The organism is Lysinibacillus sp. 1 U-2021 (assembly GCF_029916965.1).
GTDB lineage: Bacteria > Bacillota > Bacilli > Bacillales_A > Planococcaceae > Lysinibacillus > Lysinibacillus capsici.
Genome location: NZ_CP123966.1, coordinates 3,683,866 through 3,741,536, shown reverse-complemented (window position 1 = coordinate 3,741,536; position 57,671 = coordinate 3,683,866). Strand labels below are relative to the sequence as shown.

Below are 57,671 nucleotides of genomic sequence, written 5' to 3'. Positions count from 1 at the left end.
GGCTATGGGGTAGAGGACCGTCAATTTATTCAACAGCAATTTATAGCTGGTGAACTTGATTGGATTGTAGCAACAAACGCTTTTGGTATGGGCATTAATAAGCTTGATATACGGCAGGTCATTCATGAATCAATGCCTGCCAATATAGCGAATTATATGCAGGAGATTGGACGTGCAGGGCGGGATGGACACTCTGCACTTGCTATATTACTGTATGCTGAAGGTGATGAGGAGCTGGCTAAATTTGTTGTGACAGGCGATTTACCAACTTTACATCATGTTGACCGCTACCAGGAGCTGCTATCTCAGCAAATACAGCCCATCCAAATGCTGAAAAATGGGGAGTTAAGTGAGACAGCCTTCCGTGTGTTAGACTATTGGCTGCAACGAGAGTCTTCGGAACAAGTGAAGGTCCGATTAAATCATTTAGCACTAGAGAAATACAATGCAGTGAATGAAATGCTTCAAATCATACAGACAAAAGACTGTATTCGTGAACATTTAGTCGGGTATTTTGGGCAAAAATTGCAGAAAAAGCCGGAAAACTGTTGTGAAAATTGTGGAATCCATTATGATGTAATCAAGAAAGTACGCTTAAAAGAGAAAAAGAAAGTAGAAATGGCAACGTGGGAAAGTCGATTGCAACAACTATTAATGGGTAATTAGACTAAAACTGACGGTCATTTACTTTTTTCGTAATATTCGTCATAATAGAGATGATAGAAAGCGTAGTAAGGTTGGGGGAAAGGCGAATGAATAAAGAAGATTATCGCGATAAAATAGAAGAGCATCGTCAATCATTTGAAGATGAGCAAAAAGAACAGCAATCCTTATCAAGAGTTTCCAGAATGAATAAAAACGGTAATAAAAACAAAAAGCCAAAAAATTCGAAACGTAAGACACCGTTAATGACAATTCTGTTTGTTATTTTTATTTTGATACCATTAACAATTCTTATTTATTTTTGGAAATTTTATGAACCAGGAAAAACGATTGAACAAGCCGAAAAGGATACAGCTGAACAGGTTGTCGAATTAGATCCTTCAGAAGCATCTGCGTCAGATAAAGATAAGGAAAAAGATGATAAGGGTCAAGATGCTCAGGGAGATAAGAAGGCTCAAGAGCAATCTCAAAAAGATGCTGATAAATTAGCAGCGGAGCAAAAAGCTGCTGAAGAAGCGAAAAAGGCTCAAGAGGCGAAAAAGGCAGAGGAAGCAAAAAAAGCCGAAGAAGCTCGAAAAGCTGAAGAAGCAAGAATAGCTCAACAACAAGCAGAGGCAGCAAGAAAAGCAGAAGAGGCTAGAAAAGCGGAAGAAGCAAAACAAAATGCTAAAGCAACGACACATACTGTAAAAGCAAATGAGAACTTATACCGAATTGCATTAAATCACTATGGCGATGGCAGTGAAGCGACTTTAGCTAAAATTCGTGCTGCTAATGGGATGTCCTCTAATACTGTAATGGTTGGGCAAGTCATTAAGCTACCTTAATAGAATTTTTTTATCGTTATATAGTTTTTCTAGTATAAAATTACAGACAAACGTTCACACCAAAACGTACGTCTGATTTAGCAAAAAGGCGATTCGTTTTTTAAGAAGAATCGCCTTTTTGCTGTCGTAAGGAGAAGTGAGAAAATGCTATATTTAGGGCTATGTCTTCTGGTAGTCATCGCCCCTCCACTTTATATGTGGAAGGTGGCACATGAAAATAATGTATTGTCTCACCAGCTTTCATTACAGGGTGAACAGGAGAAGGTACGATTATTTTTTATTTCAGATGTTCATTTACGTAAAATAAGTAAGAAAATGATTGCACGGTTACAGGGACATCATTTTGATGCAGTAATTATTGGCGGTGATTTTGCGGATAGCCGTACACCAATTGATCGTATTCATGAAAATTTATCATTATTAACGTCCCTTGGACCAACCTATTTTATTTGGGGCAATAATGACAGAGAAATTGGGGAAGAAAGACTGAAGGACATTTTACAGGCATACCATGTTCAAATTATTGTCAATGATGCCGTACAGCTTCCGCTTAAAAATAGCTTTTGGTTAAGTGCTATTGAGGATACAACCGTTAAAGAATATAGTTTTGAAAAAGCTTTTGCAAAGATAGGAGAGCAGGATTTAGTTGTTTTCATCGCCCATAATCCAGAGGTTTTTGCGAAAGTTCGGGCTAAGTTCCGTGCGGATTTAATGATGGGGGGACATTTACATGGAGGGCAAATTCGATTCGGCCCATATGGTGTCCATCCAAATGGTTCCTATCGTCGGCGTGATGGTGTCATGACTTTAGTAAGCAATGGCTATGGGACGACATTAGTACCTTTTCGATTTGGTGCAAAGCCCCAATGTCATATAATTGACATTGATATTTCGAGTAAATAAACAACCAAAACGTGTGAGAAGGCGTATAATAAAAAAGTATCGTCTATTCTATGATAATGTGAAAGCATGGAGCAGCAATTTTTGCTGTTCAAATTCGATTGGAGTGTCAAGAAATGCAGCAAGCAGATGCAATTATTGTTGGAGGAGGCCCATGCGGCTTAGCAGCAGCAATAGCTTTGCAAAATATTGGTTTACAACCTATTGTGATTGAAAAAGGAAATATCGTCAATGCCATCTATCATTACCCTACACATCAAACATTTTTTAGTACGAGTGAACGGTTAGCCATTGGTGATGTACCATTTATTATTGAAGGACGTAAGCCGAAACGCAATCAAGCCCTTGTCTATTATCGAGAGGTCGTCCGTTTAAAAAATATACAAGTTAATCGCTTCGAAAAAGTACAAAGTGTTGTAAAAAATAATGATTTGTTCACGGTTACCTCCGATAAGGAAATATATGAAACGCCCTATGTTGTCATTGCAACAGGTTATTATGATCATCCGAATTATTTAAATATCCATGGTGAGCAGTTACCTAAAGTTTTCCATTACTTTAAAGAGGGCCATGAATTTTTTGATACGGATGTTCTAGTTATAGGCGGCAAAAATTCAGCGATAGATGCCGCGTTAGAATTAAATAAAGCCGGTGCTCGTGTAACCGTAGCCTATCGTGGCAGCGAATACTCTCCAAGCATCAAGCCATGGGTATTGCCCGAATTTGAAGGGGTAGTCAAAACTGGAGAAGTTGACATGCTTTTTAATACCAATGTATTGGAAATACGAGAGCACGAAGTTGTTTTAGGAGTAGAGGGTCAAGAGAAAATAGTAAAAAATGATTTCGTTTTTGCTATGACTGGCTATCATCCTGATCACTCCTTTATTAAAGCGATGGGAGTGGACATAGAGGAAGAAACGGGTCGTCCTTATGTTACGCCTGAAACGATGGAAACCAATGTTGAAGGACTATTCATTGCAGGTGTTATTGCAGCAGGAAATAATGCCAATGAAATTTTTATTGAAAATGGTCGTTTCCATGGCGAATGTATCGCTCGAACTATTGAGCAGAGAAAAAAATAACGATCGAGGCTGTATAGGCATGTAGCTTATACAGCCTTTTTAGTAAGGAGGCAACTCAATGATTGGCTTGTATTGGCTCTTGAGTTATTTAATAGGAAACATCTTGACGGCTTATTTCGTTGGTAAGATATATGGTGTCAATTTGCAGGAAGAGCGTAGTAAAAATTTAGGCGCGCGTAATGCGGGAAGTGTGATTGGGAAAACAGCGTTTATTTTGACTCTTCTTGGCGATTCATTAAAAGGTGTACTTGTTGTCGGATTAGGACGCATGTGGCAATTGGATGAATGGGTCGTTATTGGCGGAGCTGCATGGGTGATAATAGGCCATCTATTTCCGATTTGGCTGAAATGGAATGGAGGGAAAGGTGTGGCTACTTTTATTGGTGTGGGTCTCGCCTTATCGCCAAGTCTTTTTTTATGGATGATTATTGGTACAGCACTTATATGTGCATTTACTAGAAGTCTGACACTTGGCATGGTTGGGGGCTTTGTTTTTTATATAGCCGCAATTATACAAGCAGGGAAATTAGAGCCATATGGACTTTTAATCATGGCAATCGTGTGTATGCTTATTAAGCATATGTCTAATATTCAGGAATCATTGAAAAGAGGGAAGTGAAGGAAATGTATTGGTGTAAAATTGCCAAGACAAATGAAGAATTTGAGGCGATTGCTCGATTGAATTATGAAACATTTGTAGAAGAAATTCCTCAGCATGAGGTGAATGCATCGCGAAAAAATGTAGACCGATTTCATCAGGAGAATACCTATGTTGTTGTTTATAAGCAAACAGAATTAATTGGCATGGTGGCGTTTAGAGATCAACGACCATTTTCTATTGATGAAAAGATTGGTAAGGTCGAGCAGTATTTATCGAAGGAAAATTGTGAGAAGCTTTGTGAAATTCGTTTGCTTTCCGTGAAGAAAGGTTATCGAACGGGTCGAGTTCTATTGAAGCTTACTCAGGCCTTAACTACATTTGCCTACGAAAAAGGCTATACTGCGGCAGTGATTTCAGGTACAACGAGAGAGGAAAAACTATATAAGCAGATGGGTTTTAAGCAGTTTGCACCAGCTGTCGGGGAAGAGGGTGCGATGTTTTTACCGATGGTGCTCACTAGACATGAATTTGAACAATCATTACAACATAGACTAACGACGGAACCCTCTACATTTTATCCTGGGCCGGTGAAGCAATTAGAGACAATTGCTCATTCAGATTTATCACATCGTTCATTACCTTTTTATGCGCTTTATGAACGAGTGCAGAAGAAGTTGCTGCATTTATCGAAGTCCAATCATGTTGGTGTAATCGTAGGGACGGGAACGCTAGCAAATGAAGTAATGCTTGCACAACTAAAGGCACAGCAATTAGGAAAAGGGCTTATTCTCACAAATGGAGAATTCGGTGAGCGTTTACAGAAGCAAGCCGCTCGTTGGTCATTACATTATGATGTGGTAGAAAAAGAATGGGGAACGGTATTTGATGACAAAGAACTGGCTTCACAGCTTGAGACGGGGTCTTATCAGTGGATGTTGGCAGTACATGGTGAGACTTCCACGGGAACTTGTAATAACTTAGATATTCTTAAAAAGCTTGCTAAACAATACAATGTAAAGTTATGTATAGATTGTATTAGTTCGTTCGGTGCCATGCCGTTTTCTTTACAGGACTGCTATTTAGCTACGGCTGTGAGTGGTAAGGCTATTGGTGCGTTAAGTGGGCTAGCATTTGTATTTTCGCAATCACTTGCACCCTCATCTGCCGATCTACCCGCTTATCTTGATTTAGCAAATTATCAGCAAGGTGCCATACCATTTACATTACCTGCTGTATTACTGAGCAATGTGGAGATGGCATTGCAAGCCTATCCAGCACGTTATGAGCAGCTACAGCAACGCTTTCAATCACTGCTGCAGTTACCAATCATGCAATTTCAATATCCAACAATTCAATATCCGATGCTGATAACGGTTCAATTGCCTAATAATTATGCAAACCTACTTATTGATTTAGCATTAAACGGGCTATTTGTTCATGGTGAAAGCCAGTATTTACGCCAAAAGAATTTCATTCAATTTTCTGTGATACAACCAGATTTTGATGAGGCTTTTGCTCGACTTAGCGAGATACTGGGCTATTATGAACAGGTGATCGAGACTTTAACGTTACAGGAAAAAGTCCTTTAAATTTAAAGGCGAGCCAGTTGTGTTAAGGCCAATTAATAATTTTAAGCGTGCCTTTTGACCATTAATACCTGTGGCGAATATGGCCCCTAAGTCTTCTAGCATTTTACCGCCGCCCATATAGCCATAAACACCTTCTGCAATTCCATTAAAGCAGCGGGAAACAAGTACAACTGGGATGTCTCGCTGTATAAGGCTTTCAATTCCCTTTACAACAGATGGCGGGACATTCCCTTGACCTAGTCCTTCTAGCACAACACCATCATATTTACATGCAAGCACGACATCCAATAAATCTTCTTCCATTCCAGCGTACACTTTTAGCATTGCGACACGCTTAGGTAAATTGTTAACATCTACATATTGTCGACGAATTGGTGCGTGATGGAATAAGATTCTGGATTTTGTAATAAGGCCAATCGGTCCATATTGCGGAGATTGGAAAGTATTTACAGAACTTGTATATACGGTAATTCATATGTATTTAAAAAGGTGCAGTTAGTCTATCCCCTACAAACGTTGATATATAAGGATCTATACGATGTGGGTAACATTCAAAAAGTTATCCACAATACATAAAATATAAGGTGATATAGACGTACTTATACTATATAATACTAGTGAGGTGAAATAAAAATGACAAAAAAAGTAGTATTGATCACAACTGGAGGAACGATAGCTAGTAAAAGAAACACTTCAGGTAAATTAGAATCTGGAGTATTGGATGGAAATGAAATTCTATCAATGTGTAATTTAGAAAATGATATTGAAATAGTATTAATTGACTTGTTACATTTGCCATCAATGCATATGTCATTCGACAATCTTAATACTTTAACACAAACTATAAATGAGCAATTAAAAGATGAATCAGTGAATGGTATAGTGGTTACTCATGGTACAGACTCATTAGAAGAGACTGCCTATTTCTTAGAATTAACAACTAATGACACTAGACCAATTGTTGTTACAGGTTCTCAAAAATCTCCTGAAGATATTGGAACTGACGTTTATTCAAATTTGAGAAATTCTATTCTTGTCGCATCAAATGAAAATGCAAACAATTTTGGTACGGTAGTTGTTTTCAATGATGAAATTTTCCATTCAAAATATGTGAAGAAAATCCACTCTTCAAGTATAAATGGATTTGGCTCTATAGGTTATGGTAGATTGGGATTCATTGATAATGATGAGGTTGTAATTTATCAAAAGCCAACTAAAAGAGAATGCTATGACATAAAACAAACATATCCAAATGTGGAAATCGTTAACGCTTATTTAGGATGTACGGGGTTTTTATTAGACGCATTATATACTTCGGACATAGATGGTATAGTTTTAGTTGGATCTGGTAGAGGTCAAATAACTCCAAGTATGACAAAATCAATCGAAAAGCTACTTGCGAAAAATGTTAAAATTGTACTCACAACTTCCACTGAAGAGGGTAGAGTATTTCCTTCTTATGATTACTATGGTAGCGCAAATAATCTTAAAGAGATTGGTGTTATTATGGGTGGGGATTTTGACGCAAAGAAAGCAAGAATTAAGTTAATGCTAATGCTTGCAAACAATGATGATAGTTATGAAACTTTTATGCAATAAAATAAGAAAATCCCTATCTAAATGTTTCAAGATAGGGATTTAAATTGGTTATGACCTAGTATTACAGTTAAGTTAACCGTTAAACCTCTGTCATAATACCATTTCTAAAATAATTATTCCACACTTAATTAAATTATTATCATATTTTAAATCTATAAAAGAAAGTTACCTGTATTTTTCTTTTCCACTTTTTCTGTATGCTTATAAATAGATAAGGAGTTCTTATTTGCTTGAGGCTTAGTTTCACTTTCGTACTTTTCGGCAATCAGCTCTTTTCCAAATCCACTGAAAGATGTTGAATGCATTAATGCAAATTTCAATAACTCCATTTGACGCTCACTTTCTTTACTAAATGTCACAGCTTGAGTAATGTATTTACCTTTAGACTTTCTCTTCATTTCAATAATCATTGCTTCGACTTCTTCTTCTGATCTAAGATATCCCATATGCTGACCTCCCAGAATTATACATACCAATAGCATTGCACATTTTAGGATTTTCCATTACTTCTGCATTTGGAAAGAATTCTTTAACATAAGTGACTAATTGAGTATCCAATGCTCCTCCACCAAGAAGATAAACAATATCATGTTTATTCCACATTTTAGATAACATCCCACATACATAGTCAGCCAAACCCTTAGGGCTATAATTTCCATCTAATGCTTCTAAACCTTTTCCAAAGAAAGTATCACTTTCAGTATCAATAAATCTGATTACATCACCTTCTTTTATAGTTGTCGCAGCCCCGATAGTCCTTGAACCAAAATCAATGTAACGTGTCTTTCCATTAGGTTCATTTATGAAAAATGCTGAAGCAGTTTCAGGTGCAACTTTTACATCATTAATGGAGAAGGTTTTACTTACACCATTTATAGAAATTGTATGTGATCCTTTTAATCTTTGTAATCGACCATCTCTTTCTTCTAATGAATAACTCTTTATTGGAACTGAAACCACAATGTTGTTAGCAGGATAACCATACCGATGAAGCGCAATTAATACGGACAAGTCATAAAAATCATGCTGTTTTGTTTCGGTATGCATCTGTAAAGGCATGGTGCAATCATACTTAGCTAACATTCCTGCGACATATTTCTGTCCTTTATAATCAACTATAAAATCATGTTTATGTGTTATTTCAGTTAAGTTTCTTTTACCATAGTATCCTTTTACACTAGGGAAGCTTTCTTTCACGTCCTTTGTTACCACGCATGTTGAATTGCCTCCATCATCAATTGCAACTACACCTACAACTGTGTTATTCAATAAAATCCCCTTTCGCTCAATTTGTTGATGTTAATTTAGCATATGACTCTGATTTATAAAAATGAGTAAAATTTTAAAGATATTTGAGATGTTTTAAACTTTTTTGATTTAGAAACCCTTGTAAACATTGGGTTTTAAAGTCATTAAATTTATATAAAATGGGGATTTTATTAAAAGTAATAAAAACACAAATAAAAACCATCTTTTATCCCATAATTAGAGATTTTTGATGGTTTCTTTTCATTATTTATTTTCTGTTTCAAGATATTCAATTAATGCCTTACGAGTGTATTCTCCAAAAGAGGTTGTCCTCATCAATACATTTTTCAATAATTCTAATTGTTGGGGACTGTCCTTTTTAAATAAAACGCTTTGAGTGATGTACTTTCCTTTTCCTTTTTGTAAAAGTTCTTCTATTATACGTTCAGCTTCTTGTTCTGATCTGACTATAGCCAAGACATATCACTCCCTCCATATATAATACTTATGTCAAATTGGAAGGGTATATGTTTAATATTATTTAAAATAATTTTTATTTATTAGTAATTATTTTTAACCTACCTACATAAATTACGATTAAGTTCAAAAGAATTTAAAACTTTTTTAAACTAAAAAATCCCATTACAATAATGCAATGAGACTTATCAAAAGAAACATCAAAACTGTTTTTAAAAGTTAAGGTATATTTTCAATTTATTTGAGATAATATGGCATTGAACAGTTAGAGGATGAGGAGCTAATTATCAAATAATCAAATTATCGCTAAGAATTAGCTTAATTATCACAGGAATTAACACATTGTCACCGATAATAAGCAGAAAACTCAACAGGGAAATTACACAAATACATAATTAATATCATTCTTCGTATTGTACTTTTTCAAATACTCCAAACTCATCAAGAATTTCTAAAATCTCTTCAACTTCTTTTCTTTCCATTTTTAATTCACGAAAAACTCTAGGATCACAACTATCTAGATTTACTTTCCAATCGGATTGTGGACGATGTAGCCAATCATTAAAGAATATACCCATATTAGCGCAGCTCCTTTTTAAGCTTTGTTATCAATCTGTCCATTTTAATTTATTTAATACATTTTAAAAGGAGGAATATTGTGAGTGGAATTGTTGTCTTATTAGGTCAAATAGGAATTGCTTTAGGTGGTTTTATAGGAATGTCTTCTATTTTGAATTGGTATCATGGAGGAGGTAAGAAAGATGACAAGTCTAATAGCAAATTACCATTACAATAATGGAATTCGTCAAATGACAATAAACAATAAAGGTTTAGATGAATTAAAAACAGAAAGAAATAAAAAAGATCAGTTCATACCTTTTATAGAAGAGTTAACAAAGGAGGTGAACCTGTTACCAAAGAAAGCGCAACATCGATTTTATACAAAACTAAAAAGGTTATCCCTATTGATAATACCGATACTTATACCAACAAATATAACTCATGCTCAAGAAATGACCAACTTTCCATTGTTAGAGAAATCCCACGGAATCGAATTATTACCTCCAGAAATCATAGACATTCTGAAACAATTAATCTTAGCTTTCGGGACAGTTTCAGTTGCATTAGCAATTCTGTTTCTAATGGGAGCAGGAATATACAGAATGATTGGCAACGAAAGAAAAGCAAGGGAATGGTCAGTGAACGTAATAAAAGGATTCGGTCAAGTATTATTAGCTCCAGTAATTATTCTAATCCTAACAACTCTAACAGCTTTTATCTTCAAAAACGTCCGTGGCTTAGATGCATTCTTTTAACATTATCTGTGCCATTTGGAGCTTTAACTACATTTCAATTAAAAGCATCTGCTGCTTGGTACGACAAGTTTAATCCTATACCCAAAGAAACCCAAGCAAAGGTAAGTTCAATCATAGATACCATATACAAAATATTTGATTGGTTTAAGAACATAAAACAGAACATAACTGAACTATCAACTGATGTAATGTTTTGGGTTTACGAGACATTAACTAAAGTGGTTCTACATACACCTTCACTTTTATTTAATACCGAATGGTTTAAAGGAAATATCTTAACTTTCACTGGATTATCTATAGCAGCATCCATAATACTTTCAATGTTCGAAGGTTTAAAATTGATGTCTGGTGATTTAATAGAAAATAGAAAACCTACTGATCTAAAGCGAATATCCAAAAGAATTCCTCTTGTTGTACTAGGTTCTGCAATTGCTCCTAGTGCGTTTTATTACCTATTTAAAGGCTTAAATAAACTAACTGACATAATAATTAATTTCGGAAAGTTTCAAATGGAAAAAGGTATGAGCCAACTATCAATTAACGATGTATCGTTACTTCAGGTATTCGGTTTTATCGGATTTGATATTGCATTAATTACTATGCTTATCCCTATACTTTTACAGAATTTTAGAAGATGGTTTGATCTCCTTGCTTTGGGTGTTATGACACCATTAGCATTAGCATGTTGGGTATTTGCATCACAAGAACACTGGTTCATTATGTGGAGAGAACACATCAAAAAGTGCGCCTTTGTTCAAGTTGTTTATGCAATATTCTTACTGCTAATTGGAACTTTATTATTTGGTACGAAACTAACTAATGATTCATGGGATGTTTTAATTCAATTAGGAATTGTGATAGGCGGTCTGTGGAGAATGAATACGCCTCCTAATTTCTTATTTAGATATATTGATAGGGGAGAAGATGTTACTTCAATGTGGAATGGTGCTTTCAATGTTGTTAGACCAGTAACTATGATTAAGAAGAAATTTAAATTAAACAATAGAAATACTGTAAGGGGTGTGAAATCTAGATGAGTTTGAAGCGACTGATAAATCCAAGTATTACTTCCAATGAAAAGTACAGTAATTACAACATAACTTCTTTAAGCAAAAATACTGTAAAAGATATGTTGTCAAATTCCTTCATTGATGGAGTGTTTGGATTAGAAGCGTTTAGGATTTCCAATAAGGAGTGTTTTACATTCTTTTCTCCACCAAATTACAAAGTTGATTGGGATAGAGTAGACGAGGTAAATCTCCAGTATAAATTAAATCCAAAAATTGAGAATATGACTTGTTACGAACTATATACAACCAAGAATTCATTATTTCCTCTAGAAATGAATATTGATGAATCCTTTTGGAAAATAATTTGCTCTACATGTCCTAAACATATTAATCTCATGTACCAAATTTTGCTTGTATACAGACAAGACAATTGGAAAGTGAGACTACAAGATCAATACGAGGATTATTTGAATGGTGTTCAGAATCCTTCTAATTATGGCTTCCTTAGAAAAATTCAACGTGGTATTAATAATAAACTAGATAATCTATTACGGTGGGAAAATAAGCATTCAGAAATTGAAGAGATAGAAAAGAAGTTAGAAGAGAATGGATACCGTTTCAATATAAGGTTTGTGATGAGTGGAGGAAATAAGAAAGAGTATAGTAAACTGATACAAATAATAGAAAATAAAATTAATAAATATTCATACACTAATCGATGGTCAATAAGTACAGATACTCCATTAGAATTGATTGATAATATTTTAAATCGAAGATTGGATTACAACAGCAAACATTCTGTATTATCAACTTCAGAGCTTTTACCACTTGTAGTGATTAATGAGGAATTGAAAGTAGAAAAATTAAATTCAGTAGAACATCCATTAGTAAATACATCGACAAACAATAGCCTAATAAAATTACTACCACTTGGAAATAGTTTATCAGAGGTAAATGGAAAACAAATAGCTGAGAAATTTATTACTGCATTGAAGGAAGATAAGAAGTTTAAATTTAATAGAGAAATAAAACTGAAACAATCTAGAACAGGTTCTACTCTAATGAGACTTACATTTGATTTACCTAATGAGTTAAGATTTTCAGAATTAAATAAGGATAATGCGGTTAAAGATATTCAGATGAAAATGGGAGTTAAACACCTACAATTAAAACAAGGGGATGGAATACGAGAAATTGACGTGCTATTACCTTTAGAGAAAAGACAGAAGGTGTTGTTGAGGAATTACATTGATACAGATGAATTCAGGCAGTATTCTAAGGAAAACCCACTCGCATTTTTAGTTGGTGTAAATGAAGTTGGAGAGCCTATATACTCATGTATAAGTAAAATTAAACACTTATTGGTTGCAGGTACAACTGGTTCAGGAAAATCGGTATGGTTAAATCAATTAATATTGACACTTTTAACAACTAAAAATCCATCAGATGTGCAATTCTATATGATCGATATCAAGCAAGTCGAGCTTACAGTATTTGAAGGTTTCCCACATGTTCAATCTGTCGTTACTAATGCTAATGAAGGAATCAGTTTGTTAAATCAATTAATCAATGAAATGAATCGTAGATATGAGTTATTTAAGAAAAGTAATGTGAAAAATATTGCTCTTTACAATAAGCAATCGATTAATAAGTTACCATATATTGTTTGTGTTATAGATGAGTATGCTGAATTAAGTATTAGAGACAGTAGAGTACATGATCATGTAACAAGTTTAACTCAATTAGCTAGAGCAGCAGGGATTCATTTGATTATCGCCACACAAAGACCAAGCGTAGATGTAATTCCATCATTAATTAAAAGTAACTTGCCAAGTAAAATAGGATTTTATTGTACGAACACACGTACTTATTTGACTTTCTTAAATACTAAACCACCATATGAACTGTTAGGTAATGGAGATGGAACAATGTGTTTTGAGGGTCAAATGGAGGAACATATCAGATTTCAAGGTTGTTTAATTGTTGATGATCCAAATGATGAAGGGTTAGAAAGTAAATTGATAAGAAGAATAGCAAGCAAAATTACCCAAAGGAAAGTAAATATTGACTTACCTATAGTGGAGGAAGTTGTTGAAGAAAGTGAATTGGATAGGTTAAAGAAAATTATAGCTAATACTAAAGAAACAAGAGTGTCGCCCTTACGTAATTTAATGAAAATAAATATAAATAAACTGAATGATTTAATGAAAGAGTTGGTTGAAGAGGGTTGGTTAGAAGCTCCTAAAACTAAACAGTCAGGATATAGTCTTATAATTGAAGAAGAGGAACTGAAAAATTGGAGAAGTTGAATTGCAACATAAATAAAGAAAACATAAATCCCTATACAGAGGTTGAATTCTGTTAGGGATTTATAAAATGATGTAAATCTGATTTATTTGATGAATGATGTTCATTCATCTTTATAACATGTGTATTATTAACTACTTTTTAAATTTCTTTGTATTGAATTTATCCATACGATGCGTTATTGTTGCTAACTGTTCACGAGTAACAAAATCTTGCGGATTTGTACCGTCAGAAATACCATTAGCTTTAAACCAAGACCAGTCATCTTTATGACATTCTAATGGTTGTCTTACTTTTTGTTTATCCAATTTATTTTCTAATTGTTTCTTGAGTTCTGTATTTTCTTTTTGAAGTTCAGTGATCATATTCTTGAGTTCATTGTACTGTGACATAGTAAGCTCATCTCCATTTTCTTGAATAGAATTTAGTAGTGAAATATATTTCATAGGATTTACTGCATTTGGTTGTGAAGGAGCATAACGTCCTTCATGTATTTCAAAATGTAAGTGTATACCAAACGATCCACCAGTATTACCCATAACTCCAATTCGTTGTCCTTGCTTGACTACTTGTCCTTTTTTAACCATTATTCTATCTAAGTGTGCATAATTGGTTTCAAAAGTTTTTCCGTCAATTTTATGTAATACACGTACAGAGTTACCATATGTACTTAATGGAGCAGACCAAACAACTTCACCACTTGCACTAGCATAAATAGGAACTTTTAAACCTGCTATTGGAGATGCTAAATCGACTCCTTGATGCCATTCCTTACCTCGACCTATGTTTCGCCATCCAAAAGAGGAGGTTAATCGAGCATTTAGTACTGGACAGATAAAATTAACCATCAAATTATTCCTCCTAAGTCACTCTTTGATATTTGATGTTTTACCAAAATAAAATGAAATAACACTTATTACTACAGTTTGGATGAAGTTAGTTTCTAAAGTACCCATAAGAGAAAGTACAACAAATAATAATACAATCGATAAAGCGATCAGTTTTCTTACTTCGATTAGTGCTGAAAGCTTTTGTTTCATACTTCATCACTCCTTTTTATGTATTTACTTTAACCCTATGTAAGCCAATAAAGCAGCTAAAATGGCAATTCCAATATATTTAGGTACATCTTTTGAAAGAAATTCAATTACATCAAACTTACCTCTATTGCTATTTTGGTTGTTATTTTCTCTTACATCTTTTAATTCATTTTCGAGACTATTTAAATCTTCTCTCATTTCATCTGAAGAGGTATTTAGATTTGTTAAATTTGAATTAATGCTTGTTAGGGTACTTGAGAACTCTTTCATCTGTAATTGATTGTCTTTAACTAATCCCATTAAAGTTTCCTGATTTGCTGTTAAACGATGGAGAGCAACGTTGTCATCCTTTAAACGATTAATTTCATCTTTATGATCTTCTATGATGACTTCAACTCTAGTTAATCTTTCTCCATACATTTCATTACTCAATTTAATCACCGACTTTTCTAAAATAGTAAAAGAGTAGGGGAGCTTAACTCACGCCTACTCTAAAGTTATTTGTATTTTCATGCAATTTGTGTGTACTTATGCATATTTTATTCGTTATTTTTGTATTAATATACATTTTGATTTAAATAATATATGTCTTTTATAAAAATTAACACTAGCTTACGCTTCATTTTCGTAACTAATTTTAGTTATCAATTCATACTCTTCAACTGTAATCATTTTTGCTTTTACGAATACTTTGATACTTTCATTATTATAAGAAGGATGTCCATTATCATAATACATCTTTACTGTTTTATACCACATTAGGCATTCCTCCATTCAATTTTAACATTGCAATTTCCATTAACAACTCACCTTGCGTACTTTCCAAGGTAGAAATACGTAATTTATTTTCTGCATTTTCTAATAGAGCTATACCTAGTGCATCGATCAACTCCTGATTAGTTACAGGTTCAGTTACTACCTCTTCATCAACATATTTATAATAAACTTCTTTTGAATCTAAATTCACGCATAATATGGCATAATTACCATCAATTACTTCTGGTTCTGGCAATGAATCCACAATAACACCTTCAGCTATCCTTTCTTCGCTGAAATCTGAATAATCGTGTATTATTGATGTAACTCTACCAACGTTGTTATCATCTTCGCAAAATAATAACATATCAACACCTCCTATAAATCATGTTACAACTGCTACTATATCAAAACGCTTAATTACCGAACGATTTAAAGCATCAACTACAAAGAGTTTTGTTTCATCTCCTGCTACAAATACTGAATCTCCATAACCTGATTGCAATTTATTATCATAAGAAACAAATCTTCCTGTTATATAAACCCATCCACCACTGTTAGGTGTTTCAGATTTAAGATTACTAACCACTTGTTCTACAGCATATTCAATACCAGAACTCTTACTCATAGTACTAATATGTGTTATATCCAATGAACCGCCACCCATCTTAATGCCTCTTAATGTTAGCGTGTTTTTGAATGGTATGATAACGTTTGGTATAACGTAAATCAATGGGAAATGAGATATTACTGCTCCATCAAGCATATTAAATTTTGTTATACCCCAAACTTCATTTTGTATTGTAGCAGCATAGACAAAACCGTCTGTAATACATACACATCTTGCGAAATTGACAGGGGTTGTCCAAATATTACTGAGGTCACTTTTATTAACAAGCCTTATAGTATTTGAAATACAAACTACGATTTTATCCCCCTCTAGCCAATATGAACCATCATAGTTATTTGTGGAAGTAAACACCGTATTAATAGGTGCTGTAGTACCATGTGCAACTCTCTTTAAATTGTTATTTGAAGCAGAACTACCCTGACTGAAATAAATGTTTGCCTCATCAAACATTATTCGAGTAGCCATATAAGAACCTAAATTAATTAATGTTTTCCTAGCTAAAGTATTTGCGTCAAAAGTAACTAAATAATTACCACTAGATGATAGGTTATAAGTTATATAAACCTCTTCACGGTCTTTGTTATACACCATACTTGTTATCGAATCATTGCTAAAAGTTGGTGATGTTACAGTGTTTTTTATAACGGTTTTAAATTTGCTTATTTCATCTCCCGTACTTGCATCCCCTCCTTCACCCTGTAAGATAAAATTTGCACCATTATAACGTACAGTGTAAATACTATTTACCAATAATTTACCACTTGCTAATGCTGTTCCTTTAGAATCAAGTATGTTTTTTGCCCCTAAGTTATTAACATTCAAAGTGACAGCTCCTGTATTAGCAGATAAATTTTTAAATGCTATTGCCATACCATCGATATAAGAAGTTGGAATAGGCGTTATAGTAATTACTTTAGCGTTAGTACCACTCGCAATACCGTACCTTACATGTGATGTACTGTCATCAATATGTATATTAACTTTATTTTCAGCACTCACCGATTTATCATAAGCTGTCTTAACTGCATTTGCTGTAGCTGCTTGCGATTTACTCGTACTCGTTACGGTATCATTTAATTGAGTATGTCCAATTGTGGTTGTTGAAGCTAAAATAGCTTCATGATTTGTAATTTTACTTATATAGTCATCCTCAATTTGAGATAAAGTTTTCCCACCTAATTTATCTGCGTTATCTGCGTTCAAAGCTATCCATGAAGAAGTACTAGCATTATAATATTTAAATTTATTAATATTAGAATCAACCCACACCATTTTATCAATTGGAGAAGATGGTGGAGTAGAGGAAACAACTATTCCACTTCTTGCTAAAAACAGTCGCCACGATGTTCCATTCTCTGAAGGAGTTTCACCAACTACTGTAGATATACAGTAATAAACACTTCCGTTATATTGTACTGCTTCATCTGGATTGTAAGTAATGTTGGGCGAGTACTCACTTTTAAAAGTTAACCCTACTCCAGCAACACCCTGATCTCCTTTATCACCCTTTTTTGATTGAAGAATCCAGAATTCATTATCATTATTGTCTAAAGGAGAGTTATTATAATTATCTTTAATACATAAATAAATTTGACCATTAAATTTAACCATATTCTTTTTGTAGTATTGAACCGTGGGAGAGTAATTTCCTACCAGATTAAACTTATCTACTTCCGCCTGAAATTCTACTTTTTTAGATTCTGTATAGCTTTTAGTTTCAATTTTTAATTGTTCTATGTAGTCAGTTGTATTTTCTACAAAATATTTCTGTGTAGCCGTTATTTCATCACCCAAAGTATTTATCCATTCAGGACTGATTGTATAATTTTGTAGCTCTACTTTTAATTGATTAAATCTTTCTATTTCTACTGAATTTTTATTGGGTTTAATTAGTAAATTTTTATATTCTTCTGCCTTAGTGATTAAACTTGGCGAAAGATCATATAGCTCAGGTAGTTCCAAATACGAGTCTGGAAAGTTACTTCTTTTATATGCCAATTAATATTCCTCCTTTTTGAATAGGGAAAAGATATTTTCTATATAAATTTTATTAATATAATTTAATTGCACTTATACTCATAGCCCCATCGTGAGACAGAGGGAGTGATACGCTTTTTGTAAGATAATATCCATTAATGCCAATATCCTCATCATACATTTTAATTTTTTCATTAACATCTAAACCATATATAGGTACACATGTGAAATCTATAGTTTCACTTAAATTATCACTTATTTTTAATTCGTATTCTGCCCTCAATGCAGCTTGTTCAATTGTGGCAATTTTATCTTCTGTGATACTGCATATACGTTCGCCAATAAGATCAATTGAGAATTCTGGATTAACTGTAAAAGAAAGTTCTTTCCATTCACCATCCCAAAAGAATGATTGAAGACTTGATTTAATTGTGCAAATGTCGCCTTTCTCTTGATTTTTAATGTTATCTCGTTCACTCGTTGTATCTCTTATGTATTTATTTTTATAAACCCACTTGATTGTTTCTCCTAAAGTATTTTTTCTACCCCAAATATAAACACTATTTTTAACATTATCAAAATTGATTTTAGTAGAATTAGAAATGACAAGATTCATATTTTGTCGAGAGAAATCCCAAACGACAGGGTCGAAATGTCTGTTTTTAATTCGTTCTACAATATAGTATCCATCCAAATTTACATAAAAATCAATATCCATATATAACTTCCTCAATGTATCTACTAGTTCATAAACAGAAGAATTAGGTTGCATATTTATTTCATAAGGTACAAGTAAGTCGACATCGGTAATTTTTATGTCATCAACAGATACTTTAGCTAGCCCTTTTAATGAAGATCTAATAGCTTCAGATACAGTTATTCCTTCTGGTAATATCTCTAATTCATGCGATAGAGTTCCACCTTGTGAACCATCAATAGAAGCCATTTTGTCACTCAAATCAAAGTTTATAGTTCTATCTGACAACGTTTTACTTAAGTCTGCATTTTGTATTAAGAATTCACCTTGCTTGAACCATACGATTTCTCCGTCATAATCTTCAAGACCAGTAAAAACTCTAACTTTTCTGTTAAACCAAATATTGGATTCTGGTCTAGGTAGTAAGTTATTATCTTTAATGTACATCGATAAACTGCCATTTCGTCTATATGTAGACTCAGCAGATATATTTATACTTCCTGATATCGAATATCCTTGAAGTATATTAATCACAATATCATTCTTATTTAATAGCTCCAATTTAATATGTAAGATTCTTGATGAACGTTGTAGTATATTATACTGTTCTTGTTTAATCACGACTCATCTAACCCTTCTAACATTCCGTTAATTTTTAGAGTGTTGGATTCCATATCCCCAATTTCTATAAATGAGAACGATACATTGGCAATACCAATAGCATCATTATTTGTTTCTTCAACTGGATTATCTGTAATCTGAATTAACATGATCTCTCCATCCATCCCTCTAAATACTTTAGGGCGCTTTGACTTGAGGAAATACAATAACTGCTGCTTTTCTAATTTTTGTGATTTAATGTCAGGGAAGTCATTTTTTATAGTAGATGAGGATAAGATCGTTCCAGATAGCGAAGCTTTCCTATAATCTAGTTGACCATAAGAAACTACAGGATACTTACTGTTTAATGGTTCAAAGACTGTAGAAGGGGAAACATGTTCAATATTACCCATCTGAGCACCATAAAAGATACGATAATTATTATCTTTGTCAGAAATGAAATAACCATCAAAATCAACTTTAATGCGGTTAGAGATTATTCGATTTCCAGTCACTTCATTTGCAATTGGAATTAAAGAATATTCGTACTCAAAATCATTTGCTACATACTTATCAACTGTTTCGTAGTATTTTTTTGTATTTATTTCATAATTTAGTTCAGAAACATCCACCCAAAACTGCTCGTCAACTTTCCGTTTTTGAAAGCGTAATTTAGAAATCTCCACACCATTATTATTAAGACTGCCAAATTCTAAGTTGTTTTGTAAATTACCATTAATAACTGTATCATATGTAAAATTATTTGTTTTTTCTATTGTATCGCTAGTATTCAAATCACCGTCAATAAGTAATTGATCTATTAGCCCAAAGTTTACATTTATTGAATGATAATTTTGATGAGAATTAAAGGTTTCAAAAACACATCCATCCTCGAATCCTAAAAAAGACATTCCGATTATAATAAAAATCCCATCCTTTACGTTAATAATATTTTCAAATCGAGTAATTGATACTGTGATTTCATATATATCATAAATTGCTGATTTGGAAGAACTACTAATTCATTACTTACAAAATGCGCTGGATGTCTTACATTATACACATGACTAAATGCATGAATTTTATCATTGTATTTTATTAATTCTATTTTTCCAAAATTTGAATACAGGGTTAAAAATACCTTATCATCGGGAATATTTTCACACCAAAGTTTCAATACAAAATCATCATTTTCGATTTTAAAGCCTTCATCAATTACCAATTTCCCGTAATCTAATCTATTTAAGTCTATTTTATCATCATCAACATATTGCACATTATTTCTTACAATTTCGTTTCCGAAGTTATCGTATAATTTAGCAATAATTTGAATTATATTTGCATGAACTTTTACAGCACCTTCGATACTCAGGTTTTCTACAGTAATTGCAGATGTAAGTTTTGGTGTAATATAAAATGGGGTGAATTTTATTAAACCTGTAGAGTATTCTTGTTGGTTTTGTGAAATAGTTCTCACTTCAATATAGTAATCAACTTCGTTTGTTAAACCTGTAATTTCTTGAGTAAGTGGATAAGCTCCATCCGAAAATCCTTCACTAAATGATGAGATTAATGATTTGTTATTGTCATAAAGAATGTATCTAAATGACTGTAATTTTTCATCATTACTATGTGTATAAGTAGCCGAAAATGTAACAGTTTGATTATATACACGGTTATAATTGGCATAATCAATATTATCAATTGTAATTACTGGATTTTCTAACACCCAGAAAAATACCCAATTACTGAACTGACTAAATTGATTATTAATATTACCGACTCTTAATTGACACTTATATGCCACACCTGAAACTAAAGTATTAGTAGGTAATTTGTGTTTAAGAGAAAATGAATCAATTGTTTGGTCATAAACTTTTTTATTATCAGTTAGTCGATAAATAACTAAATTATTTCTAACTGCTTGATCTCCTCCAGTATATGAAAAAGAGAAATCAACATCTTCTGTAGGAGGGAAAGGTTTAACTTGATATAATGTTGGAGTAAGTAAAATAATCATTCACTCCTTTCTTATGGTCTTTTACATTCTATATATTTGTTGCTAAAATCACCGTTTACTACACATACAAAAACAATGTCACCAATAGTAAGAGATAATCCTTCTTTAGCTTTGATACTCGAATAAATACGTTCATTATATTCAATTTTATATTTACCATTTTCTTCATTTTCTAATATTATAGCTTCGATAAAATAATTAAATTTCAAGTCGCTCAACTTTTTATCTAAAAGAATTTCAATAGCATCCAAAATATAATTTTCAATTTCAAGCATAATTTCACCTCAAATATAAAAGAGGGTAGGGGAGTACCCTACGCCTCATTTATTAATTCTCATAGTAGCTATTTTAGGTAAATTTTTTATTGCATCTTGTATCTGATTGCTATTTGTCACGTTTGGGAAAGATAAAGATTCAATTTTGAATACCTGTGAAGTAGATTGTTGAATGGGATTTACCATATTTTTAAAATTAACAGGATTAAAGAAATTTGCAAAGTTTCTGTTTAAATCAATAGCTTTAAGGAGATTTTTAGTATCTTCTTTATTTAAGACTATTTCTTTTTCGTGTAGGAAAGCTAATTTACCTTGTGCCCCAAATTCTCCTGTATAACCTCCTGTGGCAAATCCATACTTATCTTCCAATTCTTTTTGTGACAAAGACGCAACATCTTTCAAGCTCATCTCTTTACCATTATAAGAAATATAAGCATTAGGATCTTTGAGTGCATCTTTTTTTGTGGATTTATCAAGAGCTTTGAATTCATCTGTCGTATAAACTTTTTTATTTGAGCTATTTGGCTTTTCCTGTTCTTTAATTACTTCTTTACTAGCCATAAGCTGCTTTAGAGCATTTTGAGCTTCTTCCGCTAAGATTTTCAATTCATCTACATAGCTTCTGAAATTATTTTTCATATAGTCTATATTAGTAGACATATTTGTGAAAATACTATTCCAAGCTTCGTGATTATCAAATTTAATCGTAGTTAAGAAATTAGAGTTTAAATTAGATAATTCCTCAGAAAACTGATCGTAACTTGAGATTTCTCCAGATAATGCTTTATCAGTTATTTGTTTTAGCTGATTAAAGTAATTACTTTTTGCTTCAAGCTCATCTCTTTCAGCATTTCTAGCTTCTTCTTTCTCAAATTCAATTAATTCTAACTGCTTATCACGTAATTGCTCATTAACCTCATCAATAGCATCTTGATCTACAACATACTGATATTCCCAAGTACCATCTTCATTTTTTCTTAGTTGTTGGATATTCTTTTCAAGTTGAAGATTAGCTAATTTTTGTTCCAGTTGTCTGATTTCTAATTGTTTTTGAAGTCGTTCTAATTTCTTCTTATCAATTTTATCAGAACTGTTTAAAAGATTAAGTTCTTCTTGACTTAATTTGATATCATTTTTATGAGCAAACTCAATTAACTTTTCAACTTCAAGTTCTTTTTCTAAACCTTCTAAATACAAATCTTGTGCTTTGTATTTATCCTCAAGTTTTTTCTTAGCTTCTTCTTCAGTTTTACCATCGAAAATTTGCTTTTCAATTTCATTTAATTGACTTGTAAATTGATCAGAAAGTAACTCTTTGTTTAGATTCTTCTGTTGAATATATGCATCTTCAATTAACTCATTGTACTCTTTAACTTTACTATTAATGATATTCCATTCATAACTACCTACTTCTTGTTCCTGTAACAAGTTCTGTAAATGTCTTTTCTGATTTACAAGCTCTTGAGTATATGACTTTTGTTGTTTTAATATTTCATTATTAATTTGAATTCGTTCAGTAATATCAGCATCATTCAACATATCCAAAGCAAATTGTAAGTCATCAATTTGATCAAGGAAATTAGCGTTATTCTTATCCCAAATCTTCTGTTGGGATTCCATCCATTGAGATATTAAATCCTTTTGTTGTTGGATAGCATTGGTGATGTTATTTTTTTGATTTTGTATTTCTTCCTTATATTTTGCAATAGTACTTTCTGTTAAGGTTAAATTCGGATTGTTTAATACATCTTCTAAAGCTTTAATTGTCTCATTAGCAATTTCAATAGATTCTTTTGATAATTTTATATTACTACTATACAAGAAGGCAGCGTCATCTTTATTGAGTTCATCTTGAAGCCTTACAATTTCTTTTGTCAATCTTTCAAATTCTGATTGATTATTATTTGATTTAGCGTTATCTAATGACTTTTGAAGTTCTTTAATCTGATCTACTTTTGGCTGTCTTTGCTTGTTATATTCTTCAGATAATTTATTTAAACTACTAGAGTTTACAAATTTATCTTTAAGTTTTCCTAATTCAGATAATGCCTGATCGTTATCTGCTTTAGCTTTCATTTCTCTACCATGCTCAGACATTCCTAAATTAAACACTTTACCTGCGTCATCTAAAGTAAATTCAAATTGTGGAAGGTTTGTAAATAGACTCTTAACATCGTCTTTAGTTAGATAATTACCTTTAATTAAATTGTTTCCTATAAGCTTGTCTACATACTTTAATGCACCAGTTTCATCAGATTCAATTCCAGAATGCTTAAAATCTTTATTTATAGAAGCAGAGTTAGCATTATTCCATTGCGTGAAATTGTCCAACGATAATAATGGTGCAATATCTCGTAAATTATTTAATTTACTTACCTCATCGTCTGTCCAATATCCCTCGAATTTTTGATTTAAGTTTAGGGCAGAGTCAATGAGACTATTGATTTCCTCTAAAGGTAATTCCTTTATGTATTTATAAACAAAATCTTCAACCGTTTTAAAATTCTTAACTAAGTCTTTACTCCAAGCCATCGAAGTGCCTACGCTGAAATCTGCTCCAGAAGTAATCTTTGACCACAATTCCTTAGTAGAACTGTCTATTCTATCGTTTTGTTGATTGAATGCAGAATCTAATACATCTTGTATATCAGTGTTTTCAGCATTTTTATTAATTGCATTCAATAGTGGGCGATAAAGAGTTGTTAAATTGCTATAAATTGCTTCTTTAATACTATCATTTTTGTAATTTGGATTACTGTACAACTCTAACAATTGAGCAATTTCATCAAACTTAGATTTTTCATCTGTATTTAATTCATTTAAGGCTTTAGTATTATGTTTCAAAGCTGCCATGTAGTCAGAGAAGCTACTAAAGTATTCCTCAGTACCAAATAAGCTTTCCTTTGACAACAACTCAAAATTAAATCCATTAGTACCATTAGCATATGCAGGGATATCCTCTAAGAATTGCTCAGTTTGTTTATTTGGAATAACATGTGTACCTTTAGGTAAATCAACTAATTCAGCACCCTTATTTCCTGATAGGGCAATACTGTTATTAGGGTAAACAAGGAGTTCTCGACCTTCTTCGCTTATAATCGCATGTCCACCAGTATGACCACCGTTCGTTCCTTTTGCATAGGTAGGTACATTTGATGCTTTACTGATACCTTGATTAAGTTTTTTGATAGGTTCTTTATCTCTAATTTTATCCAATAGATTACTTGATTTAGTAACTTTTGATTCTAAAATAGAGATTTTTTCATCAAGACTTGCTATTATATCATCCCAAATACCACTGTATTCAGAACCAAAATCACCCATCGCAGATATCATTTCTGCCTTCATGTTAGCATAATGATTTTTTAGCTCCGCAATTTCCTTCTTGGTCATATTCTTAGTTGATTCTAAAAGTTTGTTGTTTTCATTATCCTTTTCTTTTTCTTTGGATTTAGAAGACATTTCCATAAGAAGTTTAACTTCTTTTTCAAACTTTTCAATTGCATCTAGAAGAACCGTATGGAATTGTTCTGATTTACTTTTCATCTCTTCATAGAATTTTTCTGCTTCAGTAATCTGTCCACCATAAGAAGATGAACGGATATCTTGAATAGATAATTCTACTGACTTCAATTGTTCGACAGGGTTTTCAATTAACTTAGATAAATCTAAAACATTTCCTTCAGGAAGTGAGAAGTTGAAATCTAAATCTGTACCACTTAACTTACCGCCATCTAACAAATCCAAATTAGCTTGTAGTTGACTAGATAATCTGCTGATTTCTTTTTGAGATTTGTTAGCTCCACTTATTAACTTATTAAAATTTGTTTCCTCAAGTGATTTTGTGTACTCAATGATTGCAGAATTACTTTCCATCAATCTAGATTTTAAATCTTTTAATTTCGATTCGACTTGAGCTTTTTGTTCATCGTTGTAAACAGGGGTAGATGCAAGCTTATTGTACTCAGAAACAATAGCATTCGACATTTCTCTACTCTTCATTAACTGGTCAGAAATTATGCCAATTTTACCATCAAAATCTGATTCACTAAGTATCTCTAATTTTTTATTTAGAGTATTAATAACATCAGAAAATTCTTCAATGCGTTTTTCAGACTCTTTAATTACTTTATCAATGTTTTTTGATGCTTCACTGTATGCATTAGATTCTGCTTCTTTAATTTTATTAGCTGCGTCAGATACATAGGTCTGGATTTGATTGTAAATTGATTGAATTTGACTTACTTGACCTCTACGTTGCTCGATGTAACCTTCAATCTTATCATCATAAAGCTTAGTGTCATAACCTTTTGCAATAGCAGTGTTTCGGTCAATGATTACATTAGCGATACCTTTGTCAATTTTTGCAATAGAATCCTCTATTTCAGACTGTACATTAGTGTATATATCAACTTTTAACTTTACATCTTTATCATCAATTAAACCTAACTTATAATTGAGAAAATCGATTTTATCTTGAGTTTCACCTATAGCTTTATCATCAATTTTAAATTTAGCTTCAGAAGCTTGATAGAAAGTGTCACGAATTTCATTATTAGTCTCCTGAATCTTTAACTTCAAATCTTGATACTTTTCTTTTAAATCTTTTAAAACTGATGCTGAATGATTCCCAGATTTAATTTCTTTTTCTAAGTCAATTAACTCTTCTTCATTAATGATTTGAATTTCTTCTAGATAGTCGATAATTTCAGATAGTGCAACTGCATAATTAACTACATCATTTTCATTCAATACGGCATTAGTTAAGTCGATTTTATTTTGAGATGCTTTACGTAACTCTTCATAATACTCTGACAGCGACTCAAGTTTTGAAATGTCAACACTTTCAATACTTTCCTTAACATCCCACCATGATAGAGATAATTCACTCAATTGAGTTGTTAGTTCGTCTTTGAAAGCAGGGGAGAGGTCAGTGCGTTCTAATTGCTCACGAATGAAATTAGCTTCTTTATGTAATAAGTCTTGCTTATACTTTAGATGCTTTGTTTCCTTTTCTAATTCATTACGGTAAGCTTGAGAATGTTCAAGTTGTTGGTCAGCAAGAATATTAGACTTCCTAATTGAACGGTCTACACCTTCACTTAAATGATTATAATAGGCAAGATTAGACTTAACTAATTCTTCATTTAAGTTTGAGATTATATCTTGAGTGCTAAGTGCGTCCTTTTGTAATCCTAATAAATCTGATTTAGCTTGGTCGATAGCTTGTTGAGATGTGTCAATACCAATTCCAGTACCACCATTAGTACCTTGAAATTGATTGAAGTATTGGTTAGCATAATCTTGACGTTTTCCAACTGCTGAACCACCAGAACGTTCAAATAGTCTATCAAATTCAGATGCATGTTGGGAAGCTGATAAGTCATTTCGCTGTAGGGAAGCTAATGATTTCTTTTCTGAACCTTGTAACTCTTTCCATGCATAATCCAATTGTACTTGTAAATCAGTCCAAGATTTGCCTAATGATTTAGCGTACTCTTGTAAACCATTCTTACGTCCACCTAACCATTGGAAGATACCTGAAGCACCACTAGATTTATTTACAGCACTAGAATTAAAGCCTGATTCTTGTTGAATATTACCCATGATTCCAGCAATTGCTTTATCGTTTAAGCCTTTATTTTTAAAGTAATTCCAAACAACAGCTTGTTGACTACTTGAAGATGAGTAGGAGGCTGATACTCTGCCATTTCTAGCATCATTTAAGTAATTAGATGGGTCAATAGGATTACCATTTTTATTTATCTCGTAATGTAAGTGATTACCTGTAGAATTACCAGTTGAGCCAATTGTACCGATTTGCATACCTGCTGTAATAGTGTCGCCAAGTTTAGCTATAGCTTTATCTAAATGAGCGTAGATATGCTTCATACCATTAGTATCTTGAATAACTACTACATTACCGTATGAACCATGCATACCATTCTTTTTAGCGTCACCACTAGCTACAACTTTACCACTAATATTAGCATCTAATCTAGTACCTTTAGCCATAGCGATATCAATGCCACGATGGAATTCATTTTTACCATTTAACTTTCTATTACCATAACCACTTGAAATTGTACCATTCCAACCACTTAAATTTTGATTAGTAGTAGGGGAGGAGTTAGTTGATATCGAACCAGTTTGCTGAATTTTACCTGATGCAATTTGGGACTGTAACGCTTTAGCTTGCTTCTCTTGTAAAGCTAATTTATCTTTTTCAAGTTTAATTTGCGCTTCAAGATGCTTACGATACTCTTTAGAATGTTCAGGATACTTAGCTTGTAACTTTTGCTGTTTCTCAATTTCTAGTGTTAACGCTTCGAGTGATTGTTTATATTTATCAGTTATGTATATTGAATCTTTTGTTGTAGAGTTTTTATCTTTTTGAGAATTAGTGCTATCCTTAGTAGCTTTACCTGAATTTTCTATTGCAGAATTGAAAGAGTCGATAGTACCAATATTAGAGTTTAATGATGACTGTAAATTATCTAATTCAGATGTATAGTCACTAATTTTAGATTGAGTTTGACCTAAAATAGTACCAGAACGATAAGCTCCATAACCAGCAGTATAGCTATTAGGATCTTCATCCTTCATTTTCTTAACTTGCTCATTGTAGACTTCTTGCATTTTAGTTTGAAGAATATTTAATGCCTGAAGTTCCTTTTTGATGTTGTCAATTCGTGCCTTAGTAGCACTAGCTTGAGCAAGTGTCATTTGTTGTTCGGCAGTTAATTTACCGTCACGAGCATTTTTATAACCTTCAAGAAGAACTTTATTCGCCTTGTTTTCAGCTTTAATAGCTTCTATTTTCTCAGAAGTTAAAGCAATTGCTTTTCCATCCTTACCAAGTAAATCTGGATACACACTAGCTAATTCATTCATTATAGTTAAACGTTCTTCTAATGTATCTTTTACACGTTTTTCTTCAGCATTTAAATTTTCTTTAGCAAGAATATCTTGAAGCTGTTGTTCCGTATATCCTGCTAATTGATCAGTTAGTCCTTGATAACGGAAAAGTAAATTATCTAAATCTTCAACAAATGCTTGTGATACGCCAGCTAAAGATTCAGTAACATCTTTGAAGTCCTGCATTTTTGATGCTAATTCTGAAACCGAATTTGCAGCATTGTCCATTGAATTAGCCATATCTTCAATTACAACTTCGCCATCAACAATTTTAATTTGTCCTTTTTCGATTGCATTTGTAAATTCTTCATAAGTCAATGTGAATGAATTTAATTCTTTGTCAAATCCTTTACTAGCCGAAGCTAAATCATTCAAACTCTTAATGCTATCTGCATACAAATCTGCGTCATTAGTATTAATTGCTTTTTGTATGTTTTCTTGAATTCTGCCAAATTCATCTGCAAAACCTTTTAATTGAGCATTATCAAAACCAGAAAAATCTAACGAAGATACAAAATTTTGTAAGGACTCAGAAACATTGGAATCAATTTCTAAGGAAGATTGAGCATCTGCGACTTCAAATATTTTTGCTTTAATTTTTTCACTAGCTTGTTGATATAGTTGTTCTAGTTGTAGTAACTCAAGTTCTTGAACAGAAGTATCAACACCATTTTTTTGCATTGACTCAATTATTTGTTTTTGTTGTTTTATTCTAGATTCTAAACTACCATAAATGAAATTAGATAATGAATCATACCATGAACCGTTAATTTCATCATTGAGTTTTTCAAATTCTTCAATTGCAGTGTTTACTGTTACTTTATTTTGAGCATCAATTAATTTTTCTGTTGCTTTTATTTCTTGTTCAATAGCATCTTTATTCTTTAAGTGCGTTTGACCAGTAGAGTCAACATTTGCGATTAAAGCAGGGAATATTTCACCAAGTTTTTGTTGTACTTTTAAATACTCTTCTTCTTTAGTTGAATCCCAAGAACTGTCGTTTGCCTTAGCATCAGATAAAGAATTATATTGAGTGATTAGTTTTTCTACTTCTTCTTTGTTGTTTGATAGTGCAGTCGTATTCTTTTCTAAATATAAATCAAGTTCTTCTTGCTTTTGAATGTTCTCTGATATTATATTTGTCAACTTCTCAATAGCAACACCTGCTACTGCAAAAACAATACCAATTCCTGAAGCAATAGCCAATCCTCTTATAGCGACACCTGCTAAAGTAGCAGCAGTACGTAAACCTGTCAATGCTCCTGCATATAATCCTGTTGCACCAGTAGCAGCTACTGTAGCAGACGTTGAAGCATATGTAGAAGCTACCAATGCTCTGAAACTACCACTAAATGCATATACCGCAACTGTAGCTACTGTAATTACAGGTGGTAATAATCCAATAGTTGAAACTACTCCATTACCAGAGTCAGTCATTGTTTCCATCGCTTTAGTTATAACAACAATTGAATCGTAGATAATTGTATCTCCAGCAGTCTTACTAAAACTTGTCCACGCTGTATCAAGACGATGTAATCGACCTTCTAATGATTGGTTATATTTTTCTTGCTCACGCATTGCTGAACCTTGAGAATTTAACGCAGTAGTTGTACTGTCAATCGCCATTGAGTAGTTATTCATTAAAGCTGATAATCTATTTTGTTGATATGTTCCAGCTACATTGATTAACGTATTTTGCTGTTGTTCTTTACTTAGATTTTGCCACTTATTACCTAACTCATCAATTATTTCTGAAACATCTCTCATTTCACCAGATGAGTCTCTTACCGAAACTCCAACTTCTGCTAATGCATCTTGAGCTTTACTAAGTGTGCCTATACGTGAAAAAATCGTTTTTAAACTATTACCAATAATATTTCCTGCATGTTAATCCATATTTTCATATGACATAGACTATATCATTATCCATTAAGGATACTTTGCGCTTCAGTACGTAGTTCATCATCGTACCTATGCCTTTATAATAGGACTTACTAGTCGTTACACCTTCAAAGAAGTTTCCTTCTAAGCTTGGCACGGGATTGCCACCACCATTACGTGCTGAGGTTTCCCCGTTAGCCTACTTTATAGTAGACACCCCTGAACAATAGGGTTCACAAAGTTATTCGACATATATTGCTATATGAAGGAGCAAGGAGTTTACTCGCGAGTCGCTGCGCCAATTGCCGTAGTATAACCGACTAATTGTTCTAAGTTGACACCATATGTCTTACTAGACTGAGCTGCTTTATTTCCTTTATGTTCGTATAAGCTCGCAAAACTCATACCGTTCTCTTATGAACTGCTATATGTTTCCATATAGAGCAGACTATATCAAACTCTCAGTGAGAGCCTTCCCGTTTCCATTATCATTGGCTAATAATGTACTCCATTTCTGGATAGTCGTTAGGCATTTACGAAATTATAAATTTCGATTTAGCACGGGATTGTCCTCAACTTTACTTGTTAGGAGTTTCCCCGTTTAGGGAAGTTTAGACGTAGAATCACTTCTACGAATGCCGTTAATTTAGCGATAAAGCTAGGTCTTTAGTCGTAATGCTATAGTTGTTATCTACTTCGTTTAAAGTATCTGCAATACGAATTGAATCTTCTTTTGCAATATTAAACGCAAGAGTAGCAGCAGTTAATGCATCTACCGATTCCTTTGCATTTAAATCTGAAATATTGGTAAATATTTGAGCAGTATTTGCTAAGTCCATAGCTTCAGTTAGAGTGTTGTCCATACGTGCGAACTCATTCAAAATTTCTAAGTACTCTGAAGTCAAACCTGACAAATCTCTTACATTTACCAAAGATTTCTCAATTGTCTCATTAAACTGATAGAGTGGAGCATCTGCAACCCTTTGTAACGAAATAAGAGCCGAATCTAATTCTATTACTCGCTCAGTTAAGTCTTGAATACCTCTAATTGGCAAGAAAAAGGCACTAGAGGCGATCATCCAAATTGGAAATTTGGTGAATGCCTGACTGAAAGCAGAGCCAAGCGAATTTGTTGATCTAGCTGCTTGGTTAGCGTTACTACTAATATTTGATAATCCTTGAGAAGCGTTACCTACAGTTCTTTGTAAATTATTCAAGTTGTTTGCTGTTTGACCTGAAACAGTATTAAACGCTTGTAATTGTGATATAGAATTGGTAATTGGAGCAGTTGACAAATTACTTAAAATATTAGAAGTATTTGTTACAGAACCAACCGACTTCATTTTTTTATCTAGCTCAGTTAACTTAGAGATTACTTTATTTATTTGACTCTCTAAGTCCTTCATGGCTTTGGAAGCATTGTTTGAATCGATATTAACACTTGACTCATTTAATTTTTTACTAATTAGCTTAGAGACTTCATTTAACTCTTTTTCTAAATTACCTTTATTAATACCAAGAGATACGAGTAGTGGATTTCTGTCGTAATATTTCTTTAATGATTGTATGTATTGATTGACATTTTGTTGAGATGTACTGTTATTAACACCCAAAGCAATCAATAATTCTATAGGATTTTTAGTAGCCATTCACATCCTCCTTAAAATTTATAAAATAAAAAGAAGAAGGTAAGCGAAATAAAATCACTCAACTTCTTCTTTTTATTTTTTATGTATTTATTAATTTAGTGTTGAAATAAAGTAAGACTCCACAAATTAATGTGAAGTCTTCTGAGTAGAGAATCAACTGATCCTCTATTTTTGACAAATAGTATTATCAAGACAACAGTCTTAATCTATATGTACATCTATTATATGCATAAAAAAGATAAAACACCCTACATTAATTTGAAGGGTGTTTAACGAAAGGTAAGTTATTTAGCAGGTGGCAATCTGCATCTCTTGTAAGACCAATATAAATTATTGGTGTGGCGGCTGCCTGTTCCGCCCTTAAATAACTTACCACTTATATCTTATGCTTAGTATAACATAACTATTCTTACACGTAAATAACTTTATTAAATTTACTTTACTTTTTTAACTCTGCCAGATGAAATATAGTTGTTAAGTTTGGAATCTTTAATTGGATAAGATGTTCTAAATACCAGATTTCCTTTATTATTAATTCTGACTGCGATCATTAAATTCTTATCTATCTTTTTTATAAACTCAATACTGTTACCATTCGGATGTATTCCTACGTATTCTGGATCTCGAAGGACATCTGGTATTGCTTTAACGTGATCTATGTATTGTTCTTCGCTATCAAAATCATTTTTATGTTTTTCAATATATGTAAATCTATCTTTCCACATTAGAATTTCTTTTTTGTTTACAGTAAGTCCTAATAAGTCAGTTATCTCATTAGTTATTCTTCCAATAGTATAAACTTCCTTGTCTAAATTATCTAAATCGAATAAATCTAATTGATTATCATCTGACATTACAACACCTCCAATCTACTTAATTATAAGTAAATTGGAAACATAAGTCGTTGATATAATTTTGATATAAGTTGTAATATTTAATCTCTGTAAGGAATAGACTCAACTTAAATGAAGAATGTAAACGAAATATAATTTAAAAAATCTAAGTTTTATATCGACATATTTTGATAATAAAGTTTAAAAAGTTATACTTTTCGTAATTAATGCATATACTTAATTGAAGAAAGATATAATACTATTAACTAAAGTTGAAATATAGTCTTTATATTCCAATTATAGTAGAATACAATGAATTGATAGGAAAAATGTCTTTACTTACTATGAGTAATTTCACTGTATTTTAATTTAAAAAAACAAACCAATAATCACACTATGGAAAGAGAGGGGACTCAACTTTGGGACTATACGGGTTTTATACAGATGAATCAGGAAATAATGGCTTTAATGATCTGAGGAATCAACCAATACTTTGCTATGCAGGCATTTTAGTGCCTATTCATAGACAAATACATCTTCATAATGAAGTACAAAAAATTTCTGATAATTTGAAGAGAGATATCAAATTAAAAGTTCAAGGTATTCCTTCTAAAAATATTAAGGATTTACCGTTTTTTAAGAATTTTGAGATTCATGGTAAAGCCTTCATAGACGGAGAAGATTTTTATTACAGCCTTGAAAATAATGATAGATTTAAAGTAGTTGAAGATTTACTTACCTTATTACAAGATAGTGAGATAAAGATAGTTGCTTCTATAACTGATAAACAAACATATCAATCTACTACTGGTATTAATGATCACAATAAAATGCATGTGGACGGGTATTCTGAATTAGTCACCTTAATAAACACAGAATTAAGTCAAAATGATGACTTTTCATTTGTCATATGCGACGATGGCAAACCGAGTGAAATTAGTAATTTTTATAGCGCATTAAAAAACCCTTCAAATAAGAGGGTTTATCCTGACTTACAAATTAAAGAATCTCACGATCCTAATTGTAATTTAATTCAATTAGCTGACTTAGTTAATTTCATTACATCTGTATACTTCAGACAGAAATATGGTCATCCACCAAGAAAGAGACATCAATCTGAAATTATTCAGTTCTACACTCAATTTCTTCAAAGTAAAATTATATTTAGTGAACACAAATAAAAAAAGAGGGGACGTACACAACGTGCGAACCCTCTTTTGTGTCGTACACAACGTACGACTTATTAATAAGTATATTCAAAAGATTTTAAAATATGACTAAAAAATTTTAAGAGCATAAGTTCTAAGTCATACACAACGTGTGAGTTAGTTACTAACGCTCCTAATAAATATTGAATTTAGTCGCACTCAACGTGCGAGCAAATTCATTGTAGTATGTACAACTTAGTCATACACAGCGTGTGAGCAAGTTGTTTGTACCCTCATTATCTTACAATTCGAACTGATAGTCAATAAATTTATTCAATTTTTATAAACTGACCCATTAGTTAGAGTATGGGAGATGTAGGTGAAAATTATTCATCTAATTTACCGTACTGCTTTTCGTATTGATCTCGGTACATCCAGCGATAACCATAAGCAGTCTTATTTCTTCCCTTACAACATCCACTTATTGAGGAGCTTTCTTTCTTGTTTAGACTTTTTGATGCATCTGCTATTGACTCCCACTGAGCTATTATTTTATATTCTAAATTTAGTTGAATAATAGGAATTCTACGATGTTTACTTGCTATCTTTTTATGTTCTTTGTTGCTGATTTTATAATCACAAATCCCCAAGTGTACACCTTTCTTTAAATAATCTATAAGTGTTGAATTACTTATTTTTAATTTTTCTCCCATTTCTAAGTAAGTTAATTTGTTTTTATTAGAATTATAAAAATTACAGACCTCGATAAACTTGGAATTTTGAGCATTCTTAGCAATACTTATCCAATCAAGTTCATCAAACTTGAAAAAACTAACTAGATCTGATTTTAGTATTGAAGCTTTAATATATTCAAAATCACTGTATCTAGAATCAATAACTATATAGTGTTTTATGCCATTCTCTTTAGCTAATTGTTCTTTGAATCTATCATTGAGTTCTTCGTCGTTTAAAGTGCGCCCATTGAGACTTTCAAATCCACCATTGTAGTGTTGTAAACCATGCACTTCAATAATCATATTCAGCGATGGAATATAAAAATCATATCTTTTATTATTTGCCCAAGAAAATATTTTTTGACACACGAAACTTATGTTTAACTGTGATAGCAAATTTAGCATAAATTTTTCAGGGAATTTAAACCCGTCAGAACATGCCTCGCAGGTGTTTATATTAGCAAGCATTTTATATATTTGTTTATTTTTTGTAACAAATCCACAGTCAGGGCATTTCCAATCAACTCTTTTACTACTAGACTGTGTATATTTATATCCATCTTCTTGATCAGCTAACAATCTAGCTAGTTCAGGATTAGTAGTCCACATGTCATTAAATCCTTTAAGAACTTTTTTTCCAGAACAATATGGACAACCATTACCTCTATTTCTGCTACCAATCACAGCCTCCCACTCATGACCACATTTACCAAGCCACCAAACTTTTTTTCCACTATTTGAAGTAATATCATCCGGAGTTAAATCGGTATTTAATTTTGGATGCCATTCATTTGATAATTCTGGATTCAGTGATGCTAGAGAATTAATTTTGTTTACTTGTTTTCCATTACAATAAGGGCATCCTGTACCATTTGTTTTATTACTAATAGACATAAGATAACTGTCGTTACATCTTTCACATTTCCACCAAACAGAAGTATGACTTTTTGGGGCATACTCATTTGGTGATCTGTAATTTTTTTCATAGTCCCATTCTAAACAGATTTTAGGATATTTACTATATAAATTATTCACGATTGTGGTACGTCTCCCACTACAAAAGGGACATCCTTTTCCTGAATGTCTACTATACACTACAGATTCCCACTTATGACTATTATCATTTTTACATGTCCACCAAACTTTTTTCCTGCTTCCTTTGGTGATCTGATAACTGTCCAAACCTAACTCATCATTCTTCTCAAAGTCCCATTCTTCGAATAGGTGAGGGGAGTGACGTAGCATTGTGTTTTCTTTCAAGGTTGACACTTTCTCCATATCCAAAACTTCACCTGTTTGAATATTTACATATGTAGTTTTACACATATTTAAATTACCTCCTACAGTAATTTTCCTAATTATAATAAATAGGGAAGTAAAGTTAGGATGCTTTACTTGTCGAGAAGGCTAGCTACTTCCTTTTCTATCCCTATAGTTAAATTTTAACATAAATTAATTATATGTCAAACTATTTATTATGTATTTATTTATATTTATTTTAAATCTATATCACATTTTAATTAGATAATTGATTTAACGCTTTTTCTTTTAACTTATCATTCTTTACATTAGACTCAATTAATTGTTTTTGCTTATCTAATTCTTTCTTATAGACATTTGCGATTTCGTTTGTTTTTCTTAGTTGATCAAAAACTTTTGTTACTTCTTCGAAAGTAAAAATATCATCAAAGAATAACTCAAAATCTCCACTATCATATAACCCTTTCAAGTATGCAATATTATCTTCTACAGACCATTTGGATAAAGTATCGTATAGGGAAGTGAAGTACTTAATAATTAGATATCCCAGATATTGTTCCATATCCGCATCATCTTTAAGATAATCAATATTATTGTCTTTGCAGTATTGAATAGTTTCAATTAATTCTATTATTAGCTTATCCTTTTTAGATTTAGAGAAGATAGGGAAGTAAGTGATACTGTGTCCTTTTTCTTCATCAAAATGATAAACCTCTTTTCGATTAACGTTCTTAGCTCTTTGTACAAAAAATGAAGTATCTACCGTATTTATTTTATTAGACATATACAATTCTCCTTATATATTTATGTATTTATTATAATATTATTTAAAATTAAACCCACTTTCGAAGTGGGAAGTGTTTAATAAGACGTTTGTTTATTTAAAACTATCTTCATCTTATCAAAAAACTCATTTATTGATTTGTATAACTCCAAGTGTTCATTAGAATTACGCTTAAGTCCAATATTACTACTATATAAAAAGACATCTGAAGAAGGATGTAGAACATCTTTTGTTATGGCTTGGATTCGAACTTTAAATATTACTTTTTTGTTTTGGATTCCTTCGTTACCGAATCCACCACTAACTGATTTGCCTATTGAAGCTTTATTAGTTGAGTTTACTATGACGATATCATTTTCAATAATATTAACACTGTTAATACTTTCTAATGGAAAAGCGTTAATCAAATAATAATTATCTAAAATTTCTATCCCTGTTGAAATATCAGCTCTAGTCATTAAGTACAGAGTATTTCTTTCTTTTGAAAACCCAACAACTCCACTCAAATCATTAGAAACTAATAGATCATCTAATTGGTATTTAAATCTCATCTCATCTTTAAGTTTTTTTACTGACTGTGGATTATTTTCATTGAATCTAAAGAATAATCCTATCGCTACTGCACTTATAATTAATCCTATTATCCCTAAAGTAGTTCCAATTTCTACAGATTGATTAATAAAATTAAATGCTAAAACCATTAAAAGTACACCCAAGATAAGAACTACAAAAGGTACAAGCCAGTTTAATGTTTTGTTATTGCTCATACAGTAAACACTCCTCATCTATACGAGGTAAATGGTTTAGAATGTTAAGGAAATCTAAAGATTTCGCCACCATTCCTCCAAATACATATTTACTATATAATAACATGATTATGTAATTAATGAAAGATTTTAGAAATTATCTCCTCTTTATTGTAAGGACTTCATTAAAATCTGTAATTTCTAATGCTTCCATTACAACAAAAAGGTGTTCTCTGTTAATTTGATTTTTATTGTTTCTGTATAAATCTGAAATTGTAGCTGCTCTTAATTCTACACCAGTTTTCTTTATGATCAATTCCCTCAACTCTTTTTGAGAACTAATTCCTTTAGAACTAGCTGCCTTATCAATTGTCAATTTTATCAATATTCTACACCTCTAATGTATATAAAAATCTACTAGAAATCATTATATGCACAAGAGGAATCGATTTCAATTTATTACATATTTACGTATTTCTGTAATTATGTTATATTTTTGATACGAAATTATTTAATTTGATGAAAAATGAGGGTGTTTATATTCAATTTAAATCTTATAAAAGTAGTTCTGATTTACTAAAATACATAATTATTCCAAGGTAATAAAAAGATACATATACATAAGATAGGGAATAGTTATGAAATTATTCTTCTTTAAAGTCTATAAGTTCTCGTATGTCATTAATTTCTAATACTTCTGCTATACGAGCTAAATGTACTCTATTCATTGCAGTTTTTCCATTTGTACTAATCTCACTAATGGTTGCCCTTCTAATACCAGTCATCTCAGATAATTGCTCTTGGGTTAGATTGTTCTCTTTCATTAGTTGTTTAAGTTTAACTTCTATAGTTTTCATAGTAACTAAACGCTCCATCCTAAAAGTACTTAACTTGATTATAACTTATTTACGAATTTCCGTACAGAAATGTATTGACATAATTTTTCAGTTCATGATACATTTTATTTGTACTTAAATACGTACAGTCGTACAAAAAATCTAACTCATAATTAAGAAGAGGAGAATGAACATGAATACACTAATCACATCAATCAAGCTAATTGCAAAAGGGGACATCCCATCACAAGTTGAATTACTAGGTAAGCCTATTTACGAAAATGGTAAATTAATATCATTCGAAACAATTTATCAAGAGTACAATTATGATGAAGATAACTGTCTAGATTACAACATAGAAAACTTCAACATGTCTGTGAATAGTCTTCCAGATTGTACATACAAATTCACCAGTTATTTTAAATTTAATGTAATATCTAAAGGTATCGTAGAGTTTGATTTCTGTGTATTAATTGATAATGTACCTAATAACCTTATCGACAGTATCGACTCACTGGTAACTCCATCAAATATAATAATTGATAATTTCACCTTCAAAGATGATTGCTACTTATTTGATTCGTGTATGTCAGTTAATGAAATTGTAGGTGTAGAAATCATTGATATTTATTAATAATAGGGAAGGTGAGAGTGTTTATTTCTCACCTTTTATTATGTATTTATATTGGACATTAAGCTATGTATTGAATATCTTGTTCAATCATTGGTAAAACATTATTTTGCTTTAAAATATCATAAAGGAATAGTCTACCTTTTTGTGTCCACTTGGTACTTACTCGTGTTTTATCTATATCGTATGTATAGGTTTCAGTTTTGGTATATCCTTTGTCATGATACTTAGAATATAAGAACCATACCTTTCCTTGTTTATACTGAATACCAAGATCGTGTAATAATCGATTAAATTTATTAGCACTCATACCATAATCTTTAGAAATTTCAGTAACGGATAGTGCAGAAGGTGATTTTAATACAATATCGTAATAAGATACTTTAGGTTTCATTTCACCAATCTGTTGTTTGAAAGTAGAATTCTCAATTTGTAAACACTCATTCTTTTCAACTTCAATTAGTAAAGCTTGCAATGCCTCTTTGTAAGTCATAGGTAGGGAATGAGTCTTTGATTTCAAAACATTTTCCATCTCTTCAAACCTAGTCACATATGTAGCAGTAAACAGGATACCTTTTTCACCAGTCATCTTGTTAGCTACCATGTCACAACCTTTCTTAGTTAAAAGGAAACAAGGTCGAGTTTGATTATTACCATCCTTATAAGTGTTTTCAATAAAGAAATTAGCCGAATCCAATTTTGGATTGGGGTCTAAAACTTCTAAGTACCCTTTAATATCACGTAGTAAGTGAGCATGTTGTTTTCCAACCATTTCTGCCACATCTCGGCTATCTGTTACTAACTGTCCTTCATGATTAATTACTTGTAATTCTTTTGTCATTAAATCTCTCCCTTTAGTTATTTTATGTATTTATTATTATAAAGGATGAAATCAATTACTGATTTATCCCTATGTCTAAATACTAACATGCGGAGAAATGAATATCAAGTATTAATTATGTATTTATTTAAATAATATTCTTATTTGATTAAATAACTCAAGTAATCCCCTAAGTCAAAGTAGGGGAGTAGTTCAGGTATCTATGACATACTGCCGAAAATATTATTCTTTTCTTCTGCATGATCACGTAGATCATAATGTGCAATTGTTGTAGACACATCATTATGATGAGCGACAAATTTAGATACTAGCTCAAGTGGTACGCCTTGTTCCAATAAGTATGTAACTGCTGAAGCTTTGAATAGGTGAGGATTAATACGTCTGTTTAAGATATGAGACAGTACGCTTTTACAAAAGTAATTAGCCCATCCTTCTTCTACTACTTTTATTTCATCACCATATTTTTTTGTGAAAACATATTCATGATCATAGCCACGTTTTTCAATCCATAAACGAATGTATTTAAGTGCTTCGAAATTAATCATATAAGGTTCTATTTTTCCATCTTCTCCAGAACCCTTCAGGCGCACATTATGACTCATTATATATGTCATACCTTCATCGATAGGGTAGTCCAAGATTTCAGTTTTAAATTGAATGATTTCATTACGTCTAGCACCAGTATTGAATGCTGTAGCCAACCAAGCCATACCTAAATAATTTTCATCATCTTCTAACACTTTCATCATATCTAAGTATTCTTCTCTAGTAATTTTAATTTTTTCATAAACTGGACTTTTTGGAATAGACGGTAATCCACGAGTGAAGTTTCTAAAGTTTTTGTATGGATTCTCTTCATCGTCATCGAAATCATCCATAACTACGTTTTCAATATAATTACATAGACTAGAGATAGCTGCTTTACGAGTACCAATTGCAGCAGGGGACATTTTTCTTTCTTCTCGCAGATACGTTAAAAATCTAATGACATCACGCTTTTTAATTTTGTAAATAGGTTTATTGTTTAATGAATTATAAATGAACCATCCAAATTGACGTAACATCGACTTATATTGTTTTTTAGTTTGAGGAGAATGAGATTGCGAAGCTATGTATTCATTAATTAAATCAACATATTCTTTATTTACCTTGCCCCACATTTCATCCGTCACTTCTGGTAGATTTCTAGCTCTTTCACGTAACATATTCTTGTCAATACTTAACTCTTTTTTACTCAATCCAACATTCTCCTTTCATAGAGTGATTGAATTTTACTTAACTTCAAGTCCTAATTTTCTATAAGAATCTTTAATCGCATTTATTAAATATGTCGGGTTAGCTTCAATTCTAGCTATGGTTTCTTGTACAAATGGTCTAGCCTGTGACCACTTACCTTGCCTATACCAGTTATCACTAACGCCATCCTCAATCGTATCTGTAATAAACTGACCGTACATACTATCTACAGGTTGTTCATATATAGGGGTATAATGTGATTGTCCCATTGTTAAGTTTTCAAATAGAACTCTAACTTTTCCATTATTTACTTCTACTTTGGTAATCTTCATATTACGAACGTCAGATAAACCACCGTCATTACCTCTACGTTTATATTCTTGTGGTATGTATTTTCTATATACAACATCATGTACAGCTTGTGACATTGTTTTAGCTAATATGGATTCAATTTTCTTATCACCGAATACTTTATTAATGATATCTCCACGTAGAAGCTGTCGTTGTAAGTCGTCTAAGCTTGTTGCTTGTATTTTGACCATACTTATTTACCTAGCGTGTTCACAACTTGTAATTTATCTAATTCCTCATTTAGAGAATTCTTTTCTAGTTCAGCGGTAAGTGTTTCGCCTAATTTTTCAATTTCATTTTTTCTATCCAGTACTTTATTTACTTCAGCAGGATCAAACATGTGATTTAGGAAAATGCGGTATAATCCTACTTCTTCTAACATTTCCATTGATGCATAATGAATATCGAAAGGTTTAGTATCAACTTCTGATTTAAAGGATGTAAAATGTTTAATAATTAAAAATAGTAAATAACGTGCAATTTCCTCATCTGTGTTCAGTTTATCTAATTTATTTTCTTCACAATAAATAATTGTCTTATATAATTCTTCAATTATTTCATTAATCTTAGTATCAGAAAATTTAGGGTAGTAGTAGATATACTCATCATTTTCTTTATCTAAATAAAACTTTTCCTTTTTCTCTAACTCTTTAACACGTTTCTTTACTTCAGATAACTTTAATTGTCCCACGTTAAAACTCCTCCTTGTTCTCCTCAAATAATAAAAAAGAGTAGGGGATTAACCCTACTCATGTTATGTATTTATACAACTACAACTTCAATTACATCAACGTTAAGTCCATCTGTTACTTTGACATTTGTTTCTCCTACAGCAACTCCTGTGATTGCACCGTTTACAAAAGTCGCTACACTGTCATCATCTGAAGAGAAAGTTAAAGTAGATGTATCCATTACGATATTACTGTACTCTCCACCACGAATACCATAAACAGTTACATTCTCTGATTCACCTACAGAAAGAGTTACTTCAGAAGGACTTGTAGCCAACATTGAAACAGCTACTTTAGCATTACCCACTACCTTCCAAGTAATGTATGCGTAGTTATTATCATTATCAGCTAACGCTTTACCGTTTAATGTAAACTGAGAAACACTATCATGTGTTAGATTCATTGATAAAGCACCGTCTAATTTATATCGAGGTGCGATAATTTGTTGCTCAAATACTTTATCACCATCTGCGTTGAAGATATCGGATGTAAGCACTAATTTATAAGCTTTTGGGAATGAATTAGCAGGAATAGTTAATTTATCAACTAATACATTGTACTGATATACAACTTTAGCTGTTTTGTTCGCTAAGGCTGGAACTGTTATTTCTTTGTTGTTGGCATTGATTGTGCTATGATTAGAAGCCATTTCAACATAAACTCCACCGATCGGTGTGTCTGATAAAGTACCTTTACCTGAAGCATCAAAAGTAATAGTTTCTTCAGTGTAGTATTTCGACATCTCATTTTTAATTTTTGAACCTGTTTGTAAAGCTAAATAGGTAGGAGAGAAATCAGCAGCCTCAATTTGGAATGATAATACCTTTTGATAATTATAAGTAAATTGCAGTTGTGATCCACGACCTGCAAATACTTCACTTTCTTGCATAGCTTGCTCCATTGTCGAACTTAGTAATGCTGTTCCTTTCACCACTAAAGTATCAGCTTGTGGATCGATTAACAATGCATCTGCTACTGAAACTGCGAATAATTTTTCTGTCATAAAATATTTTCCTCTTTTCTTTTTATGTATATTTTAATTTAATTACTTACTAAACCATTCTTTGAAGAAATATGATCTAACTGTTCCTTACTTAATATTAAATCATCATCTGAATTTCTTTCTTTAATATAATCAAGCCAATGCGGTACTGTAGCACCTTCTTTAAATGAAACCATTCCAGAGTATTGTGCGCTTTGTAATACATCAGCAGACTTAATTAAATCAATTCTTTCAATCTCTTTTCTAAATTGATAAATAGTCATATTTTTTATTTCTTCATAAGTAGTTTTTTGCACACACTTGTAGGCTATAATTTGCTGTTCCAAATCAGCCATTTTACTATTACGTCTTGCCAAATCACTTTTAGCTTTATCCTTCGCCTTGTCAAAATCACTACCTAATGAATCATTCTTCGTCTCTATTAAATTTTGCATACTTATGATTTCACGGAGTTTATCAAAGTCTCTTTCGTGCATCTCATATTTTTCATTAATATTGACAATAAATTTATCCTTTTCGTTAACTGTAATTTTAATTTTTTCACATCTGGTTACTAATTGTAAAAGTTTGATTAACTTTTCATATAAATGTTCATTACCTTCACTTAAACTAACTCCAATTAAAAAAGCAAGATAAGTCATTTTAATAAGTCTAGCATCACTCATAGAGTTCTTAGGAATTAAAAGACAAGATGACGCATCATAGAACTCAACAATATCTTTCATCAAGACAGGATAAATCGATACACCACTTACATATTTTGGGTCTCCCCACACGTTGTCTAAATCAATATTCACGAAAACTCACCTCACTGAACTGAGTTTGTAACATATGCCATTTTATAGCCAATGAAGCCATCTGGAGTATTATTGATAGGAGAGGAGAACGCTAGTCTAAAATCACCTATATCAGTTATATGTTTCTTATCTAATAATTCGTTCAACGTATCACATATCCAAGTCATTCTGAAATCTTTAATATCAATATCTACATGCACATACACATCGAAATTGTATACTTGATCGGCAACAAACACATTATCTTGTTGTCTACGTGCAGCAGGATTGTATGTATCTTGAGGTTTCCTTGTCCCTGTATAGAAACAAATCCTACATAACTCAGACTTTAAATCTAAATCGTATTTTTTATCAGATGGCATTAACACCTTTTCAACAATATCATACTTGTTTGGTAACGAATTTATATCTGGTTTCTTTGTATCTAGTGGATTATCTAATGAATTCTTAGGTATGTAATGAAGTAAACGTAGTAAATTTTCATGAGAAGATAACGTAATGAATAATTTTTTTAGACCACCTCTTAAATCCATTAATCATCACCAACACTTTCAACACGTTCTCCAGTAATTCTAAGAACGCCAACTTTATTAATTGATTTTGAAGGATCAATACGGATAATTCTATATGTATCATTGAACAGTTTAAACTTTTCATTGTACTTAATCGATGGAGCTTCGGTGTAGGGGATAGTAATCATTACTTGATTGTCTAGAAGGTTAATCGGATTATTAGTATCAGCAATGGAAGTAGAAGCATCATTCATCTTAGGAACACACGGCAACATCTTAACTTCCCCTTCGATAATATCGTACACTGGTCTACCTAATTCATCCTTACCGATTTCTACTTTTTGATCAGCATATTTTACAGGAAATTCTGTACTACATAACCTTGCTTCAGCTTTTCGATAAATCCTATTATCTTCAGGTTTAGTTACTACTAACCAATATTCACCATTATGCTCAATTAAGTTTCCTCTTTCGATATCTTCAATATTCCCAATAATTTTAACTGCTTCACCATCAGCATCCCATTTTTGATTCATCAATATCTTTGCTGGTTTTTCATAGTTAATCATTACTTCATACGATGCATAACTATCTAAGGATTTATTAAGTAGCAATAATGCATCATGAGTAATTTTGTCGCCTGTATTAGTATTGTGATAATTACTATAATCCTTCATTTTCGTCACCTTCCTCAACATAGAGTAGGGAAGGTAGTCTTGCTATATCTGCACTAACTGTCAAAACGACATTTCTTATTTCAGCTAATTCATTGTCGCTAAGTAACTTTTTATTCAGGTATAATTCAAGTAAGTAGAGTATTGCATTGTTTCTTTTACTCAATTTAGAGCAATAAGAATAAATACTTTCATCTTCAAATTCATTATTGATATAAGAGGATTTCACTTTAATATCACTCATAGAAAGTCCTCCATTGTATTAATAATTAGAATATCAAGCTTCTTTTCTTGTTCTTGAACAGATGCTTTTAAAGAGTTTATTTGAGTGCCAAAATTTCTTAATCCAACATCTGAAGCGAATGGTTGCCATAATGACTCAAAATATGTACGCTGATTTACCAAGAATGTTAATCTGATAAAATTAGCTAGAATTAAAAGGGAATCTTCTGATAATTCTTCACTAAAAGTTTCAATGCTTGTATCACACTGAATAGATGTTCTCATCCTGTTATTAAAATACATAGTTGCATTTTTAATTACTTCATGAATTTTCTCATTCGTATTAGGTAAATCAATGTCGGATACTTTACAGTTATTCAAGAAACATTTCCACACATCATCAAAAGTGGTATTCATTTATACCACCTCTTAATCAAATAGAATATCAGCGCTAACTCCCATCCATTCAGCTAGAGCGTCTAATTTACCTTTTGTTAAGTCATCTTTCATATCAGAAGCGACATCAATTACAAATTGTTTTTCAGAATCAACTGTAATTTTCTTTAGTTCGGCTTTAAGTTTGTTAATATTGCCACCTAATAATTTCTCGATATCTTCTTTTGTGTTAGTGTTGTTTTCATAAGTATCTACTTCAGTAATAGTGTCTTTTATTTCATTTACAATCACATCATCTTCTTGAATTACTAATTGTCCTTTGTCGAAACATGAAGTGTTCATAGTCAACCAATCAACTACTTCACGAGGAACAGCTTTGATGTCTGGACGACCATTTTTACTCCCACTCCATGTGTATTGTCTTTCTTGTCCATTTCCTGTGTACTTAACAAAATATGATGTATTGCGATAACGTGCTAATTTAACAGTCTCATTCATTTTTATTTCTTCCTCCTATAGTCCTTAAAATAAAAGGTGACTACAAATTAAGCAGTCACCTTAAGTGTTTATGTATTAATTTAAAGTAATGCTATCATCTTCAATTACAGCGATTGCTTCACCGTATACAAGGTTAATTGCTACATCTTGAGTAATTTTAACTTTAATTCGCTCATCTTCAATATCCTGTTCAGTCATTTGACGTAGACCACCGTATTCTACGATAGAAAACGGTTTTTGAGTAACACTACCTGCGAACATGTAACCTTTATTTACTGGTAATTCAACTTTAGAGTTAGTTTCGTCAGTGAAAGGATTTACAAGGTTTACAGCAGTTGTACGTTGAATAGTAGTAGGGTTAAGAGAAGTAAGTAACTCTTCTTTAACACCTTCAGTAAGTAATTCTTTTACAGTAGAATCACTAGCTTGCTGGAAAGCGAAATGATCAATAAGTAATGAATCTGCAACAAATACAGGGCGACCACCATATCGTTGAAGTACAGATGCTGCCTTATTATATTGCGCTAAAGTTAAATTAGTACCAGTAACTACGTTTGCTGCTGGAATTTTACCAGAAGTGATGGCAGATGCAGTTAACTCATTAATCTTGTCAAGGAATAATTTAACCTTTGCATTAGCTACTTCATTTACTAATTTACGGAAATATTCCTCAGACTCTTTTACTAAATCAAGAGGCTCATAATAAAAACCAGTAGAAAGGTGAGCAGGTACTGCAATGATTGATTTGCGTCCTTCTACACGCACTAAGTCTACTCCTGAACCGGTTGCAGACCATACTACTTTAGCTTTATTCTTTTGTGGGATTCGTAATTCAACTAAGTCACCACGTTGACGATTTTGAGTATTTGCAAATAGCGATAGTAAATCAGATACCATTGGTTTAGCGATTTGATCTGCTGTCTCAACAACTAATTGATTAAATTGATGTAACATTGTTGGGTCTGGATTTGCACCACCATCACCAAATACCTTTGTGATATATGTTTTAATATCATTTGAATCAGTTTCTTCCATTTTGTTATTATATACACGACTAAATAAACCTTTTAATTTTGTATTGTCTAGTGCCATTATTTTAATCTCCTTTAATGTCAAATATGTATTTTTAAAAATATTAAGCCTTAATTACTTCAAAGCGAATCATTGGTTTCCCAAGAGTGTATTGCATGTCTTCTTCATTGTTTACAACTAAGAACTGTGCTGAAGCAGTAGCATAATCAGCATGTGCAGAAGCTGCTTCAGAAACAATAAACTTTTTAGTAGTTACATCAAAGTGAGCAACTTGTCCATTTTTAATTTCACTAAGTCCTGAATTTTTAGTGAATGCAGAAGTTTCAAATCGAGTATAACCTTCTTCTAAAATTACACAACGAACACGTTCGCCAACTGCATTATAGAATTTAGTGATTTCTTCTCCAAGATAACGTGTCTCAGGAGAAGCTACTAATACAGCTTTCTTATCATTTGCAGATAATTGTTTTACTGTACGTTCTCCTTCTGCGTTGAAGCCTAATTCGCCCAACGTAAAATTATCAATATCTGCTCCTTCAACAATTGCACCATTTGCTACTGTTTTTACTTTTAGACTTGATAAATTACCTACCGCATGATTTCCTTGTTCTTGTAACGCTTTTAAAATATCACTTGCCATTTTTGTATTCCTCCAATTATTATGTATTTTTTATACTGAAAATCTGCTATCAAAGTCATCACTAGACGGAATTAAATTTTCACGTTTGCTAGAAATTTCTCTGATAACAGGCTTTTCCGAATTTGTTTCTTTGTTCGACACAACCATATCAACTAACATTGAGTTCAATTGAAGAATCGCATTAGTACCTTCTTCATTTTCATAGATTGCTTTATTAATTAATTCTTGTACTTCTTCTGATTCAAATTTTTCTTTGGCACTTAGTGCTTCAAATTTACCTTCATAAAAATCTTTCTTCTCATTTAAAGCCTTTTCTAATTCTTGTTGTTCGAATTGTTCTTTGAATGGAGTGAGCTTTTCTACTTTTGAATTTAGTTGAATAATTGTTTCAGATGCAGTATTAAATTTTTCTTCGATTAACTGTTTATCGCTTGTGACCGTATTTAATTGTTTTTCTAATTCAGTTACTTTTGATTCTTTTTCATTTAATTGAGTAGATAATTCTTTCACCTCATTTTGAATTGATTCGAATTGACTTACTTCAACCCAATCACGTTTAATAGTAACCTCTACTTTTGAATCACCGTCAATAGTAATCGTGTCGTTTTCACCTTTAGAATAATTAAATTTAAAATATTTATCATATTCTAAATTATCATCCTCATCATATTTATATGTATTAACTACAAAATATGTCTCATACACATCTGAAATATAAGAGTATTCTTTTTTATCTAAGAATGATTCAAGTTGCGTATAAAGTAGGGAACGAACATCATTATGTGATAATTCGTACACTTTCTTAAAGAATTCCATATTTTCTTTTTCCTCCTCTTCTTTCTGATTAATTGCATGTGCAACTAATTTTGTTAATTTTGATACATCATAAGCTGGATATATTTTATTATGTTCGCCTCTATTTTCTGAGTTTAGAATACAGTGACCCTCATATACATAATCAAGTACTTCAGTAATTCCATTTTCAACTTTATAAGCGTCATATAATATTTCCATACTAGATGAAATGTTAATTCCTTCGTCCGCCCACTCTTTTAATAATCCAACTACATTAGGAAACCTAGAAGTCCATAAAATACCTCTTCCAGCTACTACTTCTTTTTCATTTCCATCTTTATCAACAATAGTTTTAATATAGGCATCTTCCGTAAATACTCCGATAGGTACTGTATTCATTGCTATAAACTCACTACCATCTTCACGACATTTATCTATGTATACTTCATGAGAACCTAACGCATCGTCATTAGCACCTTCTTCTGAAACAGGGTAATATCTAGCGACTATAGGCATTCCATTTAGAGTGTGCAATGACTTTTTAGCAGATTCTTTGGAGATGAATGCATAATTACTTGATACGTCAAAGTCATGCATTATGAATTCTACTTCAGATTTTGTAGGATTATCTGTGTCAGTAATTGAGTTTAATTGTATTTCAAATAAATGTCTTTTTTGCTTCAATATCTCACCTCCTTCAAAAGACTAATCACTTTTATTCAGGTAAATCATTACCATTCCCTGTCTTGGATTTAATTGTATTATCATTATCTGGACTATCTATTTCTGGTCTTCCATTTTTATCGTTCGTCATGGTATGTGTGCTTCTGTAAGGTTTAATTCTGTCTTGTAAATTAAGCTCTTCAGTTTCATAGATAGTTTGCTCAAAGAAGCTCTCCCATGAAACGCCATCTAGTTGATCTACAACATGCTTAATTGACCATCCTTTGTCATTCAATCTCATTAAAATATCCACTTTCTCTTTATGAGTAAGTGGAGTTGATTTGTCATATTCCATTACAAAATTGTCTTTTTGAGAAGAGGGAAGAATTAGGTTGATTAATTTCTGATAACATTCTTGTTCGATATCTTCTAACATTACTCCAAGTCTCTTATAGAAAGTATCAAGATTGAGTTTAGATGCACTAAAGTTACCGCCATCACCATTCAATAACCCCCCTGATATACCGTATGCAGTTTTAATATCTGAATTGACATTTCCATACTTCTTATCACCTAATCCATCTGTAGAAACATCTGGGAAGTCTAACTTGGCAAAGTCTGGTATAGTTACTACAGTTACTCCTTTAGTATTACTTTTCTCTAATGCTTGTTTAACTCCAGAGTGAACTTTCTGTTTCACAGCTTTAGGTAGTTTCAGATTTGTCATTGTGTCATATTTTTCATTACCATTCACACCTACAGTTAATACTGCAACAGCATTAATGATTTTATTAGCGATGGAATACTCTACATCTTTCAATTTCTTCTTATGTAATACATCATATAATCCAGAGGTTACTAAAGATGTACCTAAGCCTTGATTTCTTTTTAATGTTCCAGTTCTCAAAACAAATGTTCTATCTTGTGGTAACTCTTTATATTTGTATTTTGAAGTATCGGTTTGATATTTCTCAAAATCTTGTATTGTTAAGTATGGTGACATGTTGTTAAATTGTTCATTACGAAAATCATCTTGTAATTTTGAGAAATACTCCATATCAATAACACATTGCCACTCACCATTTTTTCTATAAGCAGGGAATGTCATTCTCACATCATCAAACACATAAGGATAAATATTGTTTTTATCACCTAGCCAAATTCCAACTAACGTTCCAGACGCTGATGTTTGTTTAAGTAAATCACGAGTCAAACGTTTATGTTTAATTTTGTGGAGTGCTTTGTTAATCATTCCGATATATTTATCTGTGTGTTTATTCTTATCGAACGAATCTATTTTGTAATTTAAAGAGGGAAGTGCTTCTATTAATTCGAATAATTGATGTATTTCACCTGATGAAATATAATAATATTGTGCTAAATCTTCAATTTCTTTTTGAAAAGTATCTGGATTCGAGAAATACTTTTTAAGCGTTTCAGCATCCACTTCATCAATTATTCCTTGTGAGAATAAATTGGTAACAAATCCAGAAACAAAAGTGCTAATATAGTCGTTATAATCATTCACCATTCTTTTGTATTCTTCCGTCTCTGTATCTATTTGTACAATTTCTGACATTCATTCACCTCCCTGTGATATATAAATTTTTAATTATTCATTATTTACAGTGCTAACTTATTGATTTCGCCATAATTATAGTGAATTTCACCTTTAGAGGTTTCTATAATATTTTCATCAATTATAAAATTTATCCAATTATGACCTTCTTTTATCCAATTCGTTCCTATTTTCAATATATCCATTAGAACACTATCTTTAGGTAATTTATCATAATTGGAAATTATTCTCATTGACTTCCAACCCAAATGCTTTAATGCAAAATATCTTTTTCTTTCTTTTGAATCAAATTCTGTTTGACTTACATTATCCTTCTTTACACATAAGTCGTGACCACTTCCATCATATTCTATGTATATTTTTTCGTGTAGAAATGCAATGTCTAACATTGATTTTCCAACAGGATAGTTTAACTCTCCACCATATAAATCATGAATATATTTTTGTTGTCTTGATGTCTTGGTAGTTCCATTTTCATGCATCGTTGTATTTTTCTTACTTTGAACTATTTCTGATTTATTAGGACTGTCAACACCATATTTCCTTAATGACGTTTCTCTAGATTTCATTAAGTATTCTTCAGTTTGTGTGTAATTTTCAACTCCATATCTTAACAACATAGTTTCTTTCCTTTTTTCTCTAACTTTATTTGATTGGAGGGAATACTCTACTCCTAGATTTATTAAATTAGTTTGTTTGACCTTTAAACGAACGTCATCTAACTGAGATACATTTTTAACTTTATATTTAAATAACAAAATTTCTTCTCTCTTCGCTTTCATACATTCAGTGTTACTGCAACAAGATTTATTTATAGTAGAAATTGATTTATTATAATTAGAGAAGGAGGTATCGTATACATCGTTACAGTATTCACATATTGCTTTTATATTAGCTCTACTATTTTTTGATAAATCTTCGACCTTCACAATAATTTCATCTTTGTATTTAGTGAATTGATAACCTTTGCTTTCGTAGTATTTTTTATTACTTACATTCCATTTAATACTTACATATTGATGATTAACTAACATTTAGTTCATTCCTTTCATATTGATGACTAAATAAAAAAGGCTACTAATTGTGTAGCTCCTTGAATTCATTTATTGATTTTTTAATATCTTCATTATCATTAAAATAATAAACATTCAATTTTCGTTCTTTGCTATTTTTTGAGATACCAATTTTTTGTAATACAAACCCTTTATACATCAAAAAGCCAGCTAACTTGTTATTAAATATAGAGATGTGCTTAATCATTCAGTTCTCCTTAGTCAAAAATATACTATTGAATCGTCCTCTTCATACATGTTCGTTTCTTCTATTTCTTTTTCCAAAAATAAAAAGATATAATACAATGCGTAAGCTAATGCAGAATATCTATCTTTATCAATCTTTCGCTGAACCTGTTCTACTGTTATAGACTTTTGAGTTTTCTTTAATTTCAAATTCGATATCTCATCAATTAGTCTTTGAGTATGTAGTCGTGCTTGTTCTTCAATCACTAAACTATCATCGCCATGTACAGATGTTTTCTTAATCTCATCATTAACTTTCAAAAGTTTCAACTTTTCGGTTTCTACATAGTCAATAAATGTACGAATAATGTCATCATTGATTCCAGTTGCAGTTAAGTCGTATATAATTTTTATTGCTTTGTCATGGTCAGGTTTTTGGTCAGTATTTATAGTATCAAAACATCCTAACTCTTCATTTGTATCAGGGTCAGTAACATCTTCCAATAATCTATCTATTAAACCTTTACCGATTACGTTTCCGTCTATTACAATTGCTTTTACACGAGATTTAGTTAAATCTTCGTTACCTCCGTACCTTTTGAATAACTGCTTAACTAAAATACTTTGTTCCTTAAAGTTTAATCCATTAGGGGGTTCTATAATATTAACCAATTGTATTTGTCTAATTAATCCTTCTGAATTTCTGATGATTTTTAAAACAACTATAGCAGTTTTATTATTACTTTGAGCAGATGAACGAGCTACGTCAACACCTAATACATATTCGTTTAATTCTAAATTACCACGCTTATCTCTTGGACATTCTAGTTCTGCTTTAGTAATAGTTCTTAATTTTAAAAGTTTACTAATGTTCACTAAAGCTCCATCAGTTGCACCAACCCACTTTGATTCATAATTCATAGCAAATGCAGTGGCTGAGGTTGTAGGATCATTCTTCTTTGCTAATAACTGATTTCTAGTTTCTCCACGACCATAATGACAAGGCAATTCCCAACTAGCACCTAATACTATTTTTCCTTTTAATTCAGCCATTTCTTTAATCATATTTAAAATACGATTAAACTCATCTGAACCACGATAACCAGAAGTTGTAACGAAATTTATCATTCCGTTTAATTCGTATGGACTAATGACTGCTTGTTCGCCAATAGTTCTTCTAGGTACGTTTACAACAGGCTCAAGCACGTCTTTGAACAGTTCATTATTTAATAATGCAGATTCTTCTACATTTAACCTATGTCTACGTTGTCCTTTTGTAGATTGAGCATTGGCTAAAATAGAATAAGTACCACCTGATTTGAAAATTACTTCTACACTATCTTTACTGAAACTTGATTTAGTTATTTCATTTAATAGTAGTGGGAATTTTCTAATCAATTCTTTATGCTTATCTTCACTAATAGAGGCTGCATTTTCCTTTGTTTGAGCAGACATAGAGAGATTGACATCAGGAAAAAATACTCCAGTATGATAAATTGACATTAATTCAATCATCGTTTTTCCGAATCCACGAGGGAATACTCCGTATGTGCTTATAAATCTACTCAAACATCTTAGAAATACTCTTTGATCTAAATCTAATCTCATTCCGCCTTTTTCTGGCTTGATTAAATCGAACCACAAGTCAGGATAGAATCTCGCCCACTGAACAAACTCAACCCACTTGTTAAAATTGTCATCAAATGAATTCTTCTTTAAATCGTTTACTTTTACTTGAGAATTAAATGCTGGATTATCATTTGTTCGAGATGATTCTTTAGAGTATTTGAAATTATCATCTTGAAAGTTTTTATAGCTACTCATCTTCTTCACCGACATTAATTTGATTATCAGATTTTACACTATCATAATCTTTCTTACGCTCTTCATAGAATTGATATATTTCTTCATATTCAGCAGGTGGCAATCCTTGTAGATCACGTATGTAATTAATGTAAAGCCATAATGTAATGTCAACATCATCTTTAGGTTGTTTGATAAACTTTGGTAGTAGCGGAATTATGTCTTGATGTTCTTCCACCATACGAGCTAGTTGACCAAATCCATCTAAACCTTGTGATAAATCAGCTTTACTCATTTGACTTGGCTTTAATTTGCCTGCCTCGGCAGATTCTTTAGCCATAGCAGCCCATTCTTTAGCTTCTTTAAATTCACCTTTAGCTTTAGCGATAGTTTCTTTTACTTTGTTTACACAGTACTCACGTAAGTATTCTTCATGCATTGTAGTAGGTAACTGAAAACTTGGCTTTAAATTGATGAATTTCTTTTCAAACAAAATATACTCTTCATCTGGATAACCATATCCGTACTTTTCTTTTAATTCATCAAGAAGCAATTCATCTATATTATAAACCGATAAATTATCTTCTTGAGTAGTCACATCATCATTATCTTCCTTTTCGAAAATGCTTTGTTCCCATGTATCATGCCTATAATCTTTAGCGTTGATAAGCTTAAAATACTCGCCAATAACGTCTGGTTTCGTTAAAGCAGATTCAAATAGGTGTATATTGAACGGCTTATCTACTTGCCTTAAAGTATTCTTCACGCTGTCGGTATTATTATAGTCCGTATTATCTTTTAAGCATTTCTTACAAACACGCAAACGCTCATCAATTTTATCCATAGGACTATACGATTTATAGTAATCAGTGAGTCGTTTATTTTCTCCACACATGGAACAGTTTTTATATTTATCTTTATCTTGAATGACGGACAAATATATCCACCTCCATTAGTTATATGTATTTTTAAATATAAAAAACTAGGAATAATCCTACTCAAGCATCTCAGCTTTAACGCACACCTAAAGGAATGTATAATACTCCAAGTTAGATGTGCTAAAAGGTGAGATTTAGTATTAAATTCAAATTATTATTCATATTGTTATTATGTATTATTTTAAATAAAATAACCGTTTTAAGTAATTCTTTAAATTATGTATGTAAAAATAAACTTTAAATCTAACTTCGAATATTAGATTTCTCATATGTTTCACCTAATTAAATTCTATAAAGAATGTACCTTTACGACCTTTTTCAGTAATCCAGAGAAGCTTTTGATGTGCTTTACCTGTCATTCGACCATCTTTTGCGTAATCATCAACGCCTCCAAATGATCCGTTAACAATTAAGTCAACACCATGAACTTCATTTTCAAAATTCTTATGTATGTGTCCTGCAAAAATTGCTTTTGGTTTCTTGTCTAGCATTAATGAAAGATTATTAATTACAGTATTAACACTATCTAAATGACCATGAACACCGTAATATTTGTTTCCTAATATTTCAGCTACGATAATTTCACTATCAATATCATTTTTATGGAAGATGACATTTTCAAACTTTTCTAATCGCATTTCCATATACCACATAATAAAGCTATGGAATGATTCTGTGCGAACTTCCTCTTCTTTGCGAGCTGCAACACGGTCATGATTACCTTTTACATTATAGTAATGGACTGTTTCGAAATTATTTGCTAATACTGATACCAATTCACTTAAAGCTTCTGCAACTTTCTGAGTAGAAGTAACAGCATTCTCTGTTTCACTTAATTTTGTCAAACGGTGAATACATCCACTAATTACATCCCCAAGTTCAAATACATGAATTTCTTTTACATTTAACAAATCTTTATATTCAAGAACATCATTTCTAACCTGATTCAGACGTTCATAAAAGATTTCATCATTATATTTGTTCCAGTAGTTATCTGTTACCATACCTTTATGTAAATCACTTAATAATAAAGCCAACGCTCCTTTTGAAGTATGGGAGGGAAGGGGTTTAACCCATTGTAAAGGCTTATTGATATGTATATCGTCTTTAATTTCATCTAGTAATTTCTGAAGTAAGTTGTCTAGACGTGCTTCATGAGTCATATACCTACGTAATTCTCTACGTTCATCAGATAATTGAACTTTAAGTTTGAACAATTCCTTTTCTAATTGCTTCATTTCGTCTAATTGTTCATTTGTCATACCATCTTTAAATTTCTTTTCAAAATAATCTTTGATTTCTAAGAAGAAAATTGAACCTTTACGTAAAGTATCACGATGCATATTAAGATTTAAAACTTCCACAATATCTTGCCAATCATCATTAATAGCTCCAGTTAACTTTTCTTCAATTAAGCGAAACTTCCATTCCTGATTTGATTCGTTAGGGAGTTTATTTAGCATTTAATCACTCCTTACTCTTCAATTGGATCTAAATCTTTGTCTTCTTTAACGGTAACTGTTGTATTTTTACCATCAAATTCACGTAGTTTTTCAGTAATATTAAACTTTTCTTCTATTGTAGTTTTTGTAGCAGCATCTTTTTTAGATTCAGTGATGTAAATTTGATCATCTTCTACACTTACTAAACCTTTATAGCTCACTTGTCCTGAATATTTAGCCATAATTTATATCCTCCTGTTATCCTCATCTAATTTTTAATTAAAATAAAAAGGATAGAGAAGAGAAAGGGAGAGCCCTACCTCTAACACTATCCTCATACTAAAACGTCTGTACGATTACGCTAGCTATTAAAAATTAGCTATTTAATTCATCTTTGAATTTAGGTTTAGGTGCAAATCCTACTGTACGCTTTTCTGCAATTTGAATTTCTTCACCTGTTTGTGGATTACGACCCTTACGAGCTGCACGAGTTTTATTTTCTAATTTACCAAAGTTGAAGATGTCGATATCATTACCTTTAAGTAATTGTTCACGAATAACTTCAAATACTGTTTCTACTGCAGCTTTAGATTCTTTAGAACCTAATTCAATTTCTTTAACTTCTAATGCTTCTTTCAATAATTTACCTAATTCTGTAGCGTTTAATTTTTCCATCAATGATTTCTCCTTTTGTATATCTATATTTATTTTATGTATTTTTTGAATTAAAAAGGGGGATTTAACCATTTTTATTTGTACTTTAGCTTTTTATTCCTTTAACGAATATTCTTGGAAAACACCTACAAACGTTGATATGACGCTATTTGTAGCACTTCATACTCTTTCAAATATAACTATGTTATTGATGTATCAATGGTTCATTATTCGTCCAAAGCGTTACATATTTCTGAACTTCCTTACTCTCTCTAATGTCTTTTTCCGTTTTATGTATGTACCACAGTCATCGCAATATCTAAGTTGATTATTCACAGCTTCAATCCTAACGCCGCAACATTCACATTGTTTAGTTCCTTTTAAATTTTGTCTAAGATTTGATACTAATATATCACCATAGCAATTCCAAAGAGTAGTCTTATTTGGTGACTTAATGTTATCGTATAATTGTTTGACTAAAGAGTTTACTATTTTATTTTCATCTGATTCAATTTTAAATAATTCATCTCTTATATGTTTATAGACATATAACATTCCTTCAGTTTTATCTTTAATGTTTGCGTTCCTGAT

General features: G+C 31.8%; 61 protein-coding genes (2 of these 61 only partly in view). 13 read left to right on the top strand and 48 right to left on the bottom strand.

Features of this window, described 5'->3' with window-relative positions:
• The 6 genes from QH639_RS19690 to QH639_RS19665 form a co-directional block, all read left to right on the top strand.
• Window positions 1-666 carry the end of a RecQ family ATP-dependent DNA helicase gene (locus QH639_RS19690; RefSeq protein ID WP_281115103.1) on the top strand. The gene continues 777 nt to the left of window position 1, outside the view, so 666 of the gene's 1,443 nt are visible here — the last part of the coding sequence; the start codon falls outside the window, past its left edge; it ends in the stop codon at window positions 664-666.
• An 86-nt stretch (window positions 667-752) separates the two neighbouring features.
• Window positions 753-1,490: a LysM peptidoglycan-binding domain-containing protein gene (locus QH639_RS19685; protein ID WP_054550700.1), complete on the top strand. Its 738-nt coding sequence runs from the start codon at window positions 753-755 to the stop codon at window positions 1,488-1,490.
• A gap of 144 nt (window positions 1,491-1,634) precedes the next feature.
• Complete coding sequence (locus tag QH639_RS19680) at window positions 1,635-2,393, top strand: metallophosphoesterase (RefSeq protein ID WP_281115102.1); 759 nt, start codon at window positions 1,635-1,637, stop codon at window positions 2,391-2,393.
• A gap of 113 nt (window positions 2,394-2,506) precedes the next feature.
• Window positions 2,507-3,472, top strand: coding sequence for a YpdA family putative bacillithiol disulfide reductase (locus tag QH639_RS19675; protein ID WP_281115101.1), 966 nt, complete (start codon window positions 2,507-2,509; stop codon window positions 3,470-3,472).
• 58 nt (window positions 3,473-3,530) lie between these two features.
• The gene (locus QH639_RS19670; protein WP_237900010.1) at window positions 3,531-4,091 is read left to right on the top strand and encodes a glycerol-3-phosphate acyltransferase; all 561 of its coding nucleotides are present in this window, start codon (window positions 3,531-3,533) and stop codon (window positions 4,089-4,091) included.
• A 5-nt stretch (window positions 4,092-4,096) separates the two neighbouring features.
• Complete coding sequence (locus QH639_RS19665; protein ID WP_281115100.1) at window positions 4,097-5,662, top strand: aminotransferase class V-fold PLP-dependent enzyme; 1,566 nt, start codon at window positions 4,097-4,099, stop codon at window positions 5,660-5,662.
• Here the strand turns inward: QH639_RS19665 and QH639_RS19660 are convergent.
• A complete protein-coding gene (locus QH639_RS19660; protein WP_281115099.1) occupies window positions 5,642-5,965 on the bottom strand; it encodes an L-asparaginase family protein in 324 nt (107 codons plus the stop codon). The genes QH639_RS19665 and QH639_RS19660 overlap by 21 nt on opposite strands.
• A 330-nt stretch (window positions 5,966-6,295) precedes the next feature.
• Here QH639_RS19660 and QH639_RS19655 point away from each other — a divergent pair, with 330 nt between their 5' ends.
• Window positions 6,296-7,261: an asparaginase gene (locus QH639_RS19655; RefSeq protein WP_281115098.1), complete on the top strand. Its 966-nt coding sequence runs from the start codon at window positions 6,296-6,298 to the stop codon at window positions 7,259-7,261.
• A gap of 152 nt (window positions 7,262-7,413) precedes the next feature.
• Here QH639_RS19655 and QH639_RS19650 read toward each other — a convergent pair whose 3' ends face one another.
• The 4 genes from QH639_RS19650 to QH639_RS19635 all read right to left on the bottom strand — a co-directional run bounded on the left by QH639_RS19650 (window position 7,414) and on the right by QH639_RS19635 (window position 9,564).
• Window positions 7,414-7,707, bottom strand: a complete 294-nt coding sequence (locus QH639_RS19650; protein ID WP_281115097.1) for a hypothetical protein — start codon at window positions 7,705-7,707, stop codon at window positions 7,414-7,416.
• Entirely contained in the window at window positions 7,694-8,530 is an 837-nt protein-coding gene (locus tag QH639_RS19645) for a ParM/StbA family protein (protein ID WP_281115096.1), read from the bottom strand. The genes QH639_RS19650 and QH639_RS19645 overlap by 14 nt, the downstream gene beginning before the upstream one ends.
• 243 nt (window positions 8,531-8,773) lie before the next feature.
• Window positions 8,774-8,986, bottom strand: a complete 213-nt coding sequence (locus tag QH639_RS19640) for a hypothetical protein (protein ID WP_281115095.1) — start codon at window positions 8,984-8,986, stop codon at window positions 8,774-8,776.
• A 401-nt stretch (window positions 8,987-9,387) separates the two neighbouring features.
• Window positions 9,388-9,564, bottom strand: coding sequence for a hypothetical protein (locus QH639_RS19635; RefSeq protein ID WP_281115094.1), 177 nt, complete (start codon window positions 9,562-9,564; stop codon window positions 9,388-9,390).
• 80 nt (window positions 9,565-9,644) lie between these two features.
• Between QH639_RS19635 and QH639_RS19630 the strand changes: the two genes are divergently transcribed.
• From QH639_RS19630 to QH639_RS19615, 4 genes are read left to right on the top strand one after another with little or no spacing between them, the layout of a single operon-like run.
• Complete coding sequence (locus QH639_RS19630) at window positions 9,645-9,782, top strand: hypothetical protein (RefSeq protein WP_281115093.1); 138 nt, start codon at window positions 9,645-9,647, stop codon at window positions 9,780-9,782.
• Window positions 9,748-10,302, top strand: coding sequence for a hypothetical protein (locus QH639_RS19625; RefSeq protein WP_281115092.1), 555 nt, complete (start codon window positions 9,748-9,750; stop codon window positions 10,300-10,302). Before QH639_RS19630 ends, QH639_RS19625 begins: the two co-directional genes overlap by 35 nt.
• An 8-nt stretch (window positions 10,303-10,310) precedes the next feature.
• Complete coding sequence (locus QH639_RS19620) at window positions 10,311-11,339, top strand: hypothetical protein (RefSeq protein ID WP_281115091.1); 1,029 nt, start codon at window positions 10,311-10,313, stop codon at window positions 11,337-11,339.
• Window positions 11,336-13,621: an FtsK/SpoIIIE domain-containing protein gene (locus QH639_RS19615; protein WP_281115090.1), complete on the top strand. Its 2,286-nt coding sequence runs from the start codon at window positions 11,336-11,338 to the stop codon at window positions 13,619-13,621. Before QH639_RS19620 ends, QH639_RS19615 begins: the two co-directional genes overlap by 4 nt.
• Window positions 13,622-13,753: 132 nt before the next feature.
• Here QH639_RS19615 and QH639_RS19610 read toward each other — a convergent pair whose 3' ends face one another.
• From QH639_RS19610 to QH639_RS19540, 15 genes are all read right to left on the bottom strand, one after another.
• Complete coding sequence (locus QH639_RS19610; RefSeq protein ID WP_281115089.1) at window positions 13,754-14,467, bottom strand: M23 family metallopeptidase; 714 nt, start codon at window positions 14,465-14,467, stop codon at window positions 13,754-13,756.
• 18 nt (window positions 14,468-14,485) lie between these two features.
• Window positions 14,486-14,659 carry a hypothetical protein gene (locus QH639_RS19605; protein ID WP_162817401.1) on the bottom strand — a complete coding sequence of 58 codons (174 nt, stop codon included), beginning with the start codon at window positions 14,657-14,659 and terminating at the stop codon, window positions 14,486-14,488.
• A gap of 24 nt (window positions 14,660-14,683) precedes the next feature.
• Complete coding sequence (locus tag QH639_RS19600; RefSeq protein ID WP_281115087.1) at window positions 14,684-15,091, bottom strand: hypothetical protein; 408 nt, start codon at window positions 15,089-15,091, stop codon at window positions 14,684-14,686.
• Between the two features lie 180 nt (window positions 15,092-15,271).
• On the bottom strand, window positions 15,272-15,418 hold the full coding sequence (locus QH639_RS19595; protein ID WP_281115086.1) for an XkdX family protein: 147 nt from the start codon (window positions 15,416-15,418) through the stop codon (window positions 15,272-15,274).
• Entirely contained in the window at window positions 15,408-15,782 is a 375-nt protein-coding gene (locus tag QH639_RS19590) for a hypothetical protein (RefSeq protein ID WP_281115085.1), read from the bottom strand. The genes QH639_RS19595 and QH639_RS19590 overlap by 11 nt, the downstream gene beginning before the upstream one ends.
• Before the next feature lie 18 nt (window positions 15,783-15,800).
• Window positions 15,801-18,044, bottom strand: a complete 2,244-nt coding sequence (locus tag QH639_RS19585; protein ID WP_281115084.1) for a phage tail protein — start codon at window positions 18,042-18,044, stop codon at window positions 15,801-15,803.
• Between the two features lie 52 nt (window positions 18,045-18,096).
• Window positions 18,097-19,341: a hypothetical protein gene (locus QH639_RS19580; protein ID WP_281115083.1), complete on the bottom strand. Its 1,245-nt coding sequence runs from the start codon at window positions 19,339-19,341 to the stop codon at window positions 18,097-18,099.
• Complete coding sequence (locus QH639_RS19575) at window positions 19,338-20,231, bottom strand: hypothetical protein (RefSeq protein ID WP_281115082.1); 894 nt, start codon at window positions 20,229-20,231, stop codon at window positions 19,338-19,340. Before QH639_RS19575 ends, QH639_RS19580 begins: the two co-directional genes overlap by 4 nt.
• 26 nt (window positions 20,232-20,257) lie before the next feature.
• Window positions 20,258-21,340 carry a hypothetical protein gene (locus QH639_RS19570; RefSeq protein ID WP_281115081.1) on the bottom strand — a complete coding sequence of 361 codons (1,083 nt, stop codon included), beginning with the start codon at window positions 21,338-21,340 and terminating at the stop codon, window positions 20,258-20,260.
• Between the two features lie 11 nt (window positions 21,341-21,351).
• Window positions 21,352-21,615: a hypothetical protein gene (locus QH639_RS19565; protein ID WP_281115080.1), complete on the bottom strand. Its 264-nt coding sequence runs from the start codon at window positions 21,613-21,615 to the stop codon at window positions 21,352-21,354.
• 45 nt (window positions 21,616-21,660) lie between these two features.
• The gene (locus tag QH639_RS19560; RefSeq protein ID WP_281116216.1) at window positions 21,661-30,405 is read right to left on the bottom strand and encodes a phage tail tape measure protein; all 8,745 of its coding nucleotides are present in this window, start codon (window positions 30,403-30,405) and stop codon (window positions 21,661-21,663) included.
• A gap of 28 nt (window positions 30,406-30,433) precedes the next feature.
• A complete protein-coding gene (locus tag QH639_RS19555; protein ID WP_281115079.1) occupies window positions 30,434-30,571 on the bottom strand; it encodes a hypothetical protein in 138 nt (45 codons plus the stop codon).
• A gap of 122 nt (window positions 30,572-30,693) precedes the next feature.
• Window positions 30,694-30,819: a hypothetical protein gene (locus QH639_RS19550; protein WP_281115078.1), complete on the bottom strand. Its 126-nt coding sequence runs from the start codon at window positions 30,817-30,819 to the stop codon at window positions 30,694-30,696.
• A 236-nt stretch (window positions 30,820-31,055) separates the two neighbouring features.
• The gene (locus QH639_RS19545) at window positions 31,056-32,063 is read right to left on the bottom strand and encodes a phage tail tape measure protein (protein ID WP_281115077.1); all 1,008 of its coding nucleotides are present in this window, start codon (window positions 32,061-32,063) and stop codon (window positions 31,056-31,058) included.
• A 434-nt stretch (window positions 32,064-32,497) separates the two neighbouring features.
• Complete coding sequence (locus QH639_RS19540) at window positions 32,498-32,917, bottom strand: PBECR3 domain-containing polyvalent protein (RefSeq protein WP_281115076.1); 420 nt, start codon at window positions 32,915-32,917, stop codon at window positions 32,498-32,500.
• 398 nt (window positions 32,918-33,315) lie between these two features.
• Here QH639_RS19540 and QH639_RS19535 point away from each other — a divergent pair, with 398 nt between their 5' ends.
• Window positions 33,316-34,077 (top strand): DUF3800 domain-containing protein, encoded by a 762-nt coding sequence (locus QH639_RS19535; protein WP_281115075.1) that lies wholly within the window; start codon window positions 33,316-33,318, stop codon window positions 34,075-34,077.
• Window positions 34,078-34,430: 353 nt separating this feature from the next.
• On the opposite strand, the gene QH639_RS19530 is transcribed toward QH639_RS19535, so the two are convergent.
• From QH639_RS19530 to QH639_RS19510, 5 genes are all read right to left on the bottom strand, one after another.
• A complete protein-coding gene (locus QH639_RS19530) occupies window positions 34,431-36,104 on the bottom strand; it encodes a zinc-ribbon domain-containing protein (RefSeq protein ID WP_281115074.1) in 1,674 nt (557 codons plus the stop codon).
• 190 nt (window positions 36,105-36,294) lie between these two features.
• On the bottom strand, window positions 36,295-36,822 hold the full coding sequence (locus QH639_RS19525) for a hypothetical protein (protein WP_281115073.1): 528 nt from the start codon (window positions 36,820-36,822) through the stop codon (window positions 36,295-36,297).
• Window positions 36,823-36,899: 77 nt separating this feature from the next.
• Window positions 36,900-37,589 (bottom strand): hypothetical protein, encoded by a 690-nt coding sequence (locus QH639_RS19520; RefSeq protein WP_281115072.1) that lies wholly within the window; start codon window positions 37,587-37,589, stop codon window positions 36,900-36,902.
• Between the two features lie 136 nt (window positions 37,590-37,725).
• Window positions 37,726-37,953: a helix-turn-helix domain-containing protein gene (locus tag QH639_RS19515; protein ID WP_281115071.1), complete on the bottom strand. Its 228-nt coding sequence runs from the start codon at window positions 37,951-37,953 to the stop codon at window positions 37,726-37,728.
• A 259-nt stretch (window positions 37,954-38,212) separates the two neighbouring features.
• Window positions 38,213-38,425: a helix-turn-helix domain-containing protein gene (locus tag QH639_RS19510; protein ID WP_281115070.1), complete on the bottom strand. Its 213-nt coding sequence runs from the start codon at window positions 38,423-38,425 to the stop codon at window positions 38,213-38,215.
• A gap of 172 nt (window positions 38,426-38,597) precedes the next feature.
• Here QH639_RS19510 and QH639_RS19505 point away from each other — a divergent pair, with 172 nt between their 5' ends.
• On the top strand, window positions 38,598-39,038 hold the full coding sequence (locus tag QH639_RS19505; protein WP_281115069.1) for a hypothetical protein: 441 nt from the start codon (window positions 38,598-38,600) through the stop codon (window positions 39,036-39,038).
• 58 nt (window positions 39,039-39,096) lie between these two features.
• On the opposite strand, the gene QH639_RS19500 is transcribed toward QH639_RS19505, so the two are convergent.
• The 23 genes from QH639_RS19500 to QH639_RS19390 all read right to left on the bottom strand — a co-directional run.
• The gene (locus QH639_RS19500; RefSeq protein WP_281115068.1) at window positions 39,097-39,876 is read right to left on the bottom strand and encodes a phage regulatory protein/antirepressor Ant; all 780 of its coding nucleotides are present in this window, start codon (window positions 39,874-39,876) and stop codon (window positions 39,097-39,099) included.
• Between the two features lie 200 nt (window positions 39,877-40,076).
• Window positions 40,077-41,081, bottom strand: a complete 1,005-nt coding sequence (locus QH639_RS19495) for a tyrosine-type recombinase/integrase (protein WP_281116215.1) — start codon at window positions 41,079-41,081, stop codon at window positions 40,077-40,079.
• 66 nt (window positions 41,082-41,147) lie between these two features.
• On the bottom strand, window positions 41,148-41,654 hold the full coding sequence (locus tag QH639_RS19490; RefSeq protein WP_281115067.1) for a hypothetical protein: 507 nt from the start codon (window positions 41,652-41,654) through the stop codon (window positions 41,148-41,150).
• Between the two features lie 2 nt (window positions 41,655-41,656).
• Window positions 41,657-42,154 (bottom strand): hypothetical protein, encoded by a 498-nt coding sequence (locus QH639_RS19485; RefSeq protein ID WP_281115066.1) that lies wholly within the window; start codon window positions 42,152-42,154, stop codon window positions 41,657-41,659.
• Between the two features lie 71 nt (window positions 42,155-42,225).
• Window positions 42,226-43,197, bottom strand: a complete 972-nt coding sequence (locus QH639_RS19480) for an Ig-like domain-containing protein (RefSeq protein ID WP_281115065.1) — start codon at window positions 43,195-43,197, stop codon at window positions 42,226-42,228.
• 38 nt (window positions 43,198-43,235) lie between these two features.
• Window positions 43,236-43,994, bottom strand: a complete 759-nt coding sequence (locus QH639_RS19475; protein WP_281115064.1) for a hypothetical protein — start codon at window positions 43,992-43,994, stop codon at window positions 43,236-43,238.
• Window positions 43,995-44,005: 11 nt separating this feature from the next.
• A complete protein-coding gene (locus QH639_RS19470) occupies window positions 44,006-44,527 on the bottom strand; it encodes a hypothetical protein (protein WP_281115063.1) in 522 nt (173 codons plus the stop codon).
• Window positions 44,527-45,183 carry a hypothetical protein gene (locus QH639_RS19465; protein ID WP_281115062.1) on the bottom strand — a complete coding sequence of 219 codons (657 nt, stop codon included), beginning with the start codon at window positions 45,181-45,183 and terminating at the stop codon, window positions 44,527-44,529. The genes QH639_RS19470 and QH639_RS19465 overlap by 1 nt, the downstream gene beginning before the upstream one ends.
• Window positions 45,170-45,424, bottom strand: coding sequence for a hypothetical protein (locus QH639_RS19460; RefSeq protein ID WP_281115061.1), 255 nt, complete (start codon window positions 45,422-45,424; stop codon window positions 45,170-45,172). The genes QH639_RS19465 and QH639_RS19460 overlap by 14 nt, the downstream gene beginning before the upstream one ends.
• Window positions 45,421-45,819 (bottom strand): hypothetical protein, encoded by a 399-nt coding sequence (locus tag QH639_RS19455; protein WP_281115060.1) that lies wholly within the window; start codon window positions 45,817-45,819, stop codon window positions 45,421-45,423. The genes QH639_RS19460 and QH639_RS19455 overlap by 4 nt, the downstream gene beginning before the upstream one ends.
• Before the next feature lie 12 nt (window positions 45,820-45,831).
• Window positions 45,832-46,296 carry a hypothetical protein gene (locus QH639_RS19450; protein ID WP_281115059.1) on the bottom strand — a complete coding sequence of 155 codons (465 nt, stop codon included), beginning with the start codon at window positions 46,294-46,296 and terminating at the stop codon, window positions 45,832-45,834.
• A 75-nt stretch (window positions 46,297-46,371) separates the two neighbouring features.
• On the bottom strand, window positions 46,372-47,388 hold the full coding sequence (locus QH639_RS19445) for a hypothetical protein (protein ID WP_281115058.1): 1,017 nt from the start codon (window positions 47,386-47,388) through the stop codon (window positions 46,372-46,374).
• Between the two features lie 43 nt (window positions 47,389-47,431).
• Window positions 47,432-47,968: a hypothetical protein gene (locus tag QH639_RS19440; protein WP_281115057.1), complete on the bottom strand. Its 537-nt coding sequence runs from the start codon at window positions 47,966-47,968 to the stop codon at window positions 47,432-47,434.
• Between the two features lie 30 nt (window positions 47,969-47,998).
• Window positions 47,999-49,447 carry a hypothetical protein gene (locus QH639_RS19435; protein WP_281115056.1) on the bottom strand — a complete coding sequence of 483 codons (1,449 nt, stop codon included), beginning with the start codon at window positions 49,445-49,447 and terminating at the stop codon, window positions 47,999-48,001.
• A 31-nt stretch (window positions 49,448-49,478) separates the two neighbouring features.
• A complete protein-coding gene (locus QH639_RS19430; protein WP_281115055.1) occupies window positions 49,479-51,005 on the bottom strand; it encodes a hypothetical protein in 1,527 nt (508 codons plus the stop codon).
• A gap of 44 nt (window positions 51,006-51,049) precedes the next feature.
• Window positions 51,050-52,039 carry a DUF7487 domain-containing protein gene (locus tag QH639_RS19425; RefSeq protein WP_281115054.1) on the bottom strand — a complete coding sequence of 330 codons (990 nt, stop codon included), beginning with the start codon at window positions 52,037-52,039 and terminating at the stop codon, window positions 51,050-51,052.
• 43 nt (window positions 52,040-52,082) lie between these two features.
• Window positions 52,083-52,265, bottom strand: coding sequence for a DUF5659 domain-containing protein (locus QH639_RS19420; RefSeq protein WP_281115053.1), 183 nt, complete (start codon window positions 52,263-52,265; stop codon window positions 52,083-52,085).
• Between the two features lie 14 nt (window positions 52,266-52,279).
• A complete protein-coding gene (locus QH639_RS19415; RefSeq protein WP_281115052.1) occupies window positions 52,280-54,067 on the bottom strand; it encodes a hypothetical protein in 1,788 nt (595 codons plus the stop codon).
• Window positions 54,060-54,983, bottom strand: coding sequence for a hypothetical protein (locus QH639_RS19410; RefSeq protein WP_281115051.1), 924 nt, complete (start codon window positions 54,981-54,983; stop codon window positions 54,060-54,062). The genes QH639_RS19415 and QH639_RS19410 overlap by 8 nt, the downstream gene beginning before the upstream one ends.
• A gap of 279 nt (window positions 54,984-55,262) precedes the next feature.
• A complete protein-coding gene (locus QH639_RS19405) occupies window positions 55,263-56,447 on the bottom strand; it encodes a metallophosphoesterase (RefSeq protein ID WP_281115050.1) in 1,185 nt (394 codons plus the stop codon).
• Between the two features lie 11 nt (window positions 56,448-56,458).
• Window positions 56,459-56,668 (bottom strand): YonK family protein, encoded by a 210-nt coding sequence (locus tag QH639_RS19400; protein WP_281115049.1) that lies wholly within the window; start codon window positions 56,666-56,668, stop codon window positions 56,459-56,461.
• A gap of 133 nt (window positions 56,669-56,801) precedes the next feature.
• The gene (locus QH639_RS19395) at window positions 56,802-57,101 is read right to left on the bottom strand and encodes an HU family DNA-binding protein (protein WP_281115048.1); all 300 of its coding nucleotides are present in this window, start codon (window positions 57,099-57,101) and stop codon (window positions 56,802-56,804) included.
• Between the two features lie 222 nt (window positions 57,102-57,323).
• Window positions 57,324-57,671 carry the 3' portion of an RNA dependent RNA polymerase gene (locus QH639_RS19390; protein WP_281115047.1) on the bottom strand. 2,205 nt of this gene lie beyond the right edge of the window, so the window shows 348 of its 2,553 coding nt (coding positions 2,206-2,553); its start codon lies beyond the right edge, outside the window; the stop codon is at window positions 57,324-57,326.

Bases quoted from the DNA above. Each gene is read 5' to 3' on its own strand.
- QH639_RS19685 (WP_054550700.1), top strand. From the start codon at position 753: ATGAATAAAGAAGATTATCGCGATAAAATAGAAGAGCATCGTCAATCA.
- QH639_RS19680 (WP_281115102.1), top strand. From the start codon at position 1,635: ATGCTATATTTAGGGCTATGTCTTCTGGTAGTCATCGCCCCTCCACTT.
- QH639_RS19675 (WP_281115101.1), top strand. From the start codon at position 2,507: ATGCAGCAAGCAGATGCAATTATTGTTGGAGGAGGCCCATGCGGCTTA.
- QH639_RS19670 (WP_237900010.1), top strand. From the start codon at position 3,531: ATGATTGGCTTGTATTGGCTCTTGAGTTATTTAATAGGAAACATCTTG.
- QH639_RS19665 (WP_281115100.1), top strand. From the start codon at position 4,097: ATGTATTGGTGTAAAATTGCCAAGACAAATGAAGAATTTGAGGCGATT.
- QH639_RS19660 (WP_281115099.1), bottom strand. From the start codon at position 5,965: ATGGAAGAAGATTTATTGGATGTCGTGCTTGCATGTAAATATGATGGT.
- QH639_RS19655 (WP_281115098.1), top strand. From the start codon at position 6,296: ATGACAAAAAAAGTAGTATTGATCACAACTGGAGGAACGATAGCTAGT.
- QH639_RS19650 (WP_281115097.1), bottom strand. From the start codon at position 7,707: ATGGGATATCTTAGATCAGAAGAAGAAGTCGAAGCAATGATTATTGAA.
- QH639_RS19635 (WP_281115094.1), bottom strand. From the start codon at position 9,564: ATGGGTATATTCTTTAATGATTGGCTACATCGTCCACAATCCGATTGG.
- QH639_RS19625 (WP_281115092.1), top strand. From the start codon at position 9,748: ATGACAAGTCTAATAGCAAATTACCATTACAATAATGGAATTCGTCAA.
- QH639_RS19615 (WP_281115090.1), top strand. From the start codon at position 11,336: ATGAGTTTGAAGCGACTGATAAATCCAAGTATTACTTCCAATGAAAAG.
- QH639_RS19610 (WP_281115089.1), bottom strand. From the start codon at position 14,467: ATGGTTAATTTTATCTGTCCAGTACTAAATGCTCGATTAACCTCCTCT.
- QH639_RS19605 (WP_162817401.1), bottom strand. From the start codon at position 14,659: ATGAAACAAAAGCTTTCAGCACTAATCGAAGTAAGAAAACTGATCGCT.
- QH639_RS19595 (WP_281115086.1), bottom strand. From the start codon at position 15,418: ATGTGGTATAAAACAGTAAAGATGTATTATGATAATGGACATCCTTCT.
- QH639_RS19590 (WP_281115085.1), bottom strand. From the start codon at position 15,782: ATGTTATTATTTTGCGAAGATGATAACAACGTTGGTAGAGTTACATCA.
- QH639_RS19575 (WP_281115082.1), bottom strand. From the start codon at position 20,231: ATGTCTTTTTTAGGATTCGAGGATGGATGTGTTTTTGAAACCTTTAAT.
- QH639_RS19570 (WP_281115081.1), bottom strand. From the start codon at position 21,340: ATGATTATTTTACTTACTCCAACATTATATCAAGTTAAACCTTTCCCT.
- QH639_RS19565 (WP_281115080.1), bottom strand. From the start codon at position 21,615: ATGCTTGAAATTGAAAATTATATTTTGGATGCTATTGAAATTCTTTTA.
- QH639_RS19550 (WP_281115078.1), bottom strand. From the start codon at position 30,819: ATGAGTTTTGCGAGCTTATACGAACATAAAGGAAATAAAGCAGCTCAG.
- QH639_RS19545 (WP_281115077.1), bottom strand. From the start codon at position 32,063: ATGGCTACTAAAAATCCTATAGAATTATTGATTGCTTTGGGTGTTAAT.
- QH639_RS19540 (WP_281115076.1), bottom strand. From the start codon at position 32,917: ATGTCAGATGATAATCAATTAGATTTATTCGATTTAGATAATTTAGAC.
- QH639_RS19530 (WP_281115074.1), bottom strand. From the start codon at position 36,104: ATGTGTAAAACTACATATGTAAATATTCAAACAGGTGAAGTTTTGGAT.
- QH639_RS19525 (WP_281115073.1), bottom strand. From the start codon at position 36,822: ATGTCTAATAAAATAAATACGGTAGATACTTCATTTTTTGTACAAAGA.
- QH639_RS19520 (WP_281115072.1), bottom strand. From the start codon at position 37,589: ATGAGCAATAACAAAACATTAAACTGGCTTGTACCTTTTGTAGTTCTT.
- QH639_RS19510 (WP_281115070.1), bottom strand. From the start codon at position 38,425: ATGAAAACTATAGAAGTTAAACTTAAACAACTAATGAAAGAGAACAAT.
- QH639_RS19505 (WP_281115069.1), top strand. From the start codon at position 38,598: ATGAATACACTAATCACATCAATCAAGCTAATTGCAAAAGGGGACATC.
- QH639_RS19500 (WP_281115068.1), bottom strand. From the start codon at position 39,876: ATGACAAAAGAATTACAAGTAATTAATCATGAAGGACAGTTAGTAACA.
- QH639_RS19495 (WP_281116215.1), bottom strand. From the start codon at position 41,081: ATGTTACGTGAAAGAGCTAGAAATCTACCAGAAGTGACGGATGAAATG.
- QH639_RS19490 (WP_281115067.1), bottom strand. From the start codon at position 41,654: ATGGTCAAAATACAAGCAACAAGCTTAGACGACTTACAACGACAGCTT.
- QH639_RS19480 (WP_281115065.1), bottom strand. From the start codon at position 43,197: ATGACAGAAAAATTATTCGCAGTTTCAGTAGCAGATGCATTGTTAATC.
- QH639_RS19470 (WP_281115063.1), bottom strand. From the start codon at position 44,527: ATGGATTTAAGAGGTGGTCTAAAAAAATTATTCATTACGTTATCTTCT.
- QH639_RS19465 (WP_281115062.1), bottom strand. From the start codon at position 45,183: ATGAAGGATTATAGTAATTATCACAATACTAATACAGGCGACAAAATT.
- QH639_RS19460 (WP_281115061.1), bottom strand. From the start codon at position 45,424: ATGAGTGATATTAAAGTGAAATCCTCTTATATCAATAATGAATTTGAA.
- QH639_RS19455 (WP_281115060.1), bottom strand. From the start codon at position 45,819: ATGAATACCACTTTTGATGATGTGTGGAAATGTTTCTTGAATAACTGT.
- QH639_RS19450 (WP_281115059.1), bottom strand. From the start codon at position 46,296: ATGAATGAGACTGTTAAATTAGCACGTTATCGCAATACATCATATTTT.
- QH639_RS19445 (WP_281115058.1), bottom strand. From the start codon at position 47,388: ATGGCACTAGACAATACAAAATTAAAAGGTTTATTTAGTCGTGTATAT.
- QH639_RS19440 (WP_281115057.1), bottom strand. From the start codon at position 47,968: ATGGCAAGTGATATTTTAAAAGCGTTACAAGAACAAGGAAATCATGCG.
- QH639_RS19430 (WP_281115055.1), bottom strand. From the start codon at position 51,005: ATGTCAGAAATTGTACAAATAGATACAGAGACGGAAGAATACAAAAGA.
- QH639_RS19425 (WP_281115054.1), bottom strand. From the start codon at position 52,039: ATGTTAGTTAATCATCAATATGTAAGTATTAAATGGAATGTAAGTAAT.
- QH639_RS19420 (WP_281115053.1), bottom strand. From the start codon at position 52,265: ATGATTAAGCACATCTCTATATTTAATAACAAGTTAGCTGGCTTTTTG.
- QH639_RS19415 (WP_281115052.1), bottom strand. From the start codon at position 54,067: ATGAGTAGCTATAAAAACTTTCAAGATGATAATTTCAAATACTCTAAA.
- QH639_RS19405 (WP_281115050.1), bottom strand. From the start codon at position 56,447: ATGCTAAATAAACTCCCTAACGAATCAAATCAGGAATGGAAGTTTCGC.
- QH639_RS19400 (WP_281115049.1), bottom strand. From the start codon at position 56,668: ATGGCTAAATATTCAGGACAAGTGAGCTATAAAGGTTTAGTAAGTGTA.
- QH639_RS19395 (WP_281115048.1), bottom strand. From the start codon at position 57,101: ATGGAAAAATTAAACGCTACAGAATTAGGTAAATTATTGAAAGAAGCA.